Source organism: Nocardioides taihuensis, assembly GCF_042657275.1.
Taxonomy (GTDB): domain Bacteria; phylum Actinomycetota; class Actinomycetes; order Propionibacteriales; family Nocardioidaceae; genus Nocardioides; species Nocardioides taihuensis.
Genome location: NZ_JBHSKD010000004.1, coordinates 390,046 through 445,889, shown reverse-complemented (window position 1 = coordinate 445,889; position 55,844 = coordinate 390,046). Strand labels below are relative to the sequence as shown.

Sequence of the window (55,844 nt, the reverse complement as noted above, 5' to 3'; positions counted from 1 at the left end):
GACGCCGGCGCCCGCCTGCACGGGGTCCTCCTTGCGGGCCCGGCCCGCGCCGAGGCGCCAGGCAGCCAGCCCGACGGCCATGGCGTCGAGCCGGGTGAGCACGCCGTCGGACGGTGCGGTGACGACGTGCTGCTCGCGGGCCGTCGGCAGCGGGGCGTCGGGGTCGCCGCCCTGGGCGCGGACCATCGCCTGCCACGCGTCCATGGCCGAGCCGTCGGCGAGCCGGTCTGCCGGGTCGACGTCCTCGCGCCCGGCGCCGGCGAGCATCTCGCGAGCGAGGGCGAGGGTGAGCTCGACGACGTCGGCAGGGCCGCCACCGGCCAGCACCTCGACCGACTCCGCGACCTCGATGGCGTTCCCGGCGGTGCGGCCGAGCGGCGTCGACATGTCGGTGAGCAGCGCGACCGTGTGCACACCGGCGTCGGTGCCGAGGCCGACCATGGTCCCGGCCAGCTCGCGGGCCCGGTCGAGGTCCTTCATGAAGGCTCCCGTGCCGACCTTGACGTCGAGCACCAGCGCGCCGGTGCCCTCGGCGATCTTCTTGCTCATGATCGACGACGCGATCAGCGGGATGGCCTCGACGGTGCCGGTGACGTCACGCAGCGCGTACAGCTTCTTGTCGGCGGGCGCGAGGCCGTCACCCGCCGCGCAGATCACGGCGCCGACCGACTCGAGCTGCGCGAGCATCTCGTCGTTCGACAGCGCCGCCCGCCAGCCCGGGATCGACTCGAGCTTGTCGAGCGTGCCACCCGTGTGGCCGAGGCCCCGCCCCGACAGCTGCGGCACCGCGACGCCGCAGGCGGCCACCAGCGGGGCCAGGGGCAGGGTGATCTTGTCGCCGACGCCCCCGGTCGAGTGCTTGTCGGCGGTCGGCCGCGAGAGCGAGGAGAAGTCCATCCGCTCCCCCGACGCGATCATCGCGGCGGTCCACCGCGAGATCTCGTGCCGGTCCATACCGTTGAGCAGCACCGCCATCGCCAGTGCCGACATCTGCTCGTCGGCGACGGCGCCGCGCGTGTAGGCGTCGACGACCCAGTCGATCTGGCTGTCGGTCAGTGCCGCGCCGTCGCGCTTGGCGATGATCACCTCGACGGCGTCGTGGGCCTCGCTCACCGCACCCCCAGGTCGTCGGGCCCGAACGCGTCGGGCAGCACCTGGTCCATGCTCCTGACGCCGTGCGGGGTCATCAGGGAGAGCTCGCGGCCGCCGTGCTCGACCAGCAGCTGCCGGCAGCGGCCGCACGGCATGATCAGCTCCTGCGCGCCGTTCACGCACACGAAGTGGGTCAGCCGTCCCCCGCCGCCCTCGATGAGCGACGAGACCAGTCCGCACTCCGCGCACAGCGTCACGCCGTACGCCGCGTTCTCGACGTTGCATCCCACGACCACCCGGCCGTCGTCCACCCGCGCCGCGGCGCCCACGGGGTAGTGGGAGTAGGGCGCGTACGCGCGCCTCATCGCCGCGACAGCGGCTTCCGTGAGCCCTGCCCAGTCGTCCGGGGCCAGTCGATCCACCGGCGTGCCTCCTCCGTGTCGGGGCCAGCCTCGCGCACGAGCACGCGCTTCGGCCACCCGACCCCTTGGCAACCCCCGACAACATCGCAACTCGATAACCATCGGAAGTCACCCCTGCAGCAGGATCACAGCGGCCCTGTCCAGCATGTACGGTGCCGAGCGACGCCCTCGAAGTACGTGGGGCGCGAATGGACCTGGAGGACAATTGTGATCAAGTTGAGGAAGGCCGTCGTCGGAGCCGTCGGCCTGCTCGTGGCGTCCACGGCGCTGGTCGCCTGTGGTGACGCACCGGAGGACTCCGGCAGCGACTCGGGCAGCCAAGCCAGCGACTTCCTCCCGTGCATCGTGTCCGACGCGGGTGGTTTCGACGACAAGTCGTTCAACCAGCTCAGCTACGAGGGCCTGAAGAAGGCCGCCGACGAGCTCGGCAGCGACTTCAAGGCCGTCGAGTCGAACAGCGAGAACGACTACGCGCCGAACCTCGAGAGCCTCGTGTCCGAGGGCTGCGACACCCTGGTGACGGTCGGCTTCGCGCTGGCCGCCGCGACCAAGGAGTCCGCCGCCGCGAACCCTGACCTCGAGTACGTCCTGATCGACGACGCTGCCGACGGTGGCGACGACGGCCAGACCTTCGACGGCAAGGCGGACCAGCCGAACATCAAGCCGCTGCTCTACGACACCGCGCAGGCCGCGTTCCTCGCGGGCTACGCCGCGGCTGACTACTCCAAGACCGGCGTCGTCGGCACCTACGGCGGCCAGCCGTACCCGACGGTGACGATCTTCATGGACGGCTTCCTGCAGGGCGTCGAGTACTACAACCAGGAGAAGGGCGCCGACGTCAAGGTCGTCGGCTGGGACGGCAAGAACGGCTCCTTCACCGGTGGCTTCGAGGCCAACCAGGCGGCGACCAACACCGCCGCGCAGCTGCTCGACCAGGACGTCGACGTGATCATGCCGGTGGGTGGCCCGATCTACCAGGGCGCGCTGACCGCGATCGCCGACTCCGGCAAGGACGTCGCGATGATCGGCGTGGACGCCGACGTCTTCAACACCGACCCGAACACCCAGGACGTCATCCTGACCTCGGTGATGAAGGGCATGGACGTCTCGACCTACGAGGCGATCATGCAGGCCGGCGAGGGCGACCTGGACATGACGCCGTACATCGGCACCCTCGAGAACGAGGGCGTCGGCCTGGCGCCGTTCCACAACTTCGAGAGCAAGGTCTCCCCCGACCTGCAGGGCGAGCTCGACACGGTGAAGGCCGGCATCATCGACGGCTCGATCCCGGTCAAGTCCTACCTCAACCAGTAGTTCCAGCACCTCGACCAGAGGGGGAGGCCGCGGTTGCGGTCTCCCCCTCTGGTCGTCCCGGGCCGGGCCCGCTGGAGCCTCTCCAGCCCTGGCCCCCCCACCCCGCAGCCGTCCCCTAGGATCCCCCCATGCAGCTCGCTCTGAGGCACATCACCAAGCGCTTCGGCTCGCTGGTCGCCAACGACGACATCTCCCTGACCGTCGAGCCCGGCGAGATCCACTGCCTGCTCGGTGAGAACGGCGCCGGCAAGTCGACGCTGATGAACGTCCTCTACGGCCTCTACGGCGCCGACGAGGGCGAGATCGTGCTCGACGGCGAGGTCCAGTCGTTCTCGGGCCCGGGCGACGCCATCGCGGCCGGCATCGGCATGGTGCACCAGCACTTCATGCTCATCCCGGTGTTCTCCGTCTCCGAGAACGTCATGCTCGGCCACGAGGCCACCGGCTTCGCGGGCTCCCTCGACCTCGACGCCGCCCGCACCCGGGTCCGTGAGATCTCCGACCGGTTCGGCTTCCACGTCAACCCCGACGCGATCGTCGAGGACCTCCCGGTCGGCGTTCAGCAGCGGGTCGAGATCATCAAGGCGCTTTCCCGGGACGCCGAGGTGCTGGTCTTCGACGAACCCACGGCGGTGCTGACGCCCCAGGAGACCGACGAGCTGATGGAGATCATGCGCCAGCTCCGTGCCTCCGGGAAGGCGATCGTCTTCATCACCCACAAGCTCCGCGAGGTCCGCGAGGTCGCCGACCGGATCACGGTGATCCGGCTCGGCAAGGTCGTCGGCGAGGCGAGCCCGACCGCCAGCAATGCCGAGCTGGCCTCGCTCATGGTCGGGCGCCCGGTCGAGCTCACCGTGCACAAGGAGCCCCCGACGCTGGGTGCAGACGCCCTGGTGGTCTCGGGGCTCACCGTGGCTGACGCGAACGGCCTCGTGCACGTCAACGACATCAGCTTCACGATCCGTGCCGGGGAGGTGCTGGCGGTCGCCGGCGTCCAGGGCAACGGCCAGACCGAGCTCACCGAAGCGCTGCTGGGCCTGCAGGAGCACGTGATCGGCTCGATCACGCTCGACGGCAAGGAGCTGGTCGGCCGCTCGGTGCGTCAGATCCTCGACGTGGGCGTCGGGTTCATCCCCGAGGACCGCCAGGCCGACGGGCTCGTCGGTGAGTTCACGATCGCCGAGAACCTGATGCTCGACCGGTCGTTCGGGGCGCCGTTCGTCAGGGCGGCGGCGGTGCAGCGCGCCGAGCTCGAGGCCTTCGCCGAGCGCACGCTGAGCGAGTACGACATCCGTGCACCCGGCATCTCCACCCAGGCGGACATGCTGTCGGGAGGCAACCAGCAGAAGCTCGTGGTCGCCCGCGAGCTCTCCCGCGACCTGCGCCTGCTCGTCGCGGCCCAGCCCACCCGCGGCGTCGACGTCGGGTCGATCGAGTTCATCCACCAGCAGATCGTCGCCACCCGCGACTCCGGCGTACCGGTGCTGGTGGTCTCCACCGAGCTCGACGAGGTGACCGCCCTGGCCGACCGGATCATGGTCGTCTACCGCGGCCAGGTCGTCGGCATCGTGCCCGCCGACACGCCCCGCGAGGTGCTGGGTCTGATGATGACCGGAGAACGACCGGCAGGAGAGGTGGCATGAGCCGCGCCGACGAGCAGTCCGAGCAGCCCGGGCAGTCCGAGCAGCCGGCCCCGACTCCCGACGACGACGCCGCCGGGCAGGAGCAGCCCGAGGTCGAGCCCGACAACCGGTGGCGCGAGGCGCTGATCTCCATCACCACCGGTGACGCCATGGTGGCCGTGCTCTCGGTGCTGCTGGCGGTGCTGGTCGGGTCGTTGATGATCCTGCTGACCGACGAGAACGTGCGCGACTCGATCGGCTACATCACCGCCCGCCCGTCCGACTTCTTCAACGCCTCCTACGACGCCATCTCGGGCGCCTACAGCGCGTTGTTCCGCGGGTCGATCTACAACACCCGCGCCACGGACCTCGAGACCGGCATCCGGCCGCTCACCGAGACGCTGAAGTTCGCCGGCCCCCTGATCGCCGCCGGACTCGGCGTCGGCCTCGCCTTCCGGGCCGGACTGTTCAACATCGGTGGCCGCGGCCAGATGCTGCTGGCGGGCGCCGCTGCCGGGTGGATCGCCATCAACGTGGACGCGCCGATCTGGGTGCACCTCCCCCTGGCCATCGTGGTCGGCGTCGTCGTGGGGGCCCTGTGGGCCGGACTCGCCGGTCTGCTCAAGGCGCGCACCGGGGCCCACGAGGTGATCGTGACGATCATGCTCAACTACGTCGCGTTCTACCTCGTCTTCTACGCCCTCTCGCAGCAGAGCCTGCTCCAGGCGCCGAACTCGGTGAACCCCAAGTCGCTGCCGATGGACTCCTCGGCGATCATGCCGAAGATCCTCGGCGACACCTACAACCTCCACCTGGGCTTCCTGCTGGCGCTCGTCGCCGTCTTCGTCGTCTGGTGGATCCTCGAGCGTTCGTCGCTGGGCTACCGGTTCCGTGCCGTCGGCATCAACCCGAGCGCCGCCCGCACGGGTGGCATCGACGTCGGCCGGACGTACGTGACCGTGATGCTGATCTCCGGAGCCCTCATCGGTCTCGCGGGCACCAACCAGGTCCTGGGCACCGTCCCCAGCGGCGTCACGGTCGACCTCGACGCCGGTATCGGCTTCGACGCGATCACGGTCGCGCTGCTGGGTCGCTCCCGCCCGTTCGGGATCCTCGCCGCCGGCCTGCTGTTCGGCGCGTTCAAGGCGGGCGGCTTCTCGATGCAGGTCTCCCAGGGCATCCCCGTCGACATCGTGCTGGTCATCCAGTCGCTGATCGTGCTGTTCATCGCCGCTCCCCCGTTGGTGCGGGCGATCTTCCGGATGCCCCAGAAGGAGGCGAAGTGAGCGAGCACACCCCTCCGGTGCAGACCGACAGGGCCGGCACCACCGTGACCGACGAGCCGGCCGTGATCGTGGTCGTGAGCCGCAAGACGCCGGTGATGTTCGGCCTGCTCACGCTCGCCCTCGCCGCCGTCGCCTGGTTCGTCCCACAGCCGGGCGAGACCACCTTCCGGCTCTCGACCGCCAACGACCTGTTCCAGATCCCCGACGTCACCGTCTCCTCGCAGGGGACGGCCTGGCTGATGGTGGCCCTGCTGGCGGTCTGCACGGCAGAGTCGGCCCGCCGCTACCACGCGCGCAAGCGCACGCCGCTGTGGCTGGTGGCGCTGTTCTCCCTGTTGATGATGATCGGCTTCCTCTCCTGGGCGGCGTCCGGTGGCACCGTGCCGGTGATCGGCCTGCTGGCGGGCTCGCTCGCCCTGGCGGTGCCCCTCGTCTTCGGGGCGCTCGGCGGCGTGCTCGGGGAGCGCTCCGGCGTGGTCAACATCGCCATCGACGGTCAGCTGCTGGCCGGCGCTTTCGCCGCCGCGCTCGTGGGCTCCGTGACGGGGTCGGCGTGGGCAGGCGTGGCCGGCGCGGCGGTGGCCGGGTTGCTCGTGGCCTCGATCCTGGCGCTGTTCGCGATCAACTACTACGTCGACCAGGTGATCGTCGGCGTGGTGCTCAACGTGCTGGTCATCGGCGTCACCAGCTTCATGTTCTCCCAGGTGCTGGCGCCCAACACCGCCTCGCTCAACACCCCGCCGCGGCTCAGCGCCGTGGCGATCCCGCTGCTGTCCGACATCCCGGTCATCGGCCCGATCCTCTTCCGCCAGTCGCCGATCGTCTACCTGCTCTACGTCGCCGTCGCGGCGGTGACCTGGTCGCTCTACCGCACCCGTTGGGGCTTGCGCGTGCGGTCGGTCGGCGAGCACCCGATGGCGGCCGACACGGTCGGAATCAACGTCAACCGCACCCGGTGGCGGACGGTCCTGCTGGCCGGCGCCATCGCGGGCGGCGGCGGCGCCTTCTACACCCTCGTCTCCGTGCAGGCGTTCAACCGCGAGATGACCGGCGGTGCCGGCTACATCGCCCTGGCTGCGGTGATCTTCGGCAAGTGGGACCCGATCCGGGCGACGCTGGCGGCGCTGCTCTTCGGCTTCGCGTCCAACCTGCAGGGCGTGCTGTCGGTGCTGGGCTCCCCCGTGCCGAGCCAGCTCATGCTGATGCTGCCCTACGTCGTGACGATCTTCGCCGTGGCCGGCCTCGTCGGCCGCTCGCGCCCGCCCGCGGCAGACGGCATCCCGTACCGGAAGGGCTAGCCCGGCCCGGCCGACGGACCGGTCAGCTGAGGGCCGCGACGGCGGCCTCGGCGAGGACGCGCGCGCCGATCGAGGTCGCGCCGTCGTCGACGCGCAGGTTGCCCTGGTGGAGGTCGTACGTCGGGCCACCCGGCGTCCGAGTGCCGAGTCGCGCCATGGCGCCGGGCACCCGGTCGAGGTACCAGCCGAAGTCCTCGCCACCGAGGCTCTGGCTGGTGCCGACCCGCCCCTCGGGGCCGACGGCACGCTCGATCGCGCGCCCGAGCAGCTTGGTGGAGGCGAGGTCGTTGACCACCGGCGGCACGCCGCGGCGGTAGTCGATCTCGGCGGTCACGCCGTACGGCGCCACGATGTCCTCGATCATCGAGCGCACCAGCTCCTCGGCGTCGGCCCAGGCCACGGCGTCGAGCATGCGGACCGTGCCGGCGACCTGGCCGGTGTCGGGGATGACGTTGTGGGCGGACCCGGCCCGGACCATGCCCCAGACCACGCTGACCCCCGCGCGGGGGTCGAGGCGGCGCGACAGGATCGCCGGCAGCTCGGTGATCACCTTGCCCAGGGCGAAGGTGAGGTCCTCGGTGAGGTGCGGGCGCGAGGTGTGCCCGCCGCGGCCGTTCAGCCGCACCGACAGGGCGTCGGCCGCGCCGGTGAGCGGGCCCTCGCGCAGCCCGATCTGGCCGACGTCGAGGGTGGGGTCGCAGTGGAGCATGAAGATCCGGGAGACCTCGTCGAGGGCACCGGCGTCCATGAGGTGCAGGGCTCCGCCGGGCATGACCTCCTCGGCGGGCTGGAAGAAGAGCCGCACCCGCCCGGGCAGCTGGCCGCGGGCCTGCAGCTCGGCCAGCGCGTACGCCGCGCCCACGAGGCCGGCGGTGTGGACGTCGTGACCGCACGCGTGCGCGACGCCGGGCACCACGCTCGACCACGGGTCGCCGGTGGTGTCGGCGACCGGCAGCGCGTCGAGGTCGGCGCGCAGGGCGACCAGCGAGCGGCCGTCGCCGACCTCGGCGATCACGCCGCTGCCGGGCAGCCGGGTCACCCGCAGGCCTGCCTCGCCGAGCAGGTCGGCGACCACCGCGGTGGTGCGGGTCTCCGCCCAGGAGAGCTCGGGGTGGGCGTGCAGGTCGCGTCGGAGGTCGACCAGCTCGTCGGCGTACTTGTCGACGACGTGCTCGATGGTCCTGCTGGCGTCGGAGGGATCGGGCTGTGACATGACCCGGCCAAGGTTAGTTCACCGCGGGTTCGCCCGGGGCATCGCGGTGGAAACGCGGCCGGGCCCCGGACGTCACGTCCGGGGCCCGGCCGGTGGTGCGGACCGGTCGGCCGGGTGTCAGGCCACCCAGCTCACGATCTTGCCGAACGGCGGTGCCTCGGCGAGCGCGTTGGTGCTCGCCCACAGCTGCCCGCCCCTGTACTCCAGCGCGGCCGGCATGGTCGGCTCCTTGAACGCCGACGCGGTGTCGGAGCCCGCAGGCAACTGCATCACGGTGTTCGCGAACAGCTGGGACACGTACGCGTCGCCCTCGGGCGTCACCGCCACGCCCACCGGGGTGACGAAGTCGGCGACGTCCCCGGTGACGTCACCGGTGTCGGGGTCGAGCGTGAAGAGGTGGCCGAGCGGGATCTGCTCCCCGAAGCCGCCACCGAGCGTGGTGACCCACAGCGACCCGTCGGGACCGACCTCGACGTCGGTCGGCACGGGCTCGCCGACGTAGGTCTCGCCGACCACGCAGTCGGGCAGGCCGAGCTGGGTCACGAGCTCCTGGGAGAGCACGAACTCCGGGGGCGGGAGCACGGCGACCGTGTCGACCGTGCCGTCACCGGTGACCGAGAAGATCGCGTTCGCCGCCGCGTCGGCGACGTACACGATGCCGCCCGCCTGGGCGGTCGCGTAGGGGTGCGACTCGACGATGCCGGTGTACGACGGCGGCCCGAAGTCCGCCGTGGGCCACTGGGCCGCGCACTCCTCGGCCAGCCCGGAGACGCCGTACGTGGTGCTGGCGTCGGGGTTCTCGGCGGCCTCGAAGTCGGAGATGTTCGCCAGGGTGGTGACCTGGGCGTCCTGGTCGAGCTGCTTGATCGTGGTCCTGCCGCTGTTCTTCGTCACCGCGAAGGTGACGACGTGCTGGCGGTAGGACACCGCGCCGACCTCGCCCTTCTTGACGTGGACGAAGACCTTCGGGTCCTTGCCGGGCCGGACGCGGGCGAGGTTGCCGACGAAGTTCTCGGAGACCCAGACGTTGCCGGCCGGGGTGACGGCCATGCTGAGCGGCGTGATCAGGCCCTTGGCGAACGGGCGCTCGGCTGCCGGCCGGGCGGTCGCCGGCGCGGCGGTGCCCACCAGCGGGACGGCCAGGGCGGCCGCCGCCAGTAGGGCGATGGTGTGGCGATGCATGGAGTTACCCCCTCCAGGTTGGATGTGTCGGACACGCGGCCCCGAGATCCAACGTGCGATCGTCATGCTGCTCCCGGGAGTGTCCCGAGCGGAGGGGGTGGATGTCACTACCCCCGGGGAACTGTGCGGGCAGTGTGCGAGTCCGTCAGCCGCGCTCGGTGTCGTACGCCGCGAGCAGGCGGTCGGCGGCGGCCGGGGCGGCCAGCTCGCCGGCGAGGACGGCGGACCGAACCTCGTCACGGATCGCGCGTACGCCGGGTGAGCGGCGCAGCCGGTCGGCGAGCTCGTCGCGGACCAGCGCCCAGGTGAAGTCGAGCTGCTGGTGCGCGCGCTTGTCGGCCAGGCCGGTGTGGCCGAGGTGCTCGCGGTGGGCGAGCACACGCTCCCACACCTCGTCGACACCGGTGCCGGTGAGCGCCGAGCAGGTGACGACCGGGGGCGCCCAGGCGCCGGGGCCGTGCACCAGGCGCAGGGCTCCGGCGAGCTCGCGGGCGGCCGAGCGGGCGTCGCGCTCGCCGTCGCCGTCGGCCTTGTTCACCGCGATCACGTCGGCGATCTCGAGGATGCCCTTCTTGATGCCCTGCAGCTGGTCACCGGTGCGGGCGAGAGTGAGGAAGAGGAAGGTGTCGACCATGCCGGCCACGGTGACCTCGGACTGGCCGACGCCGACGGTCTCGACGAGCACCACGTCGTACCCCGCGGCCTCGAGCACGCCCATCGCCTGGCTGGTCGCGCGGGCGACGCCGCCGAGGGTGCCGGCGGCCGGCGACGGACGGATGTAGGCGTGCGGGTCGGCCGCGAGCCGGGACATGCGGGTCTTGTCGCCGAGCACCGAGCCGCCGGTGCGCACGCTGGAGGGGTCGACGGCGAGCACGCCGACGCGGTGGCCGTCGGCGGTGAGGCGGGTGCCGAGCGCCTCGATGAACGTCGACTTGCCGACGCCGGGGACTCCGGAGATCCCGACCCGGACGGCAGGCGAGTCCGGGCCGACCGCGAGCGTCGCGAGCAGCTCGCGGGCGGCGGTGCGGTGGGCGGGCTTCGACGACTCGACGAGGGTGATCGCGCGCGAGACCGTGGCCCGGTCACCGCGCCGCACGCCCTCGGCCAGCGCCGCGACGTCGGGTGCCACCGGGCGGCTCACGCCGCCGGGTGGCCGAGCTGCTCGGAGAGCTTGGCGAGCAGGTCGAGCGCGGACTCCGCGATCACCGTGCCGGGCAGGAACACCGCCGCTGCACCCATCTCCCGCAGGGTCTCCACGTCGTCGGGCGGGATCACGCCGCCGATGACGACCATGATGTCGGGCCGGCCGCGCTCCGCGAGCGCGCGGCGCAGCTCGGGCAGCAGGGTCAGGTGGCCCGCGGCGAGCGAGGACACGCCGACCACGTGGACGTCGTTGTCGACGGCCTGCTGGGCGACCTCGTCGGGCGTGGAGAACAGCGGCCCCACGTCCACGTCGAAGCCCATGTCGGCGAAGGCGCTGACCACGACCTTCTGCCCGCGGTCGTGGCCGTCCTGGCCCATCTTGGCCACGAGGATGCGGGGGCGGCGGCCCTCCTCCTCCTCGAAGCGGTCGGCTGCGGCGACGACCTGCTCGACGAGCCGGTCGCCGGACGCGCCGGACTCGTCGCGGTACACGCCGCTGATCGTACGGATCGTCGCCTGGTGACGGCCGAAGACCTTCTCCAGCGCGTCGGAGATCTCGCCGACGGTCGCCTTGGCGCGGGCCGCGTCGACGGAGAGGGCGAGCAGGTTGCCGTCGAGTCCGGTCGACGGGCCGGCCTCGGCGGCGCGGGTCAGCGCGTCGAGCGTGCGCTGCACCCCCTCGTCGTCGCGCTCGGCACGCAGCCGCTCGAGCTTGGCCATCTGCTGGCGGTAGACGTCGTCGTTGTCGACGCGCAGCACGTCGAGGCGCTCCTCGGCGGCGAGCCGGTAGGTGTTGACGCCGATCACCTTCTGCACCCCGGAGTCGATGCGGGCCTGGGTGCGCGCCGCGGCCTCCTCGATGCGGAGCTTGGGGATGCCCTGCTCGATGGCCCGGGCCATGCCGCCGGCCTCCTCGGCCTCGCGGATGTGCGCCCACGCGCGCTCGGCGAGGTCGTGGGTGAGCCGCTCGACGTACCAGGAGCCGCCCCACGGATCGATGCTGCCGGTGGTGCCGCTCTCCTGCTGCAGCAGCAGCTGGGTGTTGCGGGCGATGCGCGCGGAGAAGTCCGTGGGCAGCGCGATCGCCTCGTCGAGCGCGTTGGTGTGCAGCGACTGGGTGTGACCCTGGGTCGCGGCCATCGCCTCCACGCAGGTGCGCGCCACGTTGTTGTAGACGTCCTGGGCGGTCAGCGACCAGCCGCTCGTCTGGCTGTGGGTGCGCAGGCTCAGCGACTTGGGGTTCTGCGGGTCGAACTGCCGCACGAGCCGCGCCCACAGCGCGCGGGCCGCGCGGAGCTTGGCGACCTCCATGAAGAAGTTCATGCCGATGCCCCAGAAGAACGACAGCCGCGGCGCGAACCGGTCGATCCCGAGGCCGGCGTCGAGGCCGGCACGGAGGTACTCGACACCGTCGGCGAGCGTGTACGCGAGCTCGAGGTCGGCGGTCGCCCCGGCCTCCTGGATGTGGTAGCCGGAGATCGAGATCGAGTTGAAGCGCGGCATCTCCTCGGCCGTGTAGCGGAAGATGTCGGAGATGATCCGCATGCTCGGCTGCGGCGGGTAGATGTAGGTGTTGCGGACCATGAACTCCTTGAGGATGTCGTTCTGGATGGTCCCCGTGAGCAGCGCCGGCTTCACCCCCTGCTCCTCCGCCGCGACGATGTAGAGGGCGAGCACCGGCAGCACGGCGCCGTTCATGGTCATCGACACCGACATCTGGTCGAGCGGGATGCCGTCGAAGAGCGTGCGGGCGTCGTAGATCGAGTCGATCGCCACGCCCGCCATGCCGACGTCGCCGCGCACCCGCGGGTGGTCGGAGTCGTAGCCGCGGTGGGTGGCGAGGTCGAAGGCGACCGAGAGCCCCTTCTGCCCGGCCGCGAGGTTGCGGCGGTAGAACGCGTTGGACTCCTCGGCCGTGGAGAACCCGGCGTACTGGCGGATCGTCCACGGCTGGGTCGTGTACATCGTCGGGTAGGGGCCGCGGAGGAACGGCGTGAGGCCGGGGAAGGTGTCGAGTGCGTCGAGACCGGCGAGGTCGTCCCTCGTGTAGAGGCCCCTGACCTCGATCCCCTCCGGGGCCTGCCACGGCTCCGCGGCGTCGGGCGCCGGCGCCGACCGGGGTGCGTCACCGGAGAGCGGGAGGCCGCTGAAGCTGAGGGGGACCGTCATCGCAGCGCCTCCCGGGTGCGGGTGAGGAACGCCAGCGCGTCGACGCCCATCGCGCAGGAGTCGTCGACCTCGAGGTCGCGTGGCTTGCCGGCGAGGATCACCCGCCGGGCTCCGGAGGCGCGCAGCGCCGCGACGAGGGGGGCGCCCCACTCGGCGTACGTCGCGTCGGTGCCGGCGAGGCAGACGACCGGCTGCCCGGCGTACGCCGCGAGCACGTCGTCGACGCCGGCGGTGGCGCCGGCGACCTCGACGGCCACGCCCCCGGCCGCGAACAGGTTGCCGGCGAAGGTCGCCCGCGCAGTGTGCGAGGCGATGCTGCCCATGGTCGCGAGGAAGACCGGTTGCGCGACCGGATCGTCGCGCAGGGCCTCGAACGCCGCGCCGTAGCGCCGCACCTCCGGCGCGGTCGGGTCGGCGGGCCGCTCGGGCAGTGTCTCGCCGAGGTGGGGGAACTCGGTGACGCCGGTGAGCGGGCGGCGGCGGGTGGCGACCTGGCGGTCGCGCTCCGCGACAGTGGCCGTGACCAGCTCGTCGAGGTCGGCACCGTCCTCGAGCCGGCCGAAGAGCTCCCAGGCTGCGCGCGCGAGGTCGTCGGTCAGCTTCTCGACCACGTGGGCTCCCCCGGCGGGATCGGCGACCCGGGCGAGGTGCGACTCGGAGATCAGCAGGCTGGAGGTGTTGCGCGCGATCCGGCGACCGAAGGCATCGGGGACCCCGAGCGGGGTGTCGAAGGGCAGCACGGTCACCGCCTCCGCCCCCCCGACACCGGCGGCGAACGCGGCGACGGTGGTGCGCAGCATGTTCACCCAGGGGTCGTACGCGCTCATCATCGGGCGGCTGGTGACGACGTGCTGGCGCTGCGCGACCGGCTTCGCCCCGCTGAGCTCGAGCACGCGCGCCCACAGGCGACGGGCGGCGCGCAGCTTGGCCAGCGTGGGGAACTGCTCGTCGGTGGCGGCGTAGCGGAACTCGACGAGCCCCGCGGCCTCGTCGACGGTGAAACCGTCGGCCTCGAGCTCGCGCAGGTGGCCGACCGCGGTCCGCAGCGACCAGGCGAGCTCCTGCACCTCGGAGGCGCCGCGGTCGTGGACGGTGGTCGCGTCGACCACGAGGCCGAGCGTGCCGGTCTCGCGGGCCAGGCGGGCCACCGCGACGGCCGAGTCGCCCCGACCGCCGAGGTTGGTGCCGGGAGCGGGGGTGGTGTCGCCGAGGAGCTCGAGCAGGGCCCGGGCCGCGGCGACCTGGTCGTCGGGGGCGTCGAGGACGACGGGCGCGAGGTCGAGCAGCACCCCGTCGAGGGCCACGGCGACCGCCGAGGCCGGCGTACCGGGGCGCAGCTCCAGCCACAGCGAGGTGGCGCCGTTGTCGAGGTCGACCAGCGCGGTCTCGCGGGCGTCGGCGGCACCCTCGGCGCCCCGGACGACCACCGGGGTGCGGTTGTCCCAGTCGCCGGAGCGGGTGGGACGGGCGCCGTCGAGCGGGAGCCCCTCGTCGAGCAGGGGGGTGCCGAGCGGCGAGACCTCGATGCCGTCGAGGGTCCTGCGCGCCAGCTTCGACCACACCAGGTCGGCGGCGTCGTCCTCGCCGAGCCGGCCCGACTTGCGGAGCACGGCGGCGGCTGCGGCCTCCCAGTCGGCGACGGTCCAGCGGTCGGCGGCGTCCGCGAGCGCGAGCGGGCCCGGGTCGAGCCCGGCGGCTCCCTGGTCGGTCATGGTGCTGACGATAGGAGGCGGCGCGGGAGCACGACCACCCGATGTGACCTTTTCGACCGGCGCTCCGTGATTCCACTGGCGACGACGGCTCCACCGCTCCATACTCCGGCGGTGACCTCACTGCCTCCCGCCGGCTGGTACCCCGATCCCGATCCCCAGCAGGCGGGGCGAGAGCGCTACTGGAACGGAGCGCGCTGGGCCGCCGGCACCCGGCCCGCGCCGGTCAGGCAGGGCACGGTCGGCCGACCGCCGCTCGGTCCGCGGTACGGCGTGCTCGCGGGCCTCGTGCAGGGGTTCCTCGGGCTGTGCCTGCTGATGTCACTGGCGCGGGCGGCGCTGGCGCTGTGGACGGCGGACGTCGTGGGCGGCTGGCGCGACGGCTCGCAGCCCGTCGACCTCACGACGGCCGACCGCCTCGACCAGCTCACCATCCTGGCGTCCTGGCTCGACGTCGGGCTGCTCCTGGTCACCGGCGTCCTCTTCATCACCTGGCTGTACCGGGCCCACCGCAGCGACCGGATGTACCCCGCCGCGCTGCGGCACGGTTCCGGCTGGGCGATCGGCGGCTGGTTCGTGCCGATCCTGGGGCTGTGGCGGCCGCTGCAGATGGTGAACGACGTCCGGCGTGGCGCCGTCGGCCTCGACCCGGGGCAGGGCGGCGCGCTCGTCGGCTGGTGGTGGGCGATGTACGTCGCCGTCATGCTGTCCGGCCGGATCTCGGCGACCCTCTACCCCACGGGCGACGAGAAGCCCCGCCGGCTGCTGGAGGCGCTCCTCTACTCGGCCCGCTACGACGTCGCCGACGCGGTGATCAACACCGTCGCGGCCGCGCTGGCGATCCTCGTCGTGCGGCACGTGACGCAGCTGGTGCTGCCGGCGGCCGCCGACCGGACCGCCGCCGTCGCACCTGCCTGAGCCGCAGGAGTGCGGCTCAGGCCGACAGCGCGGGGTAGTCGGTGTAGCCCTCGGCACCGCCGCCGTAGAAGGTGGCCGGGTCGGGCTGGTTGAGGCCGGTGCCCAGCTGCCAGCGCTGGGGCAGGTCGGGGTTGGCGAGGAAGAGCCGGCCGATCGCCACCGCGTCGGCGACGTCCTCGTCGAGGAGGGCCTGCGCCATCGCGTGCGTGGTCGGCGTGCCGAAGCCGTCGTTGGCGATCAGCACGCCCCCGAACTCGCGGCGCAGGTGCTGCACCAGCTCGAGGCGCGGCTGGGCGAGCACGCTGAGGTAGGCGAGGCCGACCGGCGCCAGCTCCCGCACGAGGGCGGTGTAGGTGGCTTCCACGTCCGCGGGGTCGTCCTCGGTCGCGCCCTGGATGTTGTGCGCGGGCGAGATCCGCAGGCCCACCCGCTCCGCGCCGATCTCCGCCGCCACCGCGCGGGTCACCTCGACGGCGAGGCGCGCCCGGTTCTCCGGGCTGCCGCCGTACTCGTCGTCGCGCTGGTTCGAGCCCGGCGCGAGGAACTGGTGGAGCAGGTAGCCGTTGGCGCCGTGCACCTCGACACCGTCGAGGCCGGCGTCCACGGCGTTGCGGGCCGCGCTGACGAACTCCTCGACGACGTCGGGCATCTCGTCGGTGCGCAGCGCGCGGGGCACCGGGTGCGGCTTCGGGCCGGACGCCGTCACCATCTCGCCGGGCGCGGCGAGGGCGCTCGGAGCGATGATCTCCTGGCCGCCGGTGTTGTCGGGGTGCGCGACGCGGCCCGCGTGCATCAGCTGGGCGACGATGCGACCGTCACGGGCGTGCACGGCGTCCGCCACCTGACGCCAGCCGGCCACCTGGTCGGCGGAGTGCAGGCCGGGGGTGTCGAGGTAGCCCTGGCCGCGGGCGCTGGGCTGGGTGCCCTCGGTGATGATCAGCCCGGCCGACGCCCGCTGGGCGTAGTACTGCGCGGCCAGCTCCCCCGGCACCGTCCCGCGGGCTCGGTTGCGGGTCAGCGGCGCCATCACCAGCCGGTTGGGCAGGGTCCAGGCTCCGACGGTCAGCGGCTCGAACAGGTCAGCCATCGTGGTGTCGCACTCCTCAGAGATCGGTTGCAGGGGACCTCTGGTTCAGCGTCCGGTCGCGGCGCACGATTCCGACCTACGGGGTGAGGAGGTTCACCGGTTTGGCCCCGCCACTTCTGGGCAAGGGCGCCGGTCAGGCCCGGCGCAGGATCCGGGCCTCCCAGGGGCCCAGCACGATCCGGTCGTGGTCGGCGGGCAGGCCGGCGTTGCCGAGCACGAGCTCGGCGCCCGCCCAGTCCGCGGCCTCGGGCACGTCGGCGACGACGTCCTCGTCTCGGACAGGTTGGCGACCACGAGGAGGCGCCGGTCGCCGAGTCGTCGCTCGAACGCGTAGACCTGCTCGTGCTCGGGCAGCAGCATCGTGAAGTCGCCGTGCGCGACGACCGGGTCGTCGTGGCGCAGCGCGATGAGCTGCCGGTAGTGGTGGAAGACCGAGTCGGGGTCCTTGCGCTGCGCGGCGGCGTTGATCTCGGTGTGGTTGGGGTTGGCCGCGAGCCACGGCGAGCCGGTCGTGAAGCCGGCGTGCTCGGAGTCGTCCCACTGCATGGGGGTGCGCGCGTTGTCGCGGCTCTTGTACCGGATGCGCGCCATCGCGTCCTCGGGGTCGGTGCCTCCGGCCACCATCGCGCGGTAGGCGTTGACCGACTCGATGTCGCGGCAGTCGTCGACGGTCCGCAGCACCGTGTTCGTCATCCCGAGCTCGTCGCCCTGGTAGACGTACGGCGTGCCGCGGTGCAGGTGGAGGACCGTCGCCAGCGCCTTCGCCGAGCGCACCCGGTGCTCGGGCCGGTCGTCGCCGTACCGGCTGACGCAGCGCGGCTGGTCGTGGTTGCCGAGGTAGAGGCTGTTCCAGCCGACATCGGCGAGGCCGGCCTGCCACCGGCCGAAGGAGTCCTTGAGGTGGCGGACGGTCATCGGCACGACGTCCCACTTGCCGCCCGGGCCGGAGTCGAGGTCGACGTGCTCGAACTGGAAGACCATGTCGAGCTCGTGGCGCTCGGGGTCGGTGTAGAGACGCGCCTGCTCCACCGGGGTGCCCGGGGTCTCGCCGACGTTGAGCAGCCCGGGCGGACGCCCGGCGAAGACCGCGTCGTACATCTCCCGGAGGTAGTCGTGGACCTTCGGGCCGTTGAGCACGTAGATCATCTCGCCCAAGCCGGGCGGCTCGTCGGTGACCGGCTTGGAGATCAGGTTGATGACGTCCATCCGGAAGCCGTCGACGCCGCGGTCGAGCCACCAGTTCATCATCGAGTAGACGGCCTGCCGGACCTCCGGGTTCTCCCAGTTCAGGTCGGGCTGGCTGGTGGCGAAGATGTGCAGGTAGTACTCGCTGGTGCGCCCGTCCCACTCCCAGCCCGGGCCGGAGAAGACCGAGACCCAGTCGTTGGGCTCTGCGCCGGGCGCGCCGCCTTCGTGGCCGGGGCGCGGCGGGCGCCACCAGTACCAGTCGCGCTTGGGGTCGTCGGTGCTCCGGCGCGACTCGACGAACCACGGGTGGGCGCTGCTCGTGTGGTTGACGACGAGGTCCATGACCAGCTTCATGCCGCGTGCGTGCAGGTCGGCGATGAGGCCGTCGAGGTCCTCGAGCGTGCCGAAGAGCGGGTCGACGTCGTGGTAGTCGCTGATGTCGTAGCCGTTGTCGTCCATCGGCGAGCGGTAGACCGGGCTCAGCCACAGCACGTCGACGCCGAGCTCCTCGAGGTGGTCGAGGTGACGGCGGATGCCGGGGATGTCGCCGATGCCGTCGCCGTCGGAGTCCGCGAAGCTCCGCGGGTAGACCTGGTAGGCGACGGCGGACTTCCACCAGTCGCGGGCGAGCTCGGCGGCGGGGGCGTCGGTCCGTGACGTCATGCGTCGACCGTAGTGGGGCGACCGGCGTCGGCGCCGAGGACTAGGTTCGCGACGTGGGCCGGTCGGTGGCGTTCTTCCGCAACCTCAACCTCGGGCAGGGGTGGGCGCCGACCCGCCCCCAGCTGGTCGCGGCGTACGAGGAGGCCGGCGCCAGCGACGTGGTCAACGTGATGGTCAACGGCACCGTCGTCTTCACCCACCGGGCACCGGTGGCGGCCACGCGCGCGGTGCTCGCCGCCCTCCGACCGCTCACGGGGTACGACGACGTAGCCGTCGTCCGCCCGGCGGCCTGGCTGCGGTCACTCGTCGAGCACGCGGACGCGCTCGGGCTCGACGACCCCGGCGAGCTGGCGGTGGAGGTGTCGTTCTTCGACGCCCGCCGGCCGCTCGGCCTCGCGCTCCCGTGGACCGCGCCCGGTGGCCGGCTGACCGTGGTCGCCGGTGACCACCGGCACGCGATCAGCATCTGGGTGCCGGGGCCGGGCGGCAGCAACGCGACGGTGGTGCTCCAAGGGGTGACCGGCGTGCGGGTGACCTCGCGGGCACTGGCGACCGTGCGTCGCGTCGTCACCCGTCTCTGACGTCAGCCCCGCGGGTCGGGGCGCACGTCCCTCAGCAGGTCCTCGAACGGCGTGACGTCGGCGAGCTCGTCCTCGACGGTCCGGCGCCGGGTGACCACGCTGTCGGCACTGCTCACCTTGCCCACGAGGGCGGCCAGCTCCCCGGCCGCACGCGCGATGCGCTGGTCGAGGTCGGTGCCGGCGAAGTCGTCGGTGGCGGCGAAGACGCCGGTCGGCACGACGACCGCGTGCAGGTAGGTGAAGAGCGGGCGCAGCGCGTGCTCCAGCACCAGCGAGTGCCGGGCGGTGCCGGCGGTCGCGGCCACCAGCACCGGGGTCCCGTCGAGCGACCCGGCCTCGAGCACGTCGAAGAACGTCTTGAAGAGACCGGAGTACGACGCGGAGAACACCGGCGTCACCACGACCAGCCCGTCGGCCGCGGCCGCCGCCGCCTCGGCCGCCGCGAGCTCCGGGCCGGGGAAGCCGGTCAGGAGCTGGTCGGTCAGCTGGTGCGCGAGGTGGCGCAGCTCGACGTGGGTGACCTCGACGTCCTCGAGCGCCTCGACGGTCGCGGCGGTGAGCCGGTCCGCGAGGAGCTTGGTCGAGGACGGGTTGGACAGCCCGGCCGAGACGACGACGAGGCGCGTGGTCATGCCGACACCGCCCCGGCGTCCTCGGCGCGATGGCCGGTCGCGCTGTCGGGCGCGGCGTACACGGTCGCGTCGGTGGCACCACCCGCTGCGGCGACGAGCGAGGCGTGGGTCGGCGCGTCCGGCACGTGCGCGGGACGACCCTCCGCCATGCCCCTGCGGAGCTCGGGGAGGATCTCGCCGAGGAGGTCGAGCTGCTCCAGCACGGTCTTCAGCGGCAGCCCCGCGTGGTCGACCAGGAACAGCTGGCGCTGGTAGTGGCCGACGTAGTCGCGGAAGCCGAGCGTGCGCTCGAGCACCTGCTGCGGCGAGCCCACGGTCAGCGGCGTGGCCTCGGTGAAGTCCTCCAGCGACGGACCGTGGCCGTAGACGGGCGCGTTGTCGAAGTAGGGGCGGAACTCGTCCACCGCGTCCTGGCTGTTGCGCCGCATGAAGAACTGGCCACCGAGGCCGACGATCGCCTGGTCGTAGGCGCCGTGGCCGTAGTGCTCGAAGCGGCGGCGGTAGAGGTCGACCATCTGCTGGGTGTGGCTGGCCGGCCAGAAGATGTGGTTGTGGAAGAAGCCGTCGCCGTAGTAGGCCGCCTGCTCGGCGATCTCGGGGCTGCGGATCGAGCCGTGCCACACGAACGGCGCCACCCCGTCCAGCGGGCGCGGGGTCGAGGTGTAGCCCTGCAGCGGGGTGCGGAACCGCCCCTCCCAGCTCACGACGTCCTCGCTCCACAGCCGGCGCAGGAGCGCGTAGTTCTCGATGGCGAGGTTGATGCCCTCGCGGATGTCCTTGCCGAACCAGGGGTAGACCGGACCCGTGTTGCCGCGGCCCATCATCAGGTCGACGCGACCATCGGTGAGGTGCTGGATCTTCGCGTAGTCCTCTGCGATCAGCACCGGGTCGGTCGTGGTGATGAGGGTCGTCGCGGTCGAGAGGATGATCCGCTCGGTGAGGGCGCCGATGTAGGCCAGCGTCGCGGTCGGGTTCGAGGCGATGAACGGCGGGTTGTGGTGCTCACCGGTGGCGAAGACGTCGAGGCCGATGTCCTCCGCCTTCTGCGCGATCGCGACCGTGGCCTTGATCCGCTCGTGCTCCGTCGGGGTCCGGCCCGTGGTGGGGTCGGTGGTGACGTCGCCGACGCTGAAGATTCCGAGCTGCATGACTGCCTTCGCCCTTCCGGTGTGTCCCACGCCGCCGGGGCTGGTGGCGCGGCTCCATCATCTCCAACTTAGGTGACGTGTCAACTATTCCGCTACGCTGGCCGCATGAGCGACGACGTTCCCTGGCTCTCTTCCGAGGAGGAGCAGCTCTGGCGGCGCTGGCTGCGCATGAACGCACTCCTGCCTGCGGCGCTGCACCACGGCCTGCAGACGGACGCCGGCCTGTCGCTGCCCGACTTCGACGTCCTGGTGCAGCTCACCGACACCGAGGACGGCCGCATCCGGGTCAGCGACCTCGCTCGCGGCCTGACCTGGGAGCGCAGCCGGGTCTCCCACCACGTCACCCGCATGGAGCGGCGCGGCCTGGTGCGGCGCGAGGAGTGTCGCGACGACGGACGTGGCGCCTTCGTGGTGCTCACGCCGGCGGGCCGGACGGCGATCGAGCGTGCGGCACCGGCTCACGTGCGGACCGTGCGGCACCTGGTGTTCGACGCCCTCACGCCGGCGGAGGTCGAGGCCGTGTCGTCCGCCGTCGAGAAGGTCGTGTCCCGGCTCGAAGGGGTCGGTGTGTGATGCCGACGCCGGCGGGGTAGGAACGCAGGCATGCTCCTCTCGGGATCGGGTCCAAGATGACGACGGCCGACTACGACCGCTTTGCCGAGGCCTATGCGGTGGAGAACGAGACAGGCCTGTTCAACGCGCACTACGCGCGGCCGGCAGTCCTCGACCTCGCCGGCGAGGTCTCGGGCCGCCGGATCCTCGATGCGGGGTGCGGCTCCGGGCCGCTCGCAGCGGCGCTGCGCGACCGGGGTGCGGTCGTCACGGGCTTCGACGCGAGCGCCGCCATGGTCGACCTGGCCCGCCGGAGGCTGGGTGAGGACGCCGACGTGCGCGTGGCGGACCTCGCCGCGCCACTGCCGTACGCCGACGCCGCGTTCGACGACGTCGTCGCGTCGCTCGTGCTGCACTACCTGGAGGACTGGTCCGGCCCCCTCGCGGAGCTGCGACGTGTGCTGGAGCCCGGCGGTCGCCTCATCCTGGCGGTGAACCACCCCGCCGCCTACGCCATCGTGTACCCGGAGGCCGACTACTTCGCCACCACCCGGTACTCCGAGGACTACAACTTCGACGGACAGACCGTGTGGTTGACCTTCTGGCACCGACCGCTGCACGCGATGGCTGACGCCTTTGCCGCCGCCGGGTTCCGCATCGCCACCATCAGCGAGCCGCCTCCGGCGCCCGACACTCCTCCCGAGGTGCTTCCCCCCGGCCTGGAGGAGGGCCAGTCGTTCATGTGCTTCCTCTTCTTCGTGCTCGAGGCCGTCTGACGCACCGGACGGCGAGGACGTGTCCTAGCTGCCGGTCGGTGCGGCCCAGACGTAGTCGGCGACGCCGGCGCGCTGTGCGCACGCCCGGACCTCCGCGACCGGCATCACCGGGAGGCCGTCCGCGGTCAGACCGGCGACCCCGGCTCCCCCGCCGCCCAGGCGCACGTGCTCACCCACCTCGATCCGCTCGCCACCCGGGAAGATCACGGCGGGCGCGTCCCACTCCGTGTCGAAGGGGAAGGCGGCGACCGACCGTCCGATCAGCAGGCAGCCGCCGCTCTGGGTCAGCCTGCCGGTCACGATGCCCGCCGGCCACTTGCTCGACTCCCTCGTCAGGGCGATGACCGGGCCGTCGTCAGGTGCGGAACCGCCGACCGGAGCGGCGTTCTCCCCGCATCCGGCCACCACCATCGCGGCCACGGTCAAGTCCGCGGCCCAGCCGAGCCTCACGCTCCGACTGGTCCTCATGATCAGCAGCGTGGCACGGCGGCCGTGGGCGAGGGTGGGGTTCAGCTGGTGTCGGGGGTCCGGGTTTCGGCAGCCGGTGTGGTGGTTGACGGGGCGGTCGGGTGGGGTGACGTCGAGGGTGCCGATGGCTGACGAGTCGAGCTCGTCTCCGAGGACACCAGGCGTACCAGGGGGCCCGGGCTTGAGAGGGTGAGCGAGCGCGATCTGTTGACCGCCAGCCGAGGGAGGGCCAGATGGCCGCATCAGCGGAGACTGGTCCGATGGTCGCGGTGCACCGATTCATCGAGGCGTTCAACGACGACGACGTCGATCTTGCCCAGGCGGCATGCGTGGACGAAACCTCGATCATCGATGACTTTCCGCCCTACCAGTGGACGGGGCACGGAGCCACGACCAGGTGGTATCGCGACATGGCCGGCATGGCGGAGGTGTACGGCATGTCAGATTGGTCGGTGGTCTTGGACCAGCCCCGCCACCTCACGGTCTCGGATCAGCGTGCGTACGTGGTGGTCCCTGTCACGGCGCGATGGCTGGAGGACGGAACGCCGGCAGACAGGACGGGCTACTTGACGGCGGCGCTACGCGAACTCGCCGACGAGTGGCGCGTCTCTGCAATCACGTGGGCATGGAGCTGAGGCTCTCCAAGAGCCACGACAGCGGGACCTCCGCTGAGTGCCTCCGCACATGCCGCCGTCCGTGCACGCTCCTGCTGGTGACGTCGGGCGCGTGGGGCCGCGGACCGCCGATGCGCGAGACTGCACAGCGCCGTCCACGCTGATCCAATGAGCGTCACTGCCATCCCGGGATGGTCGATGCCCTGGCCACGCAGAACTCGTTGCCCTCCGGGTCTCGGAGAACGGTCCAGGTGTCGGGGTTCTCGTAGTCGCCGGGATCTTGGCGATGTGCGACCACCGTGGCACCCGCTTCCACGAGGCGGGCCACTTCTGCTTCAAGAGGACCGTCCGTGACGAGGTCGGGGTGCAGGCGGTTCTTGCCGGACTTCGCCTCAGGGACCTCCATGAAGTACAGCACTCCACCCGTACCACTCGGATCGCTGATCATGACCTCCCCCGGATTGCGCTCGCTGATCTCGTAGGCGAGGACACGAGCCCAGAACTCCGCGAGGAGCCGCGGTTCGCGGCAATCCACGACGATGGACAACAGCCTTGTGGACACAACGGCCAGTATCGGGGCCTTGCGCGTTGAAGGGAACAGCCTGGGAGCGCCCGGCCCAACCCCGCACGGCCTCGGTTTCTACTCATGCCGCGTACCGGGCAGCCGCGAGGTGGTCGAACGAGGGCACTCGCATTCAGGTCCGGTTCGCGGCGCGTGAGCCGCGACAGGCGCAACCATGGGTCCGCCCACGCGAACGCTGGGTGCCATGACCGAGGGACTGACCCGCGGCAGCAGTGGGAAAGCTGAGGGACCGTCGCGTTCTGCGCGCCCTTGCTCATGATGAGCGGTCTCGACAAGGCTCGACCTACGGCCGTGGCGGCGGCTACGCCTCCGTGCGCAGCGGCGAGCCGACGACCTCGAAGCGGAAGCCGCCGAAGGTGCCCGACAGCAGCGGCCTGGCCTCGGCGATCGAGGCCTGCACCTCGGGCAGCTGGAGCGACGCCCGGTGTGCCTCCGCGCTCGTCCAGAGCTCGACGACGTACACCGTGTCGGGGTCGTCGTCGTCGACACCGACCTCGTAGAGGAGGCAGCCGGCCTGCTCGAGCCGGGGGCTGTGCCGGGTCAGGTGGGTCACCAGCTCGTCGCGCCGACCCGGCGCGGCCCCGAGCGAGCCGGCGTTCGCGAAGACCACCTCAGACCTCCGTGCGCCCGTCGTAGTCCTTGTTGCGGATCCCGATCTTGCTCCCCAGCCACACCAGCGGGTCGAACTTGCGGTCGACCACGCGCTCCTTCATCGGGATGATCGCGTTGTCGGTGATCTTGATGCCCTCGGGGCAGACCTCCGTGCAGCACTTGGTGATGTTGCACATCCCGATCCCCGCCGCCCCCTGCGCAAGCTCGCGCCGGTCGTGGGTGTCGAGCGGGTGCATGTCGAGCTCGGCGTAGCGCAGGAAGAACCGCGGGCCGGCGAACGCGGGCTTGTTCTCCTCGTGGTCACGGACGACGTGGCAGGTGTTCTGGCACAGGAAGCACTCGATGCACTTGCGGAACTCCTGGCCCCGCTCGACGTCGATCTGCGCCATCCGCCGCTTGCCGTCGGCGTCGCGCGGCGGCGGGGCGAACGACGGCAGCTCGCGCGCCTTCTCGTAGTTGAACGACACGTCGGTGACCAGGTCGCGGATCACCGGGAAGCTGCGCATCGGGGTGACCGTGATCGTCTCGCCCGGCTCGAAGTCGGAGAGGCGGGTCATGCACAGCAGCCGCGGGCGGCCGTTGATCTCGGCGCTGCACGAGCCGCACTTGCCGGCCTTGCAGTTCCAGCGGATCGCGAGGTCCCCGGCCTGCGTGGCCTGCACGCGGTGCAGCGCGTCGAGCACGACCTCGCCCTCGGACACCTCGACGGTGTAGTCGCCGAGGTCACCGCCGTCGGCGTCACCGCGCCAGATGCGCATCTTCAGCTCGTAGCCCATCTCAGGCCTCCTGGAAGTACGTCTGGAGCTCGTCGGGCATGACCGGCAGCGGCTTCTCGGCGATGTCGACGCCTTCCCCGCTGCTGTTGAGGGTGAGCACGAGGTTCTTCGTCCCCCACTCGGGCGAGGTCTTCGGGAAGTCGTCGCGGGTGTGGCCGCCGCGCGACTCCTCGCGTGCCAGCGCCGCCTTCGCGATGCACTCCGAGACCAGCAGCATGTTGCGCAGGTCGAGGGCGAGGTGCCAGCCGGGGTTGTACTGCCGGTGCCCCTCGACGGAGAGGTGCTTCGCGCGCTCCTTGAACGCCTCGATCTCCTCCAGCGACTGCGCCAGCTCGTGACCGTTGCGGATGATCCCGACCAGGTCGTTCATCGACTGCTGGAGGTCCTGCTGGATGGAGTACGGGTTCTCGCCGCCCTCGGAGTCGAACGGCGCGAGCGCGGCCGCCTGTGCGGTGGTGAGGTCCTCCGGCGCGACGCTCGGGTGCGAGCCCAGCCCTGCGGCGTACGCCGCGGCGGCCTCGCCGGCCCGCCGGCCGAAGACGAGCAGGTCGGACAGCGAGTTGCCGCCCAGGCGGTTGGAGCCGTGCATGCCGCCCGAGCACTCGCCGACGGCGTAGAGCCCGGTGACCCCGGACAGCTCGGTGTCCGCGTCGACCTCGACGCCGCCCATCACGTAGTGGCAGGTGGGGCCGATCTCCATCGGCTCTGCGGTGATGTCGACGTCCGCCAGCTCCTTGAACTGGTGGTACATCGACGGCAGCCGCTTGCGGATGAACTCCGGGCTGCGCCGCGAGGCGATGTCGAGGTAGATGCCGCCGTGCGGTGACCCGCGTCCGGCCTTGATCTCGGAGTTGATGGCGCGGGCGACCTCGTCACGCGGCAGCAGCTCGGGGGGACGACGGTTGTTCTTCTTGTCGTCGTACCACCGGTCCGCCTCCTCCTCGTTGTCGGCGGTCTCGGCCTTGAAGAACTCCGGGATGTAGTCGAACATGAACCGCTTGCCCTCGGAGTTGCGCAGGATGCCGCCGTCGCCGCGTACCGACTCCGTGACCAGCAACCCCTTCACCGAGGGCGGCCACACCATGCCGGTGGGGTGGAACTGGACGAACTCCATGTTGATCAGCGACGCCCCGGCCCGCAGGGCGAGCGCATGGCCGTCACCGGTGTACTCCCAGGAGTTCGAGGTCACCTTGAACGACTTGCCGATGCCGCCGGTCGCGAGCACCACCGAGGGCGCCTCGAACACCACGAACCGGCCGGTCTCGCGCCAGTAGGCGAAGGCGCCGCTGATCGCGCCGTCGGTCTTGAAGAGCTCGGTGACCGTGCACTCCATGAAGACGTCGATCCCGAGCGCGACCGCCCGCTGCTGGAGGGTGCGGATCATCTCGAGGCCGGTGCGGTCACCGACGTGCGCGAGCCGCGCGTAGCGGTGGCCGCCGAAGTCGCGCTGGGAGATCAGGCCGTCCTCGGTGCGGTCGAAGAGCGCGCCCCAGTCCTCGAGCTCCTGGACCCGCTCGGGCGCCTCCTGCGCGTGCAGCTGCGCCATCCGCCAGTTGTTGAGCATCTTCCCGCCACGCATGGTGTCGCGGAAGTGCACCTCCCAGTTGTCCTCGGGCCAGCGGTTGCCCATGGCCGCGGCGATGCCGCCCTCGGCCATCACCGTGTGCGCCTTGCCCAGCAGCGACTTGCAGACGATCGCGGTGCGGGCGCCGGCGTCGTGCGCGGCGATGGCGGCCCGCAGGCCGGCGCCACCCGCGCCGATCACGACCACGTCGTACGCGTGCATCTCCAGGCCGCCGGGCGCGGTTCCGGACATCTGGTTGCCGGTCATGGGGTGTCGCGTTTCAGGCCGAGCCATTCAAAACCCTTTCCGGGGTCCCCGCGGCGTTGTGAGCGGGGGAGCGAAGCGGAGGAGTGAGCAACGTCGTGGGGTGGTTCAGAAGAACCTCAGGTCGGTGATGGTGCCCTTGGCGAGGAGGTAGACGTAGAGGTCCACGAAGGCCACCGAGAACAGGGAGATCCACGCGTACCGCGCGTGGTGGGCGTTCATCTTCGACACCCAGGTCCAGAGCTGGTAGCGCACCGGGTGCTTGGAGAAGTGGCGCAGCCGTCCGCCGACGGCGTGCCGGCAGGAGTGGCACGAGAGCGTGTAGAGCCAGATGAAGACGATGTTGACCAGCATCAGCACGGTCCCGAGGCCCATGTGGCCCCACTCGCGCTCCTCGTTGCGGAAGGCCAGCACCGTGTCGTAGCTGAGGATCAGCGCGACCACGATCGCGGCGTACCAGAAGTAGCGGTGGATGTTCTGCAGGATCAGCGGGAACCGCGTCTCCCCGGAGTACTTCGCGTGCGGCTCGGCGACCGCGCAGGCGGGCGGGGAGAGCCAGAAGGCGCGGTAGTAGGCCTTGCGGTAGTAGTAGCAGGTCATCCGGAAGCCGAGCGGGAAGATCAGGATGATCAGCGCCGCGGAGAGCGGGAAGCCCGCGAAGGGCTGGCCGAAGTCGGACGCGCCCTCGACGCAGTCACCCAGGCATGGCGAGTAGAACGGCGACAGGTAGGGCGAGGCGTAGTAGTAGGCACCCGCGAACGCCCGCCAGGTGGCGTAGACGACGAACGCCGAGAAGACCACGAAGGTGACCAGCGGTGAGATCCACCACCGGTCGGTCCGCAACGTCCTCGCCTCGATCGCGGCCCGGCCGGGCCCGGTCACACCTGTCGACATCGCCGTCCTCTCGAGTGGTCATGCCTCCGGTCTCGCGCGGGGCTGACTGCAACGGGTTGCAGTCTTACCTCCCGGGCCCCGGAACGAAAGGGGCCACACCGGGGAATCCCGACCCGCGGGCGCTCCCCCGCCGGTCGCGAGTCGACGTAGGGTCGGGCCAGAAAGCCGACACCGCTCCTTCTCGGGACGACGCCACCCCACGAGGTAGCCCATGGCCCGACCGACCATCCTGACCGTCGACGACGACGACCTCGTCTCGCAGGCGCTCGCGCGCGACCTGCGCGAGAGGTACGGCGAGGACTACCGCGTCGTGCGGGCGACCTCCGGCGACGCGGCGCTGGAGGTGCTGACCAGGCTCACCCTCCAGGACCGCCCGGTCGCGCTCGTCGTCACCGACCAGCGGATGCCGCGGATGACCGGGATCGAGCTGCTCGAGCGCGCCCGCGGCGTCGTGCCGGGGGCGAAGTTCCTCCTGCTCACGGCGTACGCCGACACCGAGGTCGCGATCCGGGCGATCAACGAGATCGGGCTCGACTACTACCTGCTCAAGCCGTGGGACCCGCCCGACCAGCGCCTCTACCCCGTCGTCGACGACCTGCTCGGCGACTGGCGTGCCGAGAACCCCGAGGCCACCACCGACGTCCGCGTGGTCGGGCACCGCTGGTCGGACCGCAGCCACGAGGTGAAGACGTTCCTGGCCCGCAACCACGTGCCGTACCGCTGGCTCGACGTCGAGCGCGACGAGGAGGCGCAGCGGCTGGTGGCGCTCTCCGGAGCCACGCCCGACGAGCTGCCGCTGGTGCTGGTGACCGACGCGGAGCCGCTGCGCTCCCCCACCAGCCGCGACCTCGCCGACGCGCTCGGGCTGCGGACCATGCCGGAGCAGCCGCTGTACGACGTGTGCATCGTCGGCGCGGGGCCGGCCGGGCTCGCAGCGGCGGTGTACGCCGCGTCGGAGGGCCTGCGGACCGTCGTGGTCGAGCGCGAGGCGCCCGGCGGGCAGGCGGGGCAGAGTGCCGCGATCGAGAACTACCTCGGCTTCCCCAAGGGCCTCAGCGGCGCCGACCTGACGCAGCGGGCGATTGCGCAGGCCTCGCGCTTCGGTGCCGAGATGGTGCTTGCGCGCGACGTCGTGGGTCTCGAGGAGCGGGGCCCCGTGCGGGCGGTGCTGCTGGCCGGCGGCGGCGACATCGAGGCCCGCTCGGTGATCGTCGCCTCGGGCGTCTCCTACCGACGGCTCGACGCCGAGGGCGCCGACGGGCTCACGGGGCGCGGGGTGTTCTACGGCGCCAACGCCGGGGACGCGCCGCAGGTCGAGGGCGACGAGGTGTACGTCGTCGGGGCGGCCAACTCCGCCGGCCAGGCCGCCCTCAACCTGGCTCGGCACGCCAAGCGCGTGGTGATGGTGGTGCGGGGGCCTGACCTGGCCGCGTCGATGTCGAGCTACCTCGTGGAGCGGATCCTCGCCCACCCCACCATCGAGGTGCGGCACCGGACGGTCGTGGGCTCCGTGCGCGGCTCGGAGCACCTCGAGTCGCTGGTGCTGCAGGACCTCGACACCGGCGCCTGCGAGGAGGTTCCGGCCGGGTGGCTCTTCGTCTTCATCGGGGCGCAGCCGCGCACCGACTGGGTGGGCGACGAGGTCGCCCGCACCCCGCAGGGGTTCCTGGTCACCGGCTCCGACCTCTCGCTCCGCGACCCGCGGCCGTCGTGGCCCCTGGCCCGCCCGCCGTACGCCCTGGAGACGAACGTGCCCGGGGTGTTCGCGGCCGGCGACGTGCGGCTCGACTCCATGAAGCGGGTCGCGTCGGCGGTCGGCGAGGGCGCGATGGCGGTCTACCTCGTGCACCGCTACCTGGCGGCGACCTGATGAGCGCTACGCACGACGGGTTGCTCGACGCGCTGCGGGCGATGGACCTGTTCCGCGGCCTGACCGACGAGCAGCTCGACGAGCTCGTCGCCGGCGCGGAGGTCGTGGCGATCGAGCCCGGTGTCGACGCCTTCCGCGAGGGTGAGCCGGCCGACGCCTGGTGGGTCGTCGTCGACGGCGCGCTCGAGCTGGTGCGGCACGTCGGCAAGGAGGACACGGTCGTCGGGCGGATGGACGTGCCGGGCCGGTGGGCCGGCGGCTTCCGCGCGTGGGACGAGCACGGCTCCTACCTCGCCACGGGCCGGGGCATCACCCCCGGGCGCCTGCTGAAGGTGCCGGCGCCGGTCCTGCGGGCGTGGGTCCAGGAGTGGTTCCCCCCGGCCGTGCACCTGATCGGCGGCTTCTCGGCCACCGCCCGCAGCATCGAGTCGACCGCCCGGCAGCGCGACGCCCTGGTCACCCTCGGCACGCTCGCGGCCGGCCTCGCCCACGAGCTCAACAACCCGGCCGCGGCCGCCTCCCGCGCCGTCGACGCGCTCGAGCGCACGTCGTCGGAGCTGCTCGCCGCGCTCGGTCGCCTCGCTCGCGAGGACATCTCCGCCGACCACTTCCTGGCGCTCGACACCCTGCGTGCCGAGCTGCCGCTGCGGCCCGTCGTACCCGACGCACTGGCGCTGGCCGACGCCGAGGAGGAGCTCGCGGAGTGGCTCGACGGTCGCGGCGTCGCCGACGCCTGGCGGCTGGCGTCGGCGCTGGCCGGCGCCGGCGTCGACCGGGCCTGGTGCGCCAGGCTGGCCGACGCGCTGCCGGCGTCGAGCCTGGGCCCCGCGCTGGCGTGGGTGGCCGGCACGTCGACCGCGACCGCCCTGCTCGCCGAGATCCGGGAGGCCACCGGCCGCGTCTCGCAGCTGGTCTCCGCCGTACGCTCCTACACGCAGGTCGACGTCGCCACCCAGCAGAGCGTGGACGTCACCGAGGGCCTCGAGAGCACGCTCGTCATGCTCGGCCACAAGCTGCGCGGCGCCGACGTGCAGGTCGAGCGCGAGTACGCCGCGGACCTGCCGCGGATCGAGGCCAACGCCGGCGAGCTCAACCAGGTGTGGACCAACCTCGTGGACAACGCGGTGGACGCGATGACCGAGGTCGACCGGACCCGGGTGCTCCGGGTCGTCGCCCGAGGCGAGCCCGACGCCGTCGTGGTCGAGGTGGTCGACACCGGCGCGGGGATGCCGAGCGAGGTGGCCGCGCGGGCGTTCGACGCGTTCTTCACCACCAAGGAGGTCGGCCGGGGCACCGGCCTCGGCCTCGACATCGCCCGCCGGATCGTGGTCGAGCGGCACCGCGGGAGCATGGAGATCGAGTCGGGCGACGGCGGCACCACGATGCGGGTACGGCTGCCCCGCTGAGCCTCTCTCCGCCACGAGCCCGCGATCGGTGACGTCAGTCGCGTGCGAACTCCTGACGGGTCAGGTTGACCTCCGCGTAGGAGGCGTCACCGGGTTGGCCCGTCAGCGTCAGTGCCACGGTCGGCATGGAGATCAGGAACCCACCCACCTCCTCCGTCACGAGCTCGACCCCGGGCAGCCACGAGGACCCCGAGCCGCTGGGGCTGCAGAAGTTCTCTCCGCCCTCCTGCTGGACGACGGTGGTGCGGTTGAACGTCCCCCTCCCCAGCGACACCGCCATCTGCCCCTGCGTCTGCACCCCGGGGCCGGTGCCCGAGAGGAAGCTCGGCGCCGGCCATCCCTCGGGCAGCTCGTCCTCCTCGGGCCAGCTGCGAAGTCCGGACCCGCTGTAGGACGTGCTCTCCGTGCACAGCGCCTGCCAGGCACCGTCGTAGTTCTTCTGGTACGCGTGCTCCTGACCCGACCACGTCCACGAGTAGGGCTGCCTCACGTAGCCCTGGCCCTCGAAGCTCGCCGGCTGCGGGACCAGGGTCTTCACGACCGTGTGGTTCCAGTCCGAGCAGGGCTCGTCGGTCTCGGCGCAGCTCACGGCGCCCTGAACGTTGCTGCCGACGTGGTGGTACGTGATGGTGCCCGCGTACCCCACGCACGGCCCCTTGTGGAGGAACACCTTGGGGGTGTCGAAGCGGGCGATGTCGAGACTGACGTCGGGCAGGAGCGGGATCAGCAGGGACGCACCGAAGCTCAGGAAGAGCGTGTTCGTCAGGTCCGTGCAGTGCGGGCCGGCGAGCGAGCGGTGGAACGGGTCGTCGGACGGATCCGGCGTGCCGAGCTGGTAGGAGGCCCCCACGGTCGCGGACGCCTCCGGCCCGAGCTCGAGCTCGCCGACCGACGCCGGTCCGACCGCGACCTTGACGCCGATGTCGAACTGCGCCGACCCGCGGTTCAGCTCCGAGGAGCTGGACCCCGTGGCCGAGAGCGCCTTGCCGACGACGGGGTCGTTCCCGTCGTGGTACAGCGACGCGTAGATCCGTTCAGTGGCCGACAGCGCCAGCCTCGACGTGTCGCTGCCGAACGGGGTGACGCTGAGGGTTGCGGTGGGCCCCAGCTTCACCACCAGTGGGGTAGCACCGAGCGGGACCTGCAACAGACCGGTGTTCTCGTAGGTGCACGACACTGCTTGGTCGGCGGCCAGGTCGACCCCGGTGGTGAGGCTGCCCTTGAGACTGAAGTCCACCGTCCCGGCGGACAGGTTGACGTCGAGGTTCGCGTTGCCGCTGTAGCTCGCCGAGAACGCGGGCGTCGACCCACCGACGGAGCACGACCAGTTGCCCAGCGCGAGGGACAGGGCGACGGCGCCACCGCCGCGTGCGGCCGAGCCGGGTCGTGAGCCATCGGACGGACCGAGGTGCCCGCGGTAGCTGATCCGGGCGTCCGCGAAGGCGTCCCGCAGGGTGGCATCCTCGACGAGAGCCGTCTGGGCACCAGGAGTGCCGCTCACCTCGGTCACGCTCAGCACCCGCGGCATACCGGTGTCGTCGCGCAGCAGGACGTGGCCGCCGCCGGTCAGCGGATCAGCGGTCGCCGTCAGCGCCAGGGTGGTCCCGTCGTACGACGCGACGTCGGAAGCCCCGAGCAGGCTGGTCCCGGTGCGCGGTCTCAGGGTGACCTTCTGGTTACCGGCGACGGTGTCGAAGCCGTTCGCGAGCACCCGCGTGCGGCCGCGGGTGCCACTCACCTGGATCGCCGCCGTTCCCGATCGCGGCACGGGCAGGAGCAACGAGACCGCCGAGCCGGTCGACTGCCAGCTGTGGAGCGGCGCGCCCGTCCCCTTGCTGTTCCCCCACAGCCTGACCGTGGCACCCCTCGGCGCCGCAACGCTCACCCAGGTGTCCTGCGTGCCCGCAGGCACCCCTGCCACGTCGGAGAGCCGCAGCCTGCGCACCCCGCCCGGCGCGGCGTTCAGGAGTGTCGTGGTGGTGCCTCGGCTCGTGACCACGCTCTCGCCGGTCGCCCAACCGAGGACCCGGACCCCCACCGTTGCCTCTCCCGAGAGCGCGCGAAGCGAGATCGTGTCATCGGCGTCCGGACGCACAACCTGGAGGAAGGACGACGTTCCGCGACCGAACGCCTCGCCGTTCGCGGGCGCGGCGAGCCCGGTCGTCCACGTGGCCAGCCGCCCTGCCCTGCTCGACGTGGTGGTGAGCTGCACAACGACGGCCGTGGCCGCGGGCGGGACGTCGAGAGCCACCTCCTGAGCGACCGACGTGAGGCTGAGCGACTGCTCGGGCGGGGTCGACTCCGGCACCGTCAGCAGAGACGTCTCGGGAACCCACGCGACCATGCGGACTGCCGTGCGCGGCCCGCCGGCAGTGCTGCGCACCTCGACCCGACCGCCGAGTCCGACCTTGACGAGCGCCAGTCCGCGACCCCCCGACTGCGTGTGGCGCAGGAGCGCCACACCATCACCGTCGGAGCCTTCGGGGCGGACGAGCACCGTCCCGCGGCCACCCGCTCGACTGCTCGCGGCCTCGAGGAGCACGGCACCGAGACCCGTGCTCGGGACTTGTGCCAGAGCGTCGACGTCGATCGTGGTCCACGCCGAGCCGAGTGCGCGGAACGCCCGCAGGGGAACGGGGCGGGCGGGAGCAATGACGTCCCCGCCGTTCATCACCAGAGTCTCACCCGTGGCGCGTGCCAACGGGCCGTCACCCGCTGGGGACGTCGGGGGCGCGGAGTCGGTCACCGCCGATACCTGCGAAGCGGCCGCGGTCGCCACCACCGATCCGGCGACCAGGAGGACCGCCAGCCGTCGTAGAAGCTTCATCGCGCAACCGTCATGCACGAACGCTAGTGCTACGACGACCCGCGTCAGCAGGGTTGAGCGAACGTGTACCGAGACTTGCCGGTCCACGACGCGCCCTACCCCGGGTGCAGGTCACGCCGGCGCGCCCTAGCGTGGACCTCATGGTCCGGCTCGAGACGCACCCCTTCACCGAGGACGACCTGGCCGACGCCGGCCGGCTCCTCGCGGCACGGCACCGCCGGCACCGGGCGGTCCACCCGCTCCTGTCCCCGCAGTACGACGATGCCGGCGCCGCCGAGGCGGAGGTCGCCGCGGCCCTGGCCGCCGAGGACGCCTCGGGCGCCGTCGCCACGCGCGGCGGGGAGGCGGTCGCGTTCCTGCTGGGTGCGCCCCGGAGCGGTGCCGCGTGGGGCGAGAACGTCTTCGTCGACTCGGCCGGCCACGCCACCGCCGACGGCGAGGGAGCGGAGACCACGCGCGAGCTGTATGCCGCGGCCGCCGCCCGGTGGGTCGACGCGGGCCGCACCGCCCACTACGTGCTGCTGCCGTCGAGCGAGGCAGCCGCGGTCGACGGGTGGTTCCGGCTCGGCTTCGGGCTCCAGCAGACCCACGCCCTGCGAGAGCCGCCGACGCGGCCCCCGGCCGTCCGCGACGGCCTCGTCGTGCGCACCCCGACCCGCGACGACATCCCGGTGCTGGCCCGGCTCGACCTCGAGCTGCCCCGCCACCACGCGATCTCGCCGACCTTCAGCGCCGCAGCGGTCCCGTCGTACGAGGAGTCGCTGGCGTACTGGGAGGAGGACTTCGACAACCCCGACTTCCTCAACGTGGTCGCCGAGCACGGCGGCCGGGTCGTGGCCACGGCGAGCTGCTGCCGGCTGGAGAAGTCGAGCACCCACACCGGACCGGCCCGTCCCGAGCGCGCCTGGTTCCTCTCCTTCGCCGCCGTGCTGCCGGAGGCGCGCGGCATCGGCGCCGGACGCGCCGTGGCCGAGGCGGTGCTCGACCACGCCCGCACCGACCCGGCGTACGACGTGCTCGTCACGGACTGGCGCGAACCGAACCTGACCTCCTCGAGGGCGTGGCGGGCGCTCGGGTTCCGCGACAGCTTCTGGCGGCTGCACCGGCTCGTCGGGCGTTGAGCCGGCACCGACGTCGAGACGGGCACCCTCCCCGGGGGAATGTCACACTCCCCGCGGCGCTCCGGGCCGGGAACGGCAGGTAGCGTGTCGGGTCGTGGCAACGACCTCTTCTTCCGAGCCCCTCCGGGTGCCGACCCGGAACCTGGTCAAGGGTGCTCGCGCGTCGCGCTCGACGATCGTCCTGAAGATGCTGATGGCCGTCACCGGCATCCTCTTCGTGCTCTTCGTGCTCGTGCACATGTACGGGAACCTCAAGGCGTTCGCCGGCGAGGCCTCGTTCAACCTCTACGCCGAGCACCTCCGCGAGATCGGCGAGCCGATGCTCCCCCACGAGGGACTCCTCTGGGTGATCCGGGTCGGGCTGATCGTCTCCGTCGTGGTGCACGTGACCTGCGCGTTCATCCTGTGGAGCCGCGCCGGCAGCGCCCGCACGGTCAAGTACCAGGTGAAGAAGAACCGCCACTCGGCGTTCTCCTCGCGCTGGATGCGCTGGGGCGGCGTGGCGCTGCTGCTCTTCATCGTCTGGCACCTCCTCAACTTCACGATCGGCAAGGTCAACGTCGACGGCGGCCCGACCAACAACCCCTACCAGCTGGTCGTCGACACCTTCAGCGTGTGGTGGATGACGCTGATCTACCTCGCCGCGATGCTCGCGCTGGGCCTGCACCTCCACCACGGTGTCTGGAGCTCGGCGCAGACCCTCGGCCTGACCAACAACGCCCGCGCCCGGCGCAACGCCAAGGCGCTCGGCTGGATCGTCGCCGTGGTGATCGCCGGCGGCTTCTCGCTCGTCCCGCTCGCCGTGCTCGCCGGCGTCATCTCCTAGTCACCCGAGGAGCACCGACATGACCGACATGCCCGACACCACCACCACCTTCGACGCCTCGCACACGCGCGAGCCCGGCGGCGAGCAGTACGACGACGCGGCCGGCTTCTACGTCCACGGCGCCCCGATCGCCGACACGAAGGCCCCCGGCGGCCCGATCGACGAGCGGTGGAACACCCGCCAGTTCGAGGCCCGCATCGCCAACCCCGCCAACCGCCGCCGCCTCTCGGTGATCGTGGTCGGCACCGGCCTGGCCGGCGCCTCGGCCGCGGCCACGCTCGGCGAGGCCGGCTACGTCGTGAAGTCGTTCTGCTACCAGGACTCCCCGCGCCGGGCGCACTCGATCGCCGCCCAGGGTGGCATCAACGCGGCCAAGAACTACAAGGGCGACGGCGACTCCGTCTACCGCCTCTTCTACGACACCATCAAGGGCGGCGACTACCGCTCCCGCGAGTCGAACGTCTACCGCCTCGCCCAGGTGAGCGTGAACATCATCGACCAGTGCGTGGCCCAGGGCGTCCCGTTCGCCCGTGAGTACGGCGGCCTGCTCGACAACCGCTCCTTCGGCGGCGTGCAGGTCTCCCGCACGTTCTACGCCCGCGGCCAGACGGGCCAGCAGCTGCTGATCGGCGCCTACCAGGCGCTCGAGCGCCAGGTCGCCGCCGGCACCGTGAAGTGCTACACGCGCCACGAGATGGTCGAGCTGATCGTCGTCGACGGCCGCGCCCGCGGGATCATCGTGCGCGACATGGTCACCGGCGAGATCGAGACCTACTTCGCCGACGTCGTCGTGCTCGCCTCCGGCGGCTACGGCAACGTCTTCTACCTCTCGACCAACGCGATGGGCTGCAACGTCACCGCGACCTGGCGGGCGCACCGCAAGGGCGCCTACATGGCCAACCCCTGCTACACGCAGATCCACCCGACCTGCATCCCGGTCTCGGGCGCGCACCAGTCCAAGCTCACGCTGATGAGCGAGTCGCTGCGCAACGACGGCCGGATCTGGGTGCCGAAGAACAAGGCGGACTGCGACAAGGACCCGCGCGAGATCCCCGAGGAGGACCGCGACTACTACCTCGAGCGGATCTACCCGGCGTTCGGCAACCTGGTCCCCCGCGACATCGCTTCTCGGCAGGCCAAGAACGTCTGCGACGAGGGCCGCGGCGTCGGCCCCGAGGTCGAGGGCGTGCGGCGCGGTGTCTACCTCGACTTCGCGGAGGCCATCGACCGGCTCGGGCGCGACGCGATCGAGAGCAAGTACGGCAACCTCTTCGACATGTACGCCAGGATCACGGGCGAGGACCCCTACGCGGTCCCGATGCGGATCTACCCCGCCGTGCACTACGTGATGGGCGGCCTCTGGGTCGACTACGACCTGCAGTCGACGATCCCGGGGCTGTTCGTGACCGGCGAGGCCAACTTCTCCGACCACGGCGCGAACCGCCTCGGCGCCTCGGCGCTGATGCAGGGCCTGGCTGACGGCTACTTCGTGCTGCCGAACACGATTCGTGACTACCTCGCCGAGGGTCCGTTCGACAAGGTGCCCGAGGACCACCCGGCCGTGCTCGAGGCGCAGCAGTCGGTCCGCGCGCGGATCGACCACTTCATGGGCAACAACGGCACCCGCAGCGTCGACTCCTACCACCGCGAGCTCGGCAACATCATGTGGGAGTTCTGCGGCATGGAGCGCACCGAGGACGGCCTGAAGAAGGCGATCGACCTGATCCGCACGCTGCGCGACGACTTCTGGCGCAACGTGAAGGTGCTCGGCAGCGCCGAGAGCCTCAACCAGTCGCTGGAGAAGGCCGGCCGGGTCGCCGACTTCCTCGAGCTCGGCGAGCTGATGTGCATCGACGCGCTGAACCGCCGCGAGTCCTGCGGCGGCCACTTCCGCGCGGAGTCGCAGACCGAGGACGGCGAGGCGCTGCGCCACGACGACCAGTACGCCTACGTGGCGGCCTGGGAGTGGGCGGGCGAGGGCGAGGTCCCGGTGCTGCACAAGGAAGAGCTGGTCTACGAGTCCGTCGAGATGAAGCAGAGGTCGTACAAGTGAGAGTCACCCTCAAGATCTGGCGCCAGTCGGACCGCGTGAGCGAGGGGCGCCTGCACACCTACGAGCTCGACGACGTCTCGCCCGACATGTCCTTCCTCGAGATGCTCGACGTGCTCAACGAGAAGCTCAACACCGAGGGCGAGGAGCCGGTGGCCTTCGACTCCGACTGCCGCGAGGGCATCTGCGGCATGTGCGGCCTGATGATCAACGGCGAGGCGCACGGCCCCGAGGTCACCACGACCTGCCAGCTGCACATGCGGACCTTCAACGACGGCGACACGATCACCATCGAGCCCTGGCGCGCCGACCCGTTCCCGGTGCTCAAGGACCTCTGCGTCGACCGCAGCGCCTTCGACCGGATCATCCAGCAGGGCGGCTACATCTCGGTCAACACGGGCGCCGCCCCCGACGCGCACGCCACCCCGGTGCCCAAGGACAAGGCCGACCGCGCCTTCGACGTCGCCACCTGCATCGGCTGCGGCGCCTGCGTGGCCGCCTGCCCCAACGGCTCGGCGTCGCTGTTCCTCGGCGCGAAGATCACCCACCTCGGCGAGCTCCCCCAGGGCCAGGCCGAGCGCGACACCCGCGTGGTGAACATGGTCGCCCAGCACGACCACGAGGGCTTCGGCGGCTGCACCAACATCGGCGAGTGCACCGCGGCCTGCCCCAAGGAGATCCCGCTCGACGTGATCTCCCGGCTCAACTGGGACCTCCACGCCGCCCTGCGCCACGGCCACTGAGCTTCTCCCCCGCCGGCAGCTTCGTCCTGCCGTCCGTCGGGGGTGGGCTGAGTGCATCCAGAAGGAGCCAGTCGGCTCCGGGCGGCTTTGCGGCTTCGCCGCTGTCGGTGCCCGACCCTGCGATCGGACACGCTCACTTCTGGAGAGCGGACGTGCGGCTGTGGGCTGGCCCCATGACCGGCTGGCCGCAGGGCGCGCTCTGTGCGGTATGAGCGGAACGCCATGCCGCCATCCGACCTGCGGCACGGGCGTGTCGATTGGAGCAGGTCGTGTGCCTGAGAACCCCTCAGAGGGTGCTGTCAGGCACACGACCCGTAACGGGCAGGGTGCACGCAACGGTCGACGGTCGAGGGTCGCCTCGATCGGTGTCCGCTCAGGCCGCGTTGTGCGCGGTCTTGCCGAGTCAGTCCGGCCCGTGAACAGCCCGTCGGCCCTCATCAGGTGGGACGACAGCCGCGACAGACATCGACGCCAGTGCGATCGCCCACCTTCCGGACCGAGACTCCGGGGCCCGACTGACCGCACTGACGTCGAGTTCTCAGCATCCCTTCTCACTTGGGTTCGGCGAGGTAGCGCTCGGCGGCGTCAGCCGACTGAGGCACACCGACCGGCCAGGTCAGGCTGAGTTCGGCGAGGTAGCGCTCGGCGGCGTCAGCCGACTGAGGCACACCGACCGGCCAGGTCAGGCTGAGTTCGGCGAGGTAGCGCTCGGCGCCGTCAGCCGACTGAGGCACACCCACCAGCGAGGTGTCGGCGGGGGTCTCGACCCGCTCGGGTGCGGTGTCCGACGTGATGCTCAGTAGAACCAGCACCACGGCAACGACCAGTCCGACGGCGATGGCGACCCATCCGAGCGACTTGCGCACGGACCGGCGTGGCGACGGGGGTTTCTCTTCGACGGAGCTCGGTCCCGCGCGGACGGGGACCCGCTCGATTGTCTGCACCATGGGGACTCCTCGGTTGGGGCTGCCTGAGGCAGCGCTGGCGGAACAGGAGGAGCGTGCGAGAGCACCGTGCCTAGGCGTTGGCAACGAGGACGACGTCCGTGGACTGGCGAATCAGTGCCGTGGCGGAACTCGGAAGCGAACCCGCACCACAACCTGCGTCGCATCCAGTTCGCGGGCAACCAGCGGGGCGTGGAAACTTCCGGGCCGAGACTGGGGGGCCCGATGCACGCCTCGGCGCATGCCTACTTGTGCGCTTCTCACATCTCCAGCATCGCCGCCTACGCCTCGGTTTCCCAGAGTCAAACGCCCTGACTTCGGCAGTTGAGTGCGTCCCGGGAGGTCATGCACGTTGCCGGTCCTGACCGGCGGAACGCATGACGCTGGCGGCCGCCCCGTCGCCTTGGTCGCACGTGCGACCAAGGAAGAGGCGCCGCCGGCGGGACGGACGGCCTCGGTGGCTCAGTGCCAGCCGAGCGCCGGGGCGAGGTGGGTCATCACGTTCTCGAGGACGTGCGCGTTGTAGTCGACGCCGAGCTGGTTGGGCACGGTGAGCAGGAGGGTGTCGGCGGCGGCGATCGCCTCGTCCTCGGCGAGGTCCCTGACGAGCTGCTCGGGCTCGCCGGCGTAGGTCTTGCCGAAGCGGGCCTGGCCGCCGTCGATGAAGCCGACCTGGTCCTCGCTGCGCGCCTCCTGGCCGAAGTACGCCCGGTCGAGGTCGGAGGTGATCGGAAAGATGCTGCGGCTCACCGAGACCCGCGGCTCGCGGTCGTGTCCGGCCTCGGCCCAGCGGTCGCGGAAGCGCTGGATCTGCTCGGCCTGCAGCTGGTGGAACGGGACGCCGGTGTCCTCGGTGAGCAGGGTGGAGCTCATCAGGTTCATCCCCTGCTCGGCGACCCACTCCGCGCTGCTGCGCGTGCCGGCGCCCCACCAGATCCGGTCGCGCAGGCCCGGTGAGTGCGGCTCGATCCGCAGCAGGCCGGGCGGGTTGGGGAACATCGGCCGCGGGTTGGGCTCGGCGAAGCCCTCGCCGGAGATGACGTTGAGGAAGATCGCCGCGTGCTCGCGGGCCATGTCGGCGTGGTCGGTGCCCTCGGCGGGGACGTGGCCGAAGTAGCGGTAGCCCTCGATCACCTGCTCCGGTGACCCACGGCTGATGCCGAGCTGGAGCCGTCCACCCGAGATCAGGTCGGCGGCGCCGGCGTCCTCGGCCATGTAGAGCGGGTTCTCGTAGCGCATGTCGATCACGCCGGTGCCGATCTCGATCCGGCTGGTGCGGGCGCCGACGGCGGCCAGCAGCGGGAACGGCGAGGCGAGCTGCCGGGCGAAGTGGTGCACCCGGAAGTACGCGCCGTCCGCACCCACCCCCTCGGCCGCGACCGCGAGGTCGATCGACTGCAGCAGCGCGTCGGACGCGGAGCGCGTCTGCGAGTGCGGTGAGGGCGACCAGTGACCGAAGGACAGGAACCCGATCTTCTTCTTCACGTCGGCTCCAACCGCTGGGCGGGGCGGGATGTTCCGCCCGCATGTCGTGGTTCAGGCGTCCCGCGAGGCGCGCAGGGCCTTGAGCCCCAGGGCGCCGAGGAGGCCCGCGATCACGAAGTTGCCGACGATCAGCAGCGTGTGCGCGACCCAGTAGCCGGTGGCGCGCTCCTCCCCCGCCTCGTAGGCGGACCAGAGGTTCTTGGCGAAGTTGCCGAAGGTGACGACGTTCCACACCGCCACGGCCAGCAGCAGGAGGGCGTGCTTGCGCTCGAACTTCACGGGTTGTCCTTTCGTCGGGGACGGCGCAACGCCGCCACCACGGTCAGCACGGTGGCGCCGCCCGCGGCGAACGCCCGGGCGGAGGCGCGCCGGTCGCGCTCCGGCGGCGGCGGCGCGAGCCGCGCCACCCGCGCCAGGTCCTCCTCGCGGGCATGCTCCACGGCGAGCGCGTCGCGCACGGCCCGGGAGGCCGGCGCCTCGTGCGCCCAGGCCGCAGCGAGGATGACGACGCGGGAGAAGAAGTTGATCCAGACCAGGAGGATCAGCGCGACCCCGAACGCCTGGAAGGCTGGCTTGTCCTTGGTGAGGCCCAGCAGCTCGCCGGAGAGCTGCTTGAGCACCTCGAACCCGACGGCGCCGACGAACGCCCCGGACCACAGGTCGCGCCGCGGGGCGTGCGGGGTGGTCGGCAGCAGGAAGAGCGCGTAGAAGAGCACCGTGTTCGCGGCGAGGCCGAAGAGCAGGGTGACCAGCCGCAGCAGCAGCCCGTAGTCGGAGTCGACGCCGACCCAGTCGAGCACCTCGCTGGAGAAGCCGGTGACGAACCCGGTCAGCGCCACCGCCAGGAGGAGCGCCACGCCGATCAGCAGGAGCGCGACGAGGTCGCGGACCTTGCCGAGCACCCAGCTGGGTCGCTCGGGCACCGGGACCTCGAAGACCACGGCCAGCGCGACCCGCATGCTCGAGAACCAGCTGAGACCCGAGTAGAGCAGGGCGAGCAGACCGAGGCCGGCCACGGTGCGGGCGGCGGACTCGACCTCCGCGAGCGAGATCTGGTCGGAGTCGGTGCCGATCAGGCCGGGGAACAGTGCATTGACCGCGGTGGTCAGGTCGTCCTGCCCGTCGGGGTAGACGGTGGCGAGCAGCGCCACCACCGCGAAGGCGAGCGCCAGGATCGGGAAGAAGGACAGGAACCCGTAGTAGGTGATCGCGCCCGCCCACTGCGAGCCCTGGACGCGACCGTAGTGCTGGCCGGCGCGCACCACGTGGTCGAGCAGCCCGCTGCGGCGGCGCGCGGCGTCGAGCCGGGCCGCGGCGCGCTCGGTGGCCGCGGACACCTCAGCCCGCCGCGGGCTGGAGGGGGAACTCGCGGGTGGGACGCCACCCGGACTCGTCGTCGTGCACGTAGAGGTGGAACTCCGCCGCGGCGAAGACGCACTCGAAGTCGGCCAGGTCGGCGAAGGCGCGGTCGAGCGCGTCGTCGTCGAGGTGGTGGGCGACCGTGACGTGGGGGTGGTAGGGGAACTGGAGCTGGACCGCGAGCGGACCGTTGCGCACCGCGGAGGCCAGCTGCTCGCAGCCCGAGATGCCCTCGACGACCGACACGAAGACGACCGGGGAGACGGGGCGGAAGGTGCCGGTTCCGCGGAGGTGCACCGTGAAGGCGCGGGCACCCGCGGCGACCTCGGTCAGGTGCTGCTCGACGGCCTCCAGCTCGCCGTCGGCCACCTCGGCGGGAGGCACGAGCGTGATGTGGGTCGGGATCCCGGCCCCGGTCCGGTCGCCGATGGAGGCGCGGTAGCGCTGGAGCTCGCCTCCCCACGGCTCGGGGATCGCGATGGCGACGCCGATGGTGGGCATCCGTCGACCCTACTGACCCGGTGGCAGGGCCGGGGCCACGAAGCCGACACGCGCGAAGACGTCGCGCAGGGTCGCCTCGGCGACGGCGTTCGCCTGCTCGTGGCCGCGGGTCAGCACGCTGGTCAGGTAGGCCTGGTCGTCGAGCAGCTCGAGCGTCCGGTCACGGAACGGCGTGACCACGTCGACCACGATGTCGGCCAGGTCCTTCTTGAAGTCGCCGTAGCCACGCCCGGCGTACTGCTCCTCCAGCGCGGTGACCGACTCGCCGGTCAGCGCCGCGTGGATGGTGAGCAGGTTGCTGATGCCGGGCTTCTCCTCGGGGTCGAAGCGCACCTCCGAGCCGGAGTCGGTGACCGCGGAGCGGATCTTCTTCGCGCTCACCCGCGGGTCGTCGAGCATCTCGATGATGCCGCCGGGCGAGGACGCCGACTTCGACATCTTCGCGGTGGGGTCCTGGAGGTCGGTGATCTTGGCCGTCGACTTCAGGATGTAGGGCTCGGGGAGCCGGAACGTCTTCTTGTAGCGGTGGTTGAACCGCTGGGCGAGGTCACGGGTCAGCTCGAGGTGCTGGCGCTGGTCCTCGCCGACCGGCACGTAGTGCGGCCGGTAGAGCAGGATGTCTGCCGCCTGGAGGATCGGGTAGGTGAAGAGCCCGACGCTGGCGGCGCCCTCGCCCCCCTTCGCGGACTTGTCCTTGAACTGGGTCATCCGCCGCGCCTCGCCGAAGCCGGTGAGGCACTGCAGCACCCAGCCGAGCTGGGCGTGGGCCGGGATCTGGCTCTGCACGAAGATCGCCGAGCGCTCGGGGTCGACACCCATGGCGAGCAGCTGCGCCGCGGCCCGCAGGCAGCGCTCACGGAGCACCTTGGGGTCCTGCTCGACGGTGATCGCGTGCATGTCGGCGATGAAGAAGAAGGGCTGGTGGTCCTCCTGGAGGTGGACCCACTGCCGCAGCGCGCCGAGGTAGTTGCCGAAGTGGAACGAGTCGGCGGTGGGCTGGATGCCCGAGAGCACGCGCGGACGGGCACCGCCGGTCGCGGACCCCGGGACGGCCACCTCGGGAGCGGTGGTCGGAGCGGACATGGGCGGCATTCTGTCACCGGCGCGCAACCGCTCCCGCACCGGTCGGGCATATCGGTTTGCCCGGCCGGGGCGGGTCTTGGCAGGGTGCGCGGCATGCTGATGCAGACCGACGGGGAACGGGTCGTGCTGGAGGCGCCGGGGGCGCCCGACCACGGGTGGCTGGACGCCGCGCTGGACGAGGCGTACGGCGCGGGCACCGCGCTCGTGGTGTGGCCGGTCGCGGTCGGCGACTGGAGCGCGCGGCGGCTGGCCTGGGAGTCGGGCTTCCGCGTGAGCGGCACCGTCCCCGGCTGGTTCGGGCCGTCCGTGGGTGAGCGGGCCCGGCGCGACGCGTGGCTGCTGACGCTCGGCGCCTCGGACCCCCGCGAGCCCGCCACCACCTGGCTCGACTGCCCGGTGCTCGAGGGCGACCTCGTCCGGCTGCGCCCGTGGCGAGCCGAGGACGCTCCGCGCATCGTCGAGGCCTGCTCGGAGGAGCGGACGGCGTACTGGCTGGGGCGGTTGCCGGTCCCGTACACGCTCGCCGACGCCGAGGCCTACCTCGAGGACCGCCGGGGGGTGCTGGCCGACGCCACGGCCGTCGGCTGGGCCGTCGCCGACCCGGCCACCGACGAGCTGCTGGGCTCCCTCGCGCTGTTCGACCTCGTGGCGGGCCGCTCGGCGGAGGTCGGCTACTGGACCCACCCGGCGGCCCGCGGCCGCGGCGTGATGACCGCCGCCGTGCGGCTCGCGATCGGGCACGCGTTCGGCGCGCTGGGCCTGGGGCGGCTCGCGGCCTTCGCCGCGGTGGGCAACACCGCGTCGCGGCACGTGATCGAGACCTGCGGCTTCACCTACATCGGCACCGAGCGGCGGTCGGTGCTGGTCCGCGACGGGCTCGCGGACCACGCCTGCTACGACCTGCTGTCCACCGACCTCACCTGAACCCGGGCCGACACCACGATCACCAGGAAGCCGGCCAGCGACAGCGCGACGCCGACCACCGCGGTCGCGGTGTAGCCGTACCCGGCCGCGATCACGAGACCGCCGAGCCAGGCGCCGAGGGCGTTGGCGAGGTTGAGCGACGCGTGGTTCATCGCCGCGCCGAGCGTGCGCGCGTCGCCGGCGACGTCCATCAGGCGCAGCTGGAGGTTCACCACCAGCACCGACCCGAGCACGGTGATGAAGAACGCCGGGACCAGCGCCACCCAGCCGTACGGCGCGAGCAGCGCGAAGACCGCCAGCACCACGCCCAGCCCGAGCGAGGAGCCGAGCAGCGACCGGAAGACCGACCAGTCGGCGAGCTCGCCGGCGACCCAGGTGCCGGCCACCATGCCGAGGCCGAGGACGAGGAGGAAGACCGGCACCGCCGACTGCCCCAGCCCGCCCGCGTCGGTCACGATCGGGGCGATGTAGGAGTAGACGGCGAACATGCCGCCGAACCCGATCGCGCCGGCCAGCAGGGTGAGCCACACCTGCGGCTTGGCGAAGGCGGTCAGCTCACGGCGACCCGTCGCCTCGGTGTCGCCGGGGCATGACGGGACGAACGCCAGCACCAGCGCCACGGTGACCAGCGCCAGGCCCGCGACCGACCAGTACGCCGAGCGCCAGCCGAGGGTCTGCCCCAGCCAGGTCGCCGCCGGGACGCCCACGACGTTGGCGACCGACAGGCCCAGCATCACCATCGCCACCGCGCGCCCCTGCCGACCCAGCGGGGCCAGGCTGGCGGCGACCAGCGACGCGACACCGAAGTAGACCCCGTGCGGGAGCCCGTCGAGGAAGCGCGCCACGAGCAGGGCGTCGTAGCTCGTCGCCAGGGCGCTCGCGGCGTTGAACACGGCGTACGCCGTCATCAGCGCGACCAGCAGCCCGCGGCGAGGCCAGCGGGCGCCGAAGTAGGCCAGCACGGGCGCGCCGACGACGACGCCCAGCGCGTAGGCCGAGATCAGGTGGCCGGCGGTCGGGATCGAGACCCCGACGCCCGCGGCGATCTGCGGCAGCAAGCCCATGGTCACGAACTCGGTGGTGCCGATCGCGAAGCCGCCCATGGCCAGCGCCAGCACGGCCAGCCGGAAGTGGCGGGCGGTGGTGGTGGTCGGCGGCGCGGTGGCGGTCTCGGTCATCGTCACCCATGCTCCAACCCGGGGCGCGGGAACGCCTATTCCGCAGGCACGGTCACCCGGGCACATCCCGGCCATTTGCCCGGTGTCCCGGGACGCCGGCGTCCCTAGCGTGGTGGCACGTCCCCGGTCCACCCCACGTCGCAGGAGTCCCCCATGGTGCTGAGCGGTACGCCGCGCACGTTCGTCGGCGCGGTGACGCTGCGCCTGCGCGGCCCGGTGTGCCACCACGTGGCGGACGAGGTCGTGGCCGGGCTCGAGCGGCTGGCGGGTGTCCGCGTGGCCGACCTCGACGTGGGGGCCGGGATCCTCGTGGTCACCGCCGCCCGGCCCGTCGACCGCGCGGACGTCGTCGACGCGCTCGGACGTCTCGGCTGCCGCGTCCGGGACTGACCGCGGCCGCTGTGAGCCCCGAGGGCGTGTCCTAGGGTGACGCTGTGCTGCGCGGGAGGGCGCGGGAACAGGCCGCGCTGGACGAGCTGCTCGACCGGGCACGCTCCGGGTCGGGCTCGGTCCTCGTGCTGCGCGGCGAGCCGGGCGCCGGCAAGTCGGCGCTGGTCGCCGACACCGTGGCCCGCGCCGAGGGCTTCACGGTGCTGCGCGCCCAGGGCGTCGAGTCCGAGGCCCCGCTCGCCTTCGCGGCGCTGCACCAGCTGCTCCGCCCCGTCACCGCCCACCTCGACGACGTGCCGGCGCCGCAGGCCGCCGCCCTGCGCGCGGCCTTCGGCGAGGTCGACGCCAGCGTCGGCGACCGCCACCTGGTCTTCCTCGCCACCCTCAGCCTGCTGTCCGAGGCGGCCTCGCGACAGCCCGTGCTGGCCGTCGTCGACGACGCGCACTGGCTCGATGACGCCTCGACCGCGGCGCTGCTGTTCACCGCGCGCCGGCTGGAGGGGGAGCCGGTGGCGATGCTGCTCGCCGCCCGGGAGGGCGAGCAGGCCACCGAGCACGACCTGCCGGCCCTGAGGGTCTCCGGGGTCGACGAGGCCTCGGCCGACGAGATCGTCGCCGACCAGGCACCCGGCCCGGTGGCGCCCGAGGTGCGGGCGGAGCTCCTGGCCGCCACCGGCGGCAACCCGCTCGGCCTCGTCGAGCTGACCCGCGCCCTCACCGCGGAGCAGCTCTCCGGGCGGGAGCGGCTGCCCGACCGGCTGCCGGTCACCAGCAGCATCGAGCGGGCGTTCCTCGACCGCTACCACCGCCTCCCGCCGGACGCCCGCACCCTGCTGCTCCTCGCCGCCGCGGACGATTCCGGGCGCACGTCGACCGTCGTGCGCGCCGCCGGCGCCCTGGGCGTCGGCCCCGAGGCGCTCGACGAGGCCGAGGAGTCCGGGCTGGTCACCAGCCGCGACGGGGACCTCGCGCTGCGACACCCCCTCGTCCGCTCGGCGGTGTACGGCGCCACCACCACCACCCGCCGGCGCCAGGCCCACCGGGCGCTGGCCGACGCCCTGGCAGGCACGCCGTACGACGACCGGCGGGCGTGGCACCTGGCCGCCTCGGTGGACGAGCCCGACGACGAGGTCGTGGCGGCGCTCGACGAGGCGGCCACCCGGGCCCGCAGGCGCGGCGGCCACGAGGCGGCGGCCGCCGCCTGGGCCCGCGCCGCGGAGCTCACGCCCGACCCGGAGGCCCGGGCACGCCGGCTGCTCGCGGCGGCGCAGTCGAGCCTCGCAGCCGGCCGCCCGCTCGAGACCGAGCAGCTCGTCCGCGCGGCCCTCGTGGACACCGACGACGCCCTCCTGCGCTCCGAGCTGCTGCAGCTGCGCGGCCAGGTGGAGTGGAACACCCGCTCGCTCGACGAGGGCTACCGCACGGTATGCCAGGCCGCGGCGACGGTGGCGGACGTGGACCCCGCGCGGGCCCGCGTGCTGGCCATGCTCGCCTCGTCACTGGCGGCGTTCGGCGCCCGGGCCGACGACGCGCCAGATCCCCGCACGGTCGTCCCGGCTCCCGGGCCGGGCGCCTCCGACGCCGACCTCGTGACGGGGTGGCTGCTCGAGGGCTTCTCCGCCGTGGCCGCCCGCGACTGGCCGACCGCTGCGACCGCGCTGCGGCGGGCCTGTGAGACGCCGCTCGGCCCGGACGCCCACCCGCTGCTGCCGCCCAACGTCGCGATCGCGACCATCCACCTCGGCGACGACGCCCGGGCGCTCGCCCTGCACGACCTCCAGCTCCGCACCGCACGGGACGCCGGCGCGGTGAACATGGTCGAGCACGCCCTGACCCGGGGTGCGGTGTTCCGGATCGCCACCGGCGCGTGGCACGAGGCCGCGTCGGCGGCCCAGGAGGCGCTGCTGCTCGACCGGTCGCTGGGCCTCGACGAGATCACCCCGTTCCCGCTGGTCGAGCTGGCCGTGGTCGCCGCGCTGCGGGGCGACCCCGAGGCACCCAGGCTCCTGGCCGAGCTCGACGAGACCCTCGACCGGCACCCGCCGCGCGGCGCCACCGGCGGCCTGGTGACCGACCTGCGCCACTGGGCCGCGGCGCGCCAGGACGGTGTCGCGGTCGCGACGGCGCTGCACCACCTCGAGCAGGTCCAGCTGCCGATCGTGCAGGGGATGGCGGCGATCGACCGGATCGAGACCGCCGTGCGGGCCGGACGCAGCGACCTGGCGGAGGCCTGGGTGGAGGACGTCGAGGACTTCGCCGCGGGTACCGGGATGGCGTGGGCCCGGGCCGTCGGCCACCACGGCCGCGCACTGCTGGCCGACGGCGCGGCCGAGGAGCACCTCCGCGAGGCCCTCGGCTGGCACGAGCAGTCGACCCGGGTTCCGGCCCGGGCGCGCACCGAGCTGGCGCTGGGCGAGCTCCTGCGCCGCAACCGGCGGCGCACCGACGCCCGGGTGCCGCTGCGGTCGGCGCTCGACACGTTCGAGCAGCTGGGGGCGGTGCTCTGGGCCGAGCGCGCGCGACAGGAGCTGCGTGCGTCGGGCGAGCGGGCCCGCCGCGGCCCCGACGTCGCGCCCACCGAGCTCACGGCGCAGGAGGCCCAGGTGGCCGCGCTGGTGCGGCAGGGCCTGTCCAACAAGGAGGTGGCGGGGCGGCTGTTCATCAGCCCGCGCACGGTCGACTTCCACCTGCGCAACGTCTACGCCAAGCTCGGCATCACCTCGCGCACCGAGCTCGCCGCGCTCGCGGCCGACCCGGCCTGACGGGCGCCGTCCACCGGTCCGGCTACCGTCGCTCCTCATGACCGCACGACGGCCCTCGGGCACGCCGCCGTACTGGGAGGCCGGGACGATCGTCACCCTGCGCTGGGGCGACCCCCTCGGGCCGCACTGGGCCGAGCCCGTGCGGGTGGTCCGCGACGACGCCGCCGGCCTGGTCACGTGGCTGGCCGAGGGGACACCGGTGCTCCGCAGGGCCCGCGCCGACGGCCTGCCCTTCCGCGGCGACCCGGCCACGATGTTCACCGCGCCGACCGTGCAGGCACGCGCCACCTGGACCGACACCCACGTGCTGCGCGTCTCCCCCACCGGGCGGTCGTGGTCGGTGATGCACTTCTTCGACGGCACCAGCGGGGAGTTCCTCGGGTGGTACGGCAACATCGAGGACCCCCACCAGCGCGACCACGACACCGTCTACTCCGCGGACCGGGTGCTCGACGTGTGGGTCGAGCCCGACCGCACCGTCGCCCGCAAGGACGAGGACGAGCTCGCGCTCGCGGTCGAGCAGGGCCGCTACACGGAGGCCGAGGCCGAGCGGCTCACGGCGGTCGCCGCGGAGATCGAGGCGGTGGTCGCGGCGTGGGGACCGCCGTTCTGCGACGGCTGGGACCGCTTCGAGCCCGACCCGTCGTGGGAGGTCCCCGGCCCGCCCGACCCGCTCAGTCGATGACCTCGGGCCGGGCCTGCACCAGGAACGTCTCGGTGCGGCCCGGCATGCAGACCTCGTTGCCCCACGAGGCCGGCGACCGGGTGCTGCCGCGCAGACGCACCTCGTCGCCGGCGTGGGCCACGACCTTGCCGTCCTGGTCGACCAGGTCGACGGTGCCGTCGGCCCGCACCACGCCTTCGTAGTCCTGCGGCCAGAAGATCGGCGGCCCGTCGCCCACGACGAAGCAGCGCTCCTCGTCGACCAGCTGCAGCTCACCGGTCAGGGTCTCCGCGTCGCGCGGCGTCCGGTCGCTGCCCACCTCCCAGCCCGAGACGTCGAGGAACACCGGCACGTCACCGACGCCGCGCTCGTACGTCGGACCGGGGTCCGCCGGCCCCACGGCGCGGTCGCCACCCGGCAGCGCCCCGGCCACGGCGACGCCGGCGGCCACGACGACCGCGGCGGCGCAGGCCAGCCCAACGGCGCGGGTACGACGGGCGCGCTGTCCGGCGCCCGTGATCCCGGCCAGCGGCGCCGAGGCCGTGGGCACCTGGTCGGCGCTCTCGCGCATCAGCTCGGCCAGTCGGTTCTCGCTCATCGCTCCACTCCGTCCACGAGGAGGTCCGCCAGCGCGCGGTCCGCGCCGAGGGCGGCCAGACCGCGGGCGGCCCGGCTCTTGACGGTGCCGACGGCCACGCCGAGCGCCTCGGCCACCGCGGCCTCGGTCAGGTCGGCGTAGAACCGGAGCACGAGCACCTGCCGCTGCCCGAGCGGCAGCCGGAGCAGCGCGGTGCGCAGGGCATCGCCCCGCGCCCTCTCCTCCGCGCCGTCCGGCAGCCCGCCCTCGGGCAGCACGGCGGTCGGCGCCTCCCCCCACCAGCGCCGCCGCCGGCTGTCGACCAGCGTGTTGATGAGCACCCGGTGCACGTAGGCATCCGGGTCCTCGGCCCGCCGCACCCGCGGCCACGCGACGTAGCAGCGCGACAGCGCCGTCTGGGCGACGTCCTCCGCGGTGTGGGGGTCGACCCCCATCAGCACGGCCGTGCGCACCAGACGCGGCCAGCGCGCCGCGACGTACTCCTCGAAACTCCCCGTCATGCCCACGAGACGTGGTGGGGCGCCGGAAAGGTTCCGCCTACAGCGAGGCGAGGGCCTCGTTGAACGTCGCCGACGGGCGCATCACCGCGGTGACCTTGGCCTCGTCGGGTCGGAAGTAGCCACCGATGTCGGCCGGCCGGCCCTGCACCGCGAGCAGCTCGCCCACGATCGCTTCCTCGCTCTCGGCCAGCGTGGTGGCCAGCCCGGAGAAGGCGGCCGCCAGCTCGGCGTCGTCGCTCTGCTGCGCCAGCTCCTGCGCCCAGTAGAGCGCGAGGTAGAAGTGCGAGCCGCGGTTGTCGAGGCTGCCGACCTTGCGGGTCGGGGACTTGTCCTCGTTGAGCAGCGTGCCCGTGGCGCGGTCGAGCGTGTCGGCGAGCACCTGCGCCCGGGCGTTGCCGGTGCGCTGCGCGAGGTGCTCGAACGACGCGGCCAGCGCGAAGAACTCACCCAGGCTGTCCCAGCGCAGGTAGTTCTCCTTGACCAGCTGCTGCACGTGCTTGGGCGCCGAGCCGCCGGCGCCGGTCTCGAAGAGCCCGCCGCCGTTCATCAGCGGCACGATCGAGAGCATCTTGGCCGACGTGCCGAGCTCGAGGATCGGGAACAGGTCGGTGTTGTAGTCGCGCAGCACGTTGCCGGTGACGGAGATGGTGTCCTCGCCCCGGCGGATGCGCTCGAGGGAGTACGTCGTGGCCTCGGCCGGCGCCATGATCTCGATGGTCAGGCCCTCGGTGTCGTGCTCGGGCAGGTACTCCGCGATCTTGCCGATCAGGACGGCGTCGTGGGCGCGGGTCTCGTCGAGCCAGAACACCGCCGGCGAGCCGGTCGCGCGGGCCCGGGTCACGGCGAGCTTGACCCAGTCGCGGATCGGGTCGTCCTTGGTCTGGCAGGCGCGCCAGACGTCGCCGGGCTGGACGTCGTGGGAGATCAGCACCTCGCCGGCGCTGTTCACGACCTCGACGGTGCCGGCGGCGGGGATCTCGAAGGTCTTGTCGTGGGAGCCGTACTCCTCGGCCGCCTTGGCCATCAGGCCGACGTTGGGCACCGAGCCCATCGTGGAGGGGTCGAGGGCGCCGTGCGTGCGGCAGTCGTCGATGACGGCCTGGTAGACGCCGGCGTAGCAGGAGTCGGGGATCACCGCGAGGGTGTCGTGCTCCTCGCCGTCGGGGCCCCACATGTGGCCGCCGATCCGGATCATCGCCGGCATCGAGGCGTCGATGATCACGTCGGAGGGGACGTGCAGGTTGGTGATGCCGCGGTCCGAGTCGACCATCGCGAGGTCGGGGCCGTCCGCGAGGCCCTGCTGCACCGCGGCCCTGATCGCGTCGCCCTCGGGCAGCCGGTCGACGGCCGAGAGCAGCGCGCCGAGGCCGTCGTTCGGGGAGATGCCCGCAGCTGCGAGCTGCTCGCCGTACTGCTCGAACAGCGTGGGGAAGAACGCCTGCACCACGTGGCCGAAGATGATCGGGTCGGAGACCTTCATCATCGTGGCCTTGAGGTGCGCCGAGAACAGCACGCCCTCGGCCTTGGCGCGGGCGACCTGTTCGCCGAGGAAGCGGCGCAGCGCCGCGACGTCCATGTAGGTGCCGTCGACGACCTCGCCGGCGAGCACCGGCACCGACTCCTTGAGCACGACGGTCTCGCCGTCGGCCGTGACCAGCCGGATGGTGAGGGTGTCCTCGGAGTCGATGACCACGGACTTCTCGTTGGAGCGGAAGTCGTGCGTGCCCATCGTGGCCACGTTGGTCTTCGAGTCGGGGCTCCAGGCGCCCATGCGGTGGGGGTGGTGGCGTGCGTAGTTCTTGACCGAGGCGGGTGCGCGTCGGTCGGAGTTGCCCTCGCGCAGCACCGGGTTGACGGCCGAGCCCTTGACCTTGTCGTAGCGGGCGCGGACGTCCTTCTCCTCGTCGGTCTGCGGGTCCTCCGGGTACGCCGGGAGGTCGTAGCCCTGCTCCCGCAGCTCGGCGATCGCGGCCTTGAGCTGCGGCAGCGAGGCGCTGATGTTGGGCAGCTTGATGATGTTGGCCCCGGGGGTCTTCGCGAGCTCGCCCAGCTCGCCGAGGGCGTCGTCGAGGCGCTGCTCCTCGGTGAGCCGCTCGGGGAAGAGCGCGATGATCCGACCGGCCAGGGAGATGTCGCGGGTCTCGACCACGACGCCCGCCTGCGCGGCGTACGCCTCGACCACCGGGAGCAGCGAGTAGGTCGCCAGCAGCGGCGCCTCGTCGGTGTGGGTGTAGATGATCCGGGCGTCCGTCTGCGCATCAGTCACGACTCGGACGCTAGTTGGGTGTCCTCGGGTCCGGCAAACCGGGGTCCCGCACCACTAACATCGCCAGCACAGGCTCCCAGGGTGGGGCCGACGAGGGAGGCCCCCATGTCCGACACACCCACCAACGCGCAGACGATCAGTGCCGAGGTCCTCGGCACGTTCGTGCTCGTCTTCTTCGGCTGCGGCACCGCCCTGATCAGCGGCGGCGACTACGTCGCCATCGGCCTCGCCTTCGGCCTCACCGTGCTGGTGATGGCCTACGCCGTCGGCCGCATCTCCGGCGGCCACTTCAACCCGGCGGTCACGCTGGGCGCCGCCATGGGCGGACGGATCGCGTGGCGGCAGGTCCCGACCTACATGGCCGCGCAGGTCGGCGGCGCGATCCTCGCGGCGCTGGCGCTCTTCACGCTGATGCAGGGCTTCCCGGGCTACAGCGCCGAGGGCAACATGGCCCAGAACTTCTACGGCGACCAGGGCGCGACCGACTACGCCTGGTGGGCGGCCTTCCTGCTCGAGATGCTGATGACCGCGGTCTTCCTCTGGGTGATCCTCGCGGTGACCGACGTCCGCAACGAGCACCCCAGCCTCGCGCCGCTGGCGATCGGCCTCTCGCTGACGATGATCCACTTCGCCTCGATCAACGCCACCGGCACCTCGGTCAACCCGGCCCGCTCGATCGGCCCCGCGCTCTTCGCGGGCGGAGACGCGATCATCCAGCTCTGGCTCTTCATCCTGGCCCCGCTGGCGGGCGCCGCGATCGCCGGCTACACCTACGGCCTGATGTTCGGCTGGGGCTCGGAGCCGGTGGCCGGCTCGGGCGGCGGTGCCCGGGCGGGCGCCGCCGCGCCGGTCGTGCCCGAGGCGCCGCGCGACGAGTACCAGGAGCAGTGGAACCCCGAGGCGACCGCGGAGGCCGGTGGCCCTGCCGCTCCGCCGACCACCCCGAGCGACGAGTACCAGGAGCGCTGGAACGAGGGCGAGCAGCCGCCGCCCGCCCCACCTGCCTGAGCGGACGAGGCTCAGCCGGCGGTGAAGGAGACCAGCTCCACCCGCTCCGCACCGCCGGCGACGGTCTCCTCGAGCACGGTGCCGACGCCGCGCGCGTAGTACTTGTGCTCGACCACGTCGGGCTCGAGCGGCGTGGTCTCCTCGGTCTGCAGCAGGTCGTCGTACTCCCCGGCCGGCACGCTGCGCTGCTCGTCGAGCGACAGCACCTCGGCGCGGTCCTCGGCCACACCGGCGAGCTGCTCCTGCTCGTAGGAGTCGCCGACGCGGGGCCGCGCGGCCATGGCCAGCCCGGCCTCGGCCCCGTCGACCCCGGCCTCCCAGGAGCCCTCGGTGTCGGGGCGGCCCTGCTCGTCGTACTCGGTGGTGTCCTCGCCGAGGTACCAGACGTTGCCGTCGACGTCCTGGGCGAACCAGTCGTAGGTGTCCTCCAGCAGGGTGCCGTCGGGCGCGCGGACGACGTCGTGCACGACCGTCGCGGTGACGCCGGCGACCTCGCGGGTCTGGTCGGTCACGGTGACGGTGATCCGCTGGGGGTCGCCCCCGGTGGTCTCGTAGACCCATTCCGAGCCCGGGGTCAGCGGCAGCCACGGGTTGTCGATGCGGTCGACGAAGTCGGCAGGGTCCGGCGACGGCGTGGGGATCACCAGCTCGTCGACACCCGACGGCGGGCTCTTGGCTGGCTCGGCGGCGCGGCAGCCCGCCAGTGCCGGGACGGCCAGCAGCACGACCAGGACGCCGCGCACTCCCTGCATGCGCGCCATCCTGCCACCCGGTCCGGGGCCGGAGGCCGCGCGTCCGACCGCCTGCGCCCGCTGCTAACGTCGCGGGCACCCGGACCACCAGCACATCAGCACAGGAGTTGTCGTGACCTCTCCCCTCAAGGTCGCCGTCACCGGCGCCGCCGGCCAGATCGGCTACAGCCTGCTCTTCCGCCTCGCGAGCGGCGCGCTGCTCGGCGACCGACCGATCGAGCTGCGGCTGCTGGAGATCACCCCGGCCCTGAAGTCGCTCGAGGGCGTCGTGATGGAGCTCGACGACTGCGCCTTCCCGACGCTGGCCGGCGTCGAGATCGGCGACGACCCCGAGGCGGTCTTCGAGGGCGTGAACCTCGCCCTCCTCGTCGGCGCCCGCCCGCGCGGCCCGGGCATGGAGCGCAGCGACCTCCTCGAGGCCAACGGCGCGATCTTCACCGCGCAGGGCAAGGCGCTCAACAAGGTCGCCGCGGACGACGTCCGCATCGGCGTGACCGGCAACCCGGCCAACACCAACGCGCTGATCGCGATGACCAACGCCCCCGACATCCCGCAGGAGCGGTTCTCGGCGCTGACCCGCCTCGACCACAACCGGGCGATCTCGCAGCTGGCCGCGAAGACGGGCGCGCCGGTCACCGACATCACCCACATGACGATCTGGGGCAACCACTCCGCGACCCAGTACCCCGACCTGTTCCACGCCGAGGTCGGCGGCCGCAACGCCGCCGAGGTCGTGGGCGACCAGGCCTGGATCGAGAACGACTTCATCCCGACCGTCGCCAAGCGCGGCGCCGCGATCATCGAGGCCCGCGGGTCC

50 protein-coding genes (2 of these 50 only partly in view) are annotated in these 55,844 nt (G+C 72.2%); 21 read left to right on the top strand and 29 right to left on the bottom strand.

The window, feature by feature from the left end; all coding sequences use genetic code 11:
• Together ACFPGP_RS05305 and ACFPGP_RS05300 are read right to left on the bottom strand one after the other, a co-directional pair.
• A protein-coding gene (locus ACFPGP_RS05305) for a thymidine phosphorylase (RefSeq protein WP_378587837.1) crosses the window boundary here: on the bottom strand, positions 1 to 1,113 show its 5' portion. It extends 177 nt beyond the left edge of the window; only the first 1,113 of its 1,290 coding nucleotides appear in the window; the start codon lies at positions 1,111 to 1,113; its stop codon lies beyond the left edge, outside the window.
• Complete coding sequence (locus tag ACFPGP_RS05300; protein ID WP_378588103.1) at positions 1,110 to 1,505, bottom strand: cytidine deaminase; 396 nt, start codon at positions 1,503 to 1,505, stop codon at positions 1,110 to 1,112. Before ACFPGP_RS05300 ends, ACFPGP_RS05305 begins: the two co-directional genes overlap by 4 nt.
• 216 nt (positions 1,506 to 1,721) lie before the next feature.
• Here ACFPGP_RS05300 and ACFPGP_RS05295 point away from each other — a divergent pair, with 216 nt between their 5' ends.
• The 4 genes from ACFPGP_RS05295 to ACFPGP_RS05280 all read left to right on the top strand — a co-directional run bounded on the left by ACFPGP_RS05295 (position 1,722) and on the right by ACFPGP_RS05280 (position 7,034).
• Positions 1,722 to 2,828 carry a BMP family lipoprotein gene (locus ACFPGP_RS05295; protein ID WP_378587834.1) on the top strand — a complete coding sequence of 369 codons (1,107 nt, stop codon included), beginning with the start codon at positions 1,722 to 1,724 and terminating at the stop codon, positions 2,826 to 2,828.
• Between the two features lie 128 nt (positions 2,829 to 2,956).
• Complete coding sequence (locus ACFPGP_RS05290; protein WP_378587830.1) at positions 2,957 to 4,471, top strand: ABC transporter ATP-binding protein; 1,515 nt, start codon at positions 2,957 to 2,959, stop codon at positions 4,469 to 4,471.
• Positions 4,468 to 5,736: an ABC transporter permease gene (locus ACFPGP_RS05285; RefSeq protein WP_378587827.1), complete on the top strand. Its 1,269-nt coding sequence runs from the start codon at positions 4,468 to 4,470 to the stop codon at positions 5,734 to 5,736. The genes ACFPGP_RS05290 and ACFPGP_RS05285 overlap by 4 nt, the downstream gene beginning before the upstream one ends.
• The gene (locus ACFPGP_RS05280; protein WP_378587824.1) at positions 5,733 to 7,034 is read left to right on the top strand and encodes an ABC transporter permease; all 1,302 of its coding nucleotides are present in this window, start codon (positions 5,733 to 5,735) and stop codon (positions 7,032 to 7,034) included. Before ACFPGP_RS05285 ends, ACFPGP_RS05280 begins: the two co-directional genes overlap by 4 nt.
• Positions 7,035 to 7,056: 22 nt before the next feature.
• On the opposite strand, the gene ACFPGP_RS05275 is transcribed toward ACFPGP_RS05280, so the two are convergent.
• From ACFPGP_RS05275 to ACFPGP_RS05255, 5 genes are all read right to left on the bottom strand, one after another.
• Positions 7,057 to 8,247: an amidohydrolase gene (locus ACFPGP_RS05275; protein WP_378587821.1), complete on the bottom strand. Its 1,191-nt coding sequence runs from the start codon at positions 8,245 to 8,247 to the stop codon at positions 7,057 to 7,059.
• A gap of 117 nt (positions 8,248 to 8,364) precedes the next feature.
• A complete protein-coding gene (locus tag ACFPGP_RS05270; protein WP_378587818.1) occupies positions 8,365 to 9,429 on the bottom strand; it encodes a ScyD/ScyE family protein in 1,065 nt (354 codons plus the stop codon).
• A 145-nt stretch (positions 9,430 to 9,574) separates the two neighbouring features.
• Entirely contained in the window at positions 9,575 to 10,570 is a 996-nt protein-coding gene (meaB, locus tag ACFPGP_RS05265) for a methylmalonyl Co-A mutase-associated GTPase MeaB (RefSeq protein WP_378587815.1), read from the bottom strand.
• A complete protein-coding gene (scpA, locus tag ACFPGP_RS05260) occupies positions 10,567 to 12,741 on the bottom strand; it encodes a methylmalonyl-CoA mutase (protein WP_378587813.1) in 2,175 nt (724 codons plus the stop codon). The genes meaB and scpA overlap by 4 nt, the downstream gene beginning before the upstream one ends.
• Positions 12,738 to 14,453, bottom strand: coding sequence for a methylmalonyl-CoA mutase family protein (locus tag ACFPGP_RS05255; protein WP_378587810.1), 1,716 nt, complete (start codon positions 14,451 to 14,453; stop codon positions 12,738 to 12,740). The genes scpA and ACFPGP_RS05255 overlap by 4 nt, the downstream gene beginning before the upstream one ends.
• A gap of 111 nt (positions 14,454 to 14,564) precedes the next feature.
• On the opposite strand from ACFPGP_RS05255, the gene ACFPGP_RS05250 reads away from it, so the two are divergent.
• Entirely contained in the window at positions 14,565 to 15,368 is an 804-nt protein-coding gene (locus tag ACFPGP_RS05250; RefSeq protein WP_378587807.1) for a DUF4328 domain-containing protein, read from the top strand.
• Positions 15,369 to 15,384: 16 nt separating this feature from the next.
• On the opposite strand, the gene ACFPGP_RS05245 is transcribed toward ACFPGP_RS05250, so the two are convergent.
• Entirely contained in the window at positions 15,385 to 16,455 is a 1,071-nt protein-coding gene (locus ACFPGP_RS05245; protein WP_378587804.1) for an alkene reductase, read from the bottom strand.
• A 93-nt stretch (positions 16,456 to 16,548) separates the two neighbouring features.
• Positions 16,549 to 18,306 carry a glycoside hydrolase family 13 protein gene (locus ACFPGP_RS05240; RefSeq protein WP_378587801.1) on the bottom strand — a complete coding sequence of 586 codons (1,758 nt, stop codon included), beginning with the start codon at positions 18,304 to 18,306 and terminating at the stop codon, positions 16,549 to 16,551.
• Positions 18,307 to 18,359: 53 nt separating this feature from the next.
• Between ACFPGP_RS05240 and ACFPGP_RS05235 the strand changes: the two genes are divergently transcribed.
• The gene (locus ACFPGP_RS05235) at positions 18,360 to 18,887 is read left to right on the top strand and encodes a DUF1697 domain-containing protein (protein WP_378587798.1); all 528 of its coding nucleotides are present in this window, start codon (positions 18,360 to 18,362) and stop codon (positions 18,885 to 18,887) included.
• Positions 18,888 to 18,889: 2 nt separating this feature from the next.
• On the opposite strand, the gene ACFPGP_RS05230 is transcribed toward ACFPGP_RS05235, so the two are convergent.
• Positions 18,890 to 19,519, bottom strand: coding sequence for an FMN reductase (locus tag ACFPGP_RS05230; protein WP_378587796.1), 630 nt, complete (start codon positions 19,517 to 19,519; stop codon positions 18,890 to 18,892).
• Entirely contained in the window at positions 19,516 to 20,667 is a 1,152-nt protein-coding gene (locus ACFPGP_RS05225; RefSeq protein WP_378587793.1) for an LLM class flavin-dependent oxidoreductase, read from the bottom strand. The genes ACFPGP_RS05230 and ACFPGP_RS05225 overlap by 4 nt, the downstream gene beginning before the upstream one ends.
• A 105-nt stretch (positions 20,668 to 20,772) precedes the next feature.
• Here ACFPGP_RS05225 and ACFPGP_RS05220 point away from each other — a divergent pair, with 105 nt between their 5' ends.
• Together ACFPGP_RS05220 and ACFPGP_RS05215 are read left to right on the top strand one after the other, a co-directional pair.
• Positions 20,773 to 21,240 (top strand): MarR family winged helix-turn-helix transcriptional regulator, encoded by a 468-nt coding sequence (locus ACFPGP_RS05220; protein WP_378587790.1) that lies wholly within the window; start codon positions 20,773 to 20,775, stop codon positions 21,238 to 21,240.
• 56 nt (positions 21,241 to 21,296) lie between these two features.
• Positions 21,297 to 21,995, top strand: a complete 699-nt coding sequence (locus ACFPGP_RS05215) for a class I SAM-dependent methyltransferase (protein ID WP_378587787.1) — start codon at positions 21,297 to 21,299, stop codon at positions 21,993 to 21,995.
• 24 nt (positions 21,996 to 22,019) lie between these two features.
• On the opposite strand, the gene ACFPGP_RS05210 is transcribed toward ACFPGP_RS05215, so the two are convergent.
• Positions 22,020 to 22,463, bottom strand: a complete 444-nt coding sequence (locus tag ACFPGP_RS05210; protein WP_378587785.1) for a hypothetical protein — start codon at positions 22,461 to 22,463, stop codon at positions 22,020 to 22,022.
• Between the two features lie 260 nt (positions 22,464 to 22,723).
• On the opposite strand from ACFPGP_RS05210, the gene ACFPGP_RS05205 reads away from it, so the two are divergent.
• Positions 22,724 to 23,098, top strand: a complete 375-nt coding sequence (locus ACFPGP_RS05205) for a nuclear transport factor 2 family protein (RefSeq protein WP_378587782.1) — start codon at positions 22,724 to 22,726, stop codon at positions 23,096 to 23,098.
• Positions 23,099 to 23,252: 154 nt separating this feature from the next.
• Here the strand turns inward: ACFPGP_RS05205 and ACFPGP_RS05200 are convergent, their stop codons facing one another.
• From ACFPGP_RS05200 to ACFPGP_RS05180, 5 genes are all read right to left on the bottom strand, one after another.
• Complete coding sequence (locus ACFPGP_RS05200) at positions 23,253 to 23,624, bottom strand: VOC family protein (protein ID WP_378587779.1); 372 nt, start codon at positions 23,622 to 23,624, stop codon at positions 23,253 to 23,255.
• Positions 23,625 to 23,961: 337 nt separating this feature from the next.
• Entirely contained in the window at positions 23,962 to 24,270 is a 309-nt protein-coding gene (locus ACFPGP_RS05195) for a putative quinol monooxygenase (RefSeq protein ID WP_378587776.1), read from the bottom strand.
• Between the two features lies 1 nt (position 24,271).
• Entirely contained in the window at positions 24,272 to 25,048 is a 777-nt protein-coding gene (locus tag ACFPGP_RS05190; RefSeq protein ID WP_378587773.1) for a succinate dehydrogenase/fumarate reductase iron-sulfur subunit, read from the bottom strand.
• 1 nt (position 25,049) lies between these two features.
• On the bottom strand, positions 25,050 to 26,879 hold the full coding sequence (locus tag ACFPGP_RS05185; protein ID WP_378587770.1) for a fumarate reductase/succinate dehydrogenase flavoprotein subunit: 1,830 nt from the start codon (positions 26,877 to 26,879) through the stop codon (positions 25,050 to 25,052).
• A 105-nt stretch (positions 26,880 to 26,984) separates the two neighbouring features.
• Positions 26,985 to 27,770 carry a hypothetical protein gene (locus tag ACFPGP_RS05180; RefSeq protein ID WP_378587767.1) on the bottom strand — a complete coding sequence of 262 codons (786 nt, stop codon included), beginning with the start codon at positions 27,768 to 27,770 and terminating at the stop codon, positions 26,985 to 26,987.
• Between the two features lie 211 nt (positions 27,771 to 27,981).
• Here ACFPGP_RS05180 and ACFPGP_RS05175 point away from each other — a divergent pair, with 211 nt between their 5' ends.
• Both ACFPGP_RS05175 and ACFPGP_RS05170 read left to right on the top strand, forming a co-directional pair.
• Complete coding sequence (locus ACFPGP_RS05175; protein ID WP_378587764.1) at positions 27,982 to 29,640, top strand: FAD-dependent oxidoreductase; 1,659 nt, start codon at positions 27,982 to 27,984, stop codon at positions 29,638 to 29,640.
• Positions 29,640 to 31,046 carry a sensor histidine kinase gene (locus ACFPGP_RS05170; protein ID WP_378587761.1) on the top strand — a complete coding sequence of 469 codons (1,407 nt, stop codon included), beginning with the start codon at positions 29,640 to 29,642 and terminating at the stop codon, positions 31,044 to 31,046. Before ACFPGP_RS05175 ends, ACFPGP_RS05170 begins: the two co-directional genes overlap by 1 nt.
• A 34-nt stretch (positions 31,047 to 31,080) precedes the next feature.
• On the opposite strand, the gene ACFPGP_RS05165 is transcribed toward ACFPGP_RS05170, so the two are convergent.
• Positions 31,081 to 33,717 carry a hypothetical protein gene (locus ACFPGP_RS05165; protein WP_378587758.1) on the bottom strand — a complete coding sequence of 879 codons (2,637 nt, stop codon included), beginning with the start codon at positions 33,715 to 33,717 and terminating at the stop codon, positions 31,081 to 31,083.
• 296 nt (positions 33,718 to 34,013) lie between these two features.
• Here ACFPGP_RS05165 and ACFPGP_RS05160 point away from each other — a divergent pair, with 296 nt between their 5' ends.
• From ACFPGP_RS05160 to ACFPGP_RS05145, 4 genes are all read left to right on the top strand, one after another.
• Positions 34,014 to 34,994, top strand: a complete 981-nt coding sequence (locus ACFPGP_RS05160) for a GNAT family N-acetyltransferase (protein ID WP_378587755.1) — start codon at positions 34,014 to 34,016, stop codon at positions 34,992 to 34,994.
• Between the two features lie 94 nt (positions 34,995 to 35,088).
• Positions 35,089 to 35,820, top strand: coding sequence for a succinate dehydrogenase cytochrome b subunit (locus ACFPGP_RS05155; RefSeq protein WP_378587752.1), 732 nt, complete (start codon positions 35,089 to 35,091; stop codon positions 35,818 to 35,820).
• Between the two features lie 28 nt (positions 35,821 to 35,848).
• Positions 35,849 to 37,873, top strand: coding sequence for a fumarate reductase/succinate dehydrogenase flavoprotein subunit (locus tag ACFPGP_RS05150; RefSeq protein WP_378588100.1), 2,025 nt, complete (start codon positions 35,849 to 35,851; stop codon positions 37,871 to 37,873).
• On the top strand, positions 37,870 to 38,613 hold the full coding sequence (locus ACFPGP_RS05145; protein WP_378587749.1) for a succinate dehydrogenase/fumarate reductase iron-sulfur subunit: 744 nt from the start codon (positions 37,870 to 37,872) through the stop codon (positions 38,611 to 38,613). Before ACFPGP_RS05150 ends, ACFPGP_RS05145 begins: the two co-directional genes overlap by 4 nt.
• Positions 38,614 to 39,164: 551 nt before the next feature.
• On the opposite strand, the gene ACFPGP_RS05140 is transcribed toward ACFPGP_RS05145, so the two are convergent.
• From ACFPGP_RS05140 to trpS, 6 genes are all read right to left on the bottom strand, one after another.
• Positions 39,165 to 39,479 carry a hypothetical protein gene (locus tag ACFPGP_RS05140; RefSeq protein WP_378587746.1) on the bottom strand — a complete coding sequence of 105 codons (315 nt, stop codon included), beginning with the start codon at positions 39,477 to 39,479 and terminating at the stop codon, positions 39,165 to 39,167.
• 540 nt (positions 39,480 to 40,019) lie between these two features.
• A complete protein-coding gene (locus ACFPGP_RS05135) occupies positions 40,020 to 41,042 on the bottom strand; it encodes an LLM class flavin-dependent oxidoreductase (RefSeq protein WP_378587743.1) in 1,023 nt (340 codons plus the stop codon).
• Positions 41,043 to 41,093: 51 nt separating this feature from the next.
• Entirely contained in the window at positions 41,094 to 41,321 is a 228-nt protein-coding gene (locus tag ACFPGP_RS05130; protein WP_378587741.1) for an SCO4848 family membrane protein, read from the bottom strand.
• Positions 41,318 to 42,379, bottom strand: coding sequence for a YihY/virulence factor BrkB family protein (locus ACFPGP_RS05125; RefSeq protein ID WP_378587739.1), 1,062 nt, complete (start codon positions 42,377 to 42,379; stop codon positions 41,318 to 41,320). The genes ACFPGP_RS05130 and ACFPGP_RS05125 overlap by 4 nt, the downstream gene beginning before the upstream one ends.
• Before the next feature lies 1 nt (position 42,380).
• Complete coding sequence (locus ACFPGP_RS05120; protein ID WP_378587736.1) at positions 42,381 to 42,902, bottom strand: 2'-5' RNA ligase family protein; 522 nt, start codon at positions 42,900 to 42,902, stop codon at positions 42,381 to 42,383.
• Between the two features lie 9 nt (positions 42,903 to 42,911).
• Positions 42,912 to 43,985, bottom strand: a complete 1,074-nt coding sequence (gene trpS / locus ACFPGP_RS05115) for a tryptophan--tRNA ligase (RefSeq protein ID WP_378587734.1) — start codon at positions 43,983 to 43,985, stop codon at positions 42,912 to 42,914.
• Between the two features lie 93 nt (positions 43,986 to 44,078).
• Here trpS and ACFPGP_RS05110 point away from each other — a divergent pair, with 93 nt between their 5' ends.
• Positions 44,079 to 44,909: a GNAT family N-acetyltransferase gene (locus ACFPGP_RS05110; RefSeq protein WP_378587732.1), complete on the top strand. Its 831-nt coding sequence runs from the start codon at positions 44,079 to 44,081 to the stop codon at positions 44,907 to 44,909.
• On the opposite strand, the gene ACFPGP_RS05105 is transcribed toward ACFPGP_RS05110, so the two are convergent.
• On the bottom strand, positions 44,879 to 46,087 hold the full coding sequence (locus ACFPGP_RS05105) for an MFS transporter (protein ID WP_378587730.1): 1,209 nt from the start codon (positions 46,085 to 46,087) through the stop codon (positions 44,879 to 44,881). The genes ACFPGP_RS05110 and ACFPGP_RS05105 overlap by 31 nt on opposite strands.
• A 153-nt stretch (positions 46,088 to 46,240) precedes the next feature.
• On the opposite strand from ACFPGP_RS05105, the gene ACFPGP_RS05100 reads away from it, so the two are divergent.
• From ACFPGP_RS05100 to ACFPGP_RS05090, 3 genes are read left to right on the top strand one after another with little or no spacing between them, the layout of a single operon-like run.
• Positions 46,241 to 46,477: a hypothetical protein gene (locus tag ACFPGP_RS05100; RefSeq protein ID WP_378587728.1), complete on the top strand. Its 237-nt coding sequence runs from the start codon at positions 46,241 to 46,243 to the stop codon at positions 46,475 to 46,477.
• A gap of 44 nt (positions 46,478 to 46,521) precedes the next feature.
• Complete coding sequence (locus tag ACFPGP_RS05095; RefSeq protein ID WP_378587726.1) at positions 46,522 to 49,239, top strand: helix-turn-helix transcriptional regulator; 2,718 nt, start codon at positions 46,522 to 46,524, stop codon at positions 49,237 to 49,239.
• Between the two features lie 37 nt (positions 49,240 to 49,276).
• On the top strand, positions 49,277 to 49,924 hold the full coding sequence (locus tag ACFPGP_RS05090; protein WP_378587723.1) for a ribonuclease FAU-1 family protein: 648 nt from the start codon (positions 49,277 to 49,279) through the stop codon (positions 49,922 to 49,924).
• Here ACFPGP_RS05090 and ACFPGP_RS05085 read toward each other — a convergent pair.
• Genes ACFPGP_RS05085 through ACFPGP_RS05075 form a run of 3 tightly spaced genes read right to left on the bottom strand, consistent with a single transcriptional unit; the run spans position 49,914 to position 53,267 of the window.
• Positions 49,914 to 50,501, bottom strand: coding sequence for a hypothetical protein (locus tag ACFPGP_RS05085; protein WP_378587721.1), 588 nt, complete (start codon positions 50,499 to 50,501; stop codon positions 49,914 to 49,916). The genes ACFPGP_RS05090 and ACFPGP_RS05085 overlap by 11 nt on opposite strands.
• Positions 50,498 to 51,001, bottom strand: a complete 504-nt coding sequence (locus ACFPGP_RS05080) for a SigE family RNA polymerase sigma factor (RefSeq protein WP_378587718.1) — start codon at positions 50,999 to 51,001, stop codon at positions 50,498 to 50,500. The genes ACFPGP_RS05085 and ACFPGP_RS05080 overlap by 4 nt, the downstream gene beginning before the upstream one ends.
• 37 nt (positions 51,002 to 51,038) lie before the next feature.
• Positions 51,039 to 53,267 (bottom strand): NADP-dependent isocitrate dehydrogenase, encoded by a 2,229-nt coding sequence (locus ACFPGP_RS05075; RefSeq protein ID WP_378587716.1) that lies wholly within the window; start codon positions 53,265 to 53,267, stop codon positions 51,039 to 51,041.
• A gap of 105 nt (positions 53,268 to 53,372) precedes the next feature.
• On the opposite strand from ACFPGP_RS05075, the gene ACFPGP_RS05070 reads away from it, so the two are divergent.
• A complete protein-coding gene (locus ACFPGP_RS05070) occupies positions 53,373 to 54,275 on the top strand; it encodes an MIP family channel protein (protein ID WP_378587713.1) in 903 nt (300 codons plus the stop codon).
• Positions 54,276 to 54,286: 11 nt separating this feature from the next.
• Here ACFPGP_RS05070 and ACFPGP_RS05065 read toward each other — a convergent pair whose 3' ends face one another.
• Positions 54,287 to 55,027 carry a hypothetical protein gene (locus ACFPGP_RS05065; RefSeq protein WP_378587710.1) on the bottom strand — a complete coding sequence of 247 codons (741 nt, stop codon included), beginning with the start codon at positions 55,025 to 55,027 and terminating at the stop codon, positions 54,287 to 54,289.
• Between the two features lie 112 nt (positions 55,028 to 55,139).
• Here ACFPGP_RS05065 and ACFPGP_RS05060 point away from each other — a divergent pair, with 112 nt between their 5' ends.
• Positions 55,140 to 55,844, top strand: the 5' portion of a protein-coding gene (locus ACFPGP_RS05060; protein WP_378587708.1) for a malate dehydrogenase. 279 nt of this gene lie beyond the right edge of the window; 705 of the gene's 984 nt are visible here — the first part of the coding sequence; the start codon lies at positions 55,140 to 55,142; its stop codon lies off the right edge, out of view.

Coding starts and splice junctions, on each gene's coding strand:
- ACFPGP_RS05290 (WP_378587830.1), top strand. CDS start 2,957: ATGCAGCTCGCTCTGAGGCACATCACCAAGCGCTTCGGCTCGCTGGTC.
- ACFPGP_RS05285 (WP_378587827.1), top strand. CDS start 4,468: ATGAGCCGCGCCGACGAGCAGTCCGAGCAGCCCGGGCAGTCCGAGCAG.
- ACFPGP_RS05275 (WP_378587821.1), bottom strand. CDS start 8,247: ATGTCACAGCCCGATCCCTCCGACGCCAGCAGGACCATCGAGCACGTC.
- ACFPGP_RS05270 (WP_378587818.1), bottom strand. CDS start 9,429: ATGCATCGCCACACCATCGCCCTACTGGCGGCGGCCGCCCTGGCCGTC.
- scpA (WP_378587813.1), bottom strand. CDS start 12,741: ATGACGGTCCCCCTCAGCTTCAGCGGCCTCCCGCTCTCCGGTGACGCA.
- ACFPGP_RS05255 (WP_378587810.1), bottom strand. CDS start 14,453: ATGACCGACCAGGGAGCCGCCGGGCTCGACCCGGGCCCGCTCGCGCTC.
- ACFPGP_RS05245 (WP_378587804.1), bottom strand. CDS start 16,455: ATGGCTGACCTGTTCGAGCCGCTGACCGTCGGAGCCTGGACCCTGCCC.
- ACFPGP_RS05240 (WP_378587801.1), bottom strand. CDS start 18,306: ATGACGTCACGGACCGACGCCCCCGCCGCCGAGCTCGCCCGCGACTGG.
- ACFPGP_RS05230 (WP_378587796.1), bottom strand. CDS start 19,519: ATGACCACGCGCCTCGTCGTCGTCTCGGCCGGGCTGTCCAACCCGTCC.
- ACFPGP_RS05225 (WP_378587793.1), bottom strand. CDS start 20,667: ATGCAGCTCGGAATCTTCAGCGTCGGCGACGTCACCACCGACCCCACC.
- ACFPGP_RS05220 (WP_378587790.1), top strand. CDS start 20,773: ATGAGCGACGACGTTCCCTGGCTCTCTTCCGAGGAGGAGCAGCTCTGG.
- ACFPGP_RS05215 (WP_378587787.1), top strand. CDS start 21,297: ATGACGACGGCCGACTACGACCGCTTTGCCGAGGCCTATGCGGTGGAG.
- ACFPGP_RS05210 (WP_378587785.1), bottom strand. CDS start 22,463: ATGAGGACCAGTCGGAGCGTGAGGCTCGGCTGGGCCGCGGACTTGACC.
- ACFPGP_RS05205 (WP_378587782.1), top strand. CDS start 22,724: ATGGTCGCGGTGCACCGATTCATCGAGGCGTTCAACGACGACGACGTC.
- ACFPGP_RS05190 (WP_378587773.1), bottom strand. CDS start 25,048: ATGGGCTACGAGCTGAAGATGCGCATCTGGCGCGGTGACGCCGACGGC.
- ACFPGP_RS05185 (WP_378587770.1), bottom strand. CDS start 26,879: ATGACCGGCAACCAGATGTCCGGAACCGCGCCCGGCGGCCTGGAGATG.
- ACFPGP_RS05180 (WP_378587767.1), bottom strand. CDS start 27,770: ATGTCGACAGGTGTGACCGGGCCCGGCCGGGCCGCGATCGAGGCGAGG.
- ACFPGP_RS05175 (WP_378587764.1), top strand. CDS start 27,982: ATGGCCCGACCGACCATCCTGACCGTCGACGACGACGACCTCGTCTCG.
- ACFPGP_RS05170 (WP_378587761.1), top strand. CDS start 29,640: ATGAGCGCTACGCACGACGGGTTGCTCGACGCGCTGCGGGCGATGGAC.
- ACFPGP_RS05165 (WP_378587758.1), bottom strand. CDS start 33,717: ATGAACGGCGGGGACGTCATTGCTCCCGCCCGCCCCGTTCCCCTGCGG.
- ACFPGP_RS05160 (WP_378587755.1), top strand. CDS start 34,014: ATGGTCCGGCTCGAGACGCACCCCTTCACCGAGGACGACCTGGCCGAC.
- ACFPGP_RS05150 (WP_378588100.1), top strand. CDS start 35,849: ATGCCCGACACCACCACCACCTTCGACGCCTCGCACACGCGCGAGCCC.
- ACFPGP_RS05120 (WP_378587736.1), bottom strand. CDS start 42,902: ATGCCCACCATCGGCGTCGCCATCGCGATCCCCGAGCCGTGGGGAGGC.
- trpS (WP_378587734.1), bottom strand. CDS start 43,985: ATGTCCGCTCCGACCACCGCTCCCGAGGTGGCCGTCCCGGGGTCCGCG.
- ACFPGP_RS05110 (WP_378587732.1), top strand. CDS start 44,079: ATGCTGATGCAGACCGACGGGGAACGGGTCGTGCTGGAGGCGCCGGGG.
- ACFPGP_RS05105 (WP_378587730.1), bottom strand. CDS start 46,087: ATGACCGAGACCGCCACCGCGCCGCCGACCACCACCACCGCCCGCCAC.
- ACFPGP_RS05100 (WP_378587728.1), top strand. CDS start 46,241: ATGGTGCTGAGCGGTACGCCGCGCACGTTCGTCGGCGCGGTGACGCTG.
- ACFPGP_RS05090 (WP_378587723.1), top strand. CDS start 49,277: ATGACCGCACGACGGCCCTCGGGCACGCCGCCGTACTGGGAGGCCGGG.
- ACFPGP_RS05085 (WP_378587721.1), bottom strand. CDS start 50,501: ATGAGCGAGAACCGACTGGCCGAGCTGATGCGCGAGAGCGCCGACCAG.
- ACFPGP_RS05080 (WP_378587718.1), bottom strand. CDS start 51,001: ATGACGGGGAGTTTCGAGGAGTACGTCGCGGCGCGCTGGCCGCGTCTG.
- ACFPGP_RS05070 (WP_378587713.1), top strand. CDS start 53,373: ATGTCCGACACACCCACCAACGCGCAGACGATCAGTGCCGAGGTCCTC.
- ACFPGP_RS05065 (WP_378587710.1), bottom strand. CDS start 55,027: ATGCAGGGAGTGCGCGGCGTCCTGGTCGTGCTGCTGGCCGTCCCGGCA.